Below are 57,671 nucleotides of genomic sequence, written 5' to 3' on the forward strand. Positions count from 1 at the left end.
GTGGTGGGGCAAGAGCGTTTTGCTTACTTTTGCGCTTTTCAAAAGTGAGCCGCTGTAAAAGCGGAACCATTAGCAGCCGTTACCGCAGAAACGGGTATGTACTCGGTCTGATCCAAAATACTGGCCAATCCTGAGGCCGCCATCGGGGGCAAGTCGAATCGTCGCACCGCCCCTCCCACATCAGGTCGGTGTATAACCATGGACGGTCATACTCAGGGCCTATGCTCGAAACCCGGCGCAGCAAATTCCGCCCACTAACCTTTCGATCTGTTCCAAGTGCGGGCACAATGCGTGTCCTTTTTTGGCAGGCACCGCCGCAGGCTCTCAAAAATGATCAAAACGCCGTACTACCTCATCGATAAACAGAAGCTTCTGGTCAACATGCAGAAGATTGCCTACGTGCGCGAGCAGTCCGGCGCCAAGGCTCTGCTGGCACTCAAGTGCTTTGCCACCTGGTCGGTGTTCGACCTGATGCAGCAATACATGGACGGCACCACCTCGTCGTCGCTGTATGAGCTGAAGCTCGGCCGCCAGAAGTTCGAAGGTGAGGCGCACGCCTACAGCGTGGCCTGGGCCGATGATGAAATCGAAGAGATGCTGGACAACTGCGACAAGATCATCTTCAACTCCATCAGCCAGCTGCAGCGCTTTGCCGAGCGCAGCGAAGGCAAGACCCGCGGCCTGCGGGTCAACCCGCAAGTGAGCAGTTCCGATTACCTGCTGGCCGACCCGGCGCGTCCGTTCAGCCGCCTGGGCGAATGGGACCCGGTGAAGATCGAAGGCGTGATCGAGCAGATCTCCGGTTTCATGTTCCACAACAACTGCGAGAACGGCGATTTCAGTCTGTTCGACAAAATGCTCGGCACCATCGAAGAGCGCTTCGGCGCGCTGCTGCACAAGGTCCAGTGGGTCAGCCTCGGCGGCGGCATCCATTTCACCGGTGAAGGCTATGCGCTGGACGCGTTTTGCGCGCGCTTGAAAGCATTCTCCGAAAAGTACGGCGTGCAGGTGTACCTGGAACCGGGGGAAGCGGCGATCACCAACAGCGCGTCGCTCGAAGTCACCGTGCTCGACACGCTCTACAACGGCAAGAACCTGGCCGTGGTCGACAGCTCCATCGAAGCCCACTTGCTGGACCTGCTGATCTACCGCCTCAACGCCAAGCTGGCGCCAAGCGAGGGCGAACACACCGTGATGGTGTGCGGCAAATCCTGCCTGGCCGGGGACATTTTCGGCGAGTATCAATTTGATCGTCCGCTGGCCATCGGCGATCGGCTGTCGTTCATCGACACCGCAGGCTACACCATGGTCAAGAAAAACTGGTTCAACGGCCTGAAAATGCCGTCCATCGTAGTGAAACAACTCGACGGTACAGTCGAAGTGGTTCGTGAATTTGGTTACGACGACTACCTGTCCAGCCTTTCGTAAGCTGGCGGATAAAGGAGAGATAAAGCAATTGAAAAAGAACGTTCTTATCATTGGTGCAGGAGGTGTCGCCAAGGTGGTGGCCCACAAGTGCGCGCAGCACAACGACGAACTCGGTCGTATTGCTATCGCGTCGCGCAACATCTCCAAATGCCAGGCCATCATCGACAGCGTCAAGGCCAAGGGTAGCCTCAAGGTTCCCGCCGACATCCAGGCCTTCGCGCTGAACGCCCTGGACGTGGAAGCGACCAAGGCCCTGATCCGCGAGACCGAATCGCAGATCGTCATCAACGTGGGTTCCGCGTTCCTCAACATGTCGGTGCTGCGCGCCTGCATCGACACGGGCGTGGCGTACCTCGATACCGCCATTCACGAAGAGCCGGGCAAGGTCTGCGAGACCCCGCCGTGGTACGGCAACTACGAATGGAACCACCTGGAAGAATGCAAACAGAAGAACATCACCGCCATCCTGGGCGTGGGCTTCGACCCGGGTGTCGTCAACGCGTACGCCGCGCTGGCGCAGCAACAGCATTTCGACCGCATTGATTCGATCGACATCCTCGACGTCAATGCCGGCTCCCATGGCAAATACTTCGCCACCAATTTCGACCCGGAAATCAACTTCCGCGAGTTCACCGGACAGGTGTGGAGCTGGCAGAACAGCCAGTGGACCAGCAACACCATGTTCGAAGTCAAACGCACCGACGACCTGCCGGTCGTCGGCTCGCAGAACCTCTACCTCACCGGCCACGATGAAGTGCACTCGCTGTCGAAAAACCTCGACGTGCCCAACGTGCGCTTCTGGATGAGCTTCGGCGAACACTACATCAATGTGTTCACCGTGCTGAAAAACCTCGGCCTGCTCTCCGAGAAACCGGTCAAGACCGCCGAAGGCCTGGAAGTGGTGCCGTTGAAAGTGGTCAAGGCCGTCCTGCCCGACCCGTCTTCGCTCGCCCCCGGCTACACCGGCAAGACCTGCATCGGTGACCTGGTCAAAGGCACCAAGGATGGCCAGCCGCGCGAGATGTTCATCTACAACGTGGCCGACCACGAGGAAGCCTTCGCCGAGACCGACAGCCAGGGCATCTCCTACACCGCCGGCGTGCCACCGGTCGCCGCCGCGCTGCTGGTAGCGCGTGGTGAGTGGGATGTGAAACACATGGCCAACGTCGAGGAACTGCCGGCCGAGCCGTTCCTGAAAGCGCTGGACGTGATGGGCTTGCCGACTCGCATCAAGGACGAGCACGGTGATCGGGCCTGGAATGCGCCTGCCTGACAGGCGATCGCTGACCGAACAAAGAAATGCGCCCTCAGGGGCGCATTTTTTGTTGGGGCACGGATATCCAATAAAACAACGCGTTCCCCTGTGGGAAGAGGCAAGCTCGCTCCCACACTAGATCCGGGTCTACCCGCAGGCACCCCGTGTGCTTTTACAGGTAAACTCCCCTCCTTTTCCTCTTCTGCACGGAGTTCGCCTTGCGTCTGTTCCACACCTCCGACTGGCACCTTGGGCAAAACCTGCACGGCCAGGAACGCGACTTCGAACACGCCTGTTTCCTCGAATGGCTGCTGGACCAGTTAAAGGCCCACCGCCCGGAGGCGCTGTTGATCGCCGGCGATATTTTCGACACGGTTAACCCGCCGCTCAAGGCACAGGAGCGCTTGTATGACTTCATCATCAGCGCCCACGAACAAAACCCGACACTGACGATCGTGATGATTGCCGGCAATCATGACTCCGGGTCGCGCATCGAACTGCCCGCACCGTTGATGCGCCGCCTGCGCACCCACGCCCTGGGCCGGGTGTTGTGGCTCGATGATGGCCAGTTGGATGCCGAACGCCTGTTGATCCCGTTGCCGGATGCCAAAGGCAAGATCGCCGCCTGGTGCCTGGCGCTGCCGTTCCTGCGCCCGGCGGAGGTCACGGGGGCGCAGTTGGGCGATGATTACCTGCAGGGCATCGGCCAGGTGCATGAATGGCTGATCGCCGCCGCCAACGCCAAACGCAAAAAAGGCCAGGCGCTGATTGCCATCAGCCATGCGCACATGGCCGGGGGTTCGGTGTCGGAAGAGTCCGAGCGCAGCCTGATCATCGGTAATGCCGAGGCGCTGCCGGCCAAACTCTTCGATAGAAGTGTCGGCTACGTCGCCCTCGGCCACTTGCACAAGCCGCAGAAGGTGAATGGCGAAGAGCGTATCCGCTACAGCGGTTCGCCGATTCCGCTGTCTTTTTCCGAAATCGGCTACAAGCACCAGGTGCTCGACGTGACGTTCCAGGGCGAAAGACTGGTCAGCGTCGAACCGCTGCCGATTCCGCGCTCGGTCAACCTGCAACGCCTGGACGCCGCGCCTCTGGCAGATATCCTCAAACAGCTGGCCGACTTGCCCGATGTGGATTTGCTGGCCGAAACCCAACGTCACCCATGGCTGGAAGTGCGGGTACGCCTTGACGAACCGCAGCCGGACCTGCGCCAGCAGATCGAAAATGCCCTGCAAGGCAAGGCCGTGCGCCTGGTGCGCATCGCCGCCGAATACGCAGGCAATGGCCCGCGCGAAGGCAGTGATGAAGAGCGCCTGGTCGAACTCGACCAACTCACCCCCCAGGAATTGTTCAGCCGCGCCTGGCAGGACAGCTATGGCAGCGAAGTGGATGAACAGACCTTGAAGGACTTCGCCGTGCTGCTCCAGGAAGTGCAACAGGAGGGCGAACAGCCATGAAGATCCTCGCCATCCGCCTGAAAAACCTCGCGTCCCTGGCCGGGCCGTTCGAGATCGACTTCACCGCCGAGCCGCTGGCCAGCGCCGGTCTGTTCGCCATCACCGGGCCGACCGGCGCCGGCAAGAGCACCCTGCTCGATGCGCTGTGCCTGGCGCTGTTTGGCGCGGTGCCGCGCCTGGGCGATACCGGCCAGGCCAAGATGCCGGATGCCGACAGCGACATTTCCATCGGCGACCCGCGCACCCTGCTCAGACGGGGCACCGGCGGTGGTTATGCCGAGGTGGATTTCGTCGGCGTCAGCGGCCGCCGCTACCGTGCACGCTGGGAAGCCAATCGCGCGCGCGACAAGGCCAGCGGCAAGTTGCAGAACAGCCGCCAGAGCCTGATCGACCTCGACAGCGAGCAACTGCTGGCCAGTCAGAAAACCGAATACAAGACCCAGCTGGAACTGGCCCTGGGCCTGAACTTCGAACAATTCACCCGCGCAGTGCTGCTGGCGCAAAGCGAGTTCAGCGCCTTTCTCAAGGCCAACGACAACGAGCGCAGCGAACTGCTGGAAAAGCTCACCGACACCGCGCTGTATACCCAACTGGGCCGCCGTGCGTTCGACAAGGCCAAGGATGCCAGGGACGTGCACAAACAGTTGCAGGACCAGGCCAGCGGCGTGGTGCCTCTGGCTGCCGAAGCCCGCGCCGAGCTGGATCAACAACTGAGCCAGGCGCAACAGCAACTCAAAACCCACCAGGCCCAACTCAAGCAATTGGAGTTGCAGCACACCTGGCTCAAGGAATTGCGCGAGTGGCAGGAGCGCCGGCAAAGCGCCGCCGAGCAGCTGCAGCAAGCCCAACAACTGTGGGACAGCCAAGGCCAGCAGCGCCAGGACCTGACGCGCCTGGACCAACTCGCGCCGCAACGCCATCACTTCGTGCGTCGCGCTGAACTCGACGCATTGCTGGCCCCGCTCGCCGCGCAGATTCAACAGCACCTTGAGCAACAAACCGCGCTGCACAGCCGTCAGGAACAGGCGCAACAACAGCAGGCCGCCGCCCAATCGGCCCTGGCCCAAGCCCAACAGAACCAGGCAAGCGCCGCGCCTTTGCTGCGCCAGGCCTTCGAAGAACAGACCACCCTCACCCACTTGACCAAAGAGCTGGCCAAGCGCACCGAGGAAAAGCAGCAGCACGAAAGCGCCTGCCACGAAGGCCACGTCTTGCTCACAGGCTTGCAGGACAAACAGGCCCAGGTCGCCGAGCGCCTGCAAAGCCTGGCCACCGAACTTGAGCGCAGCGCCACCCTCGCGCCACTGAGCGACGCCTGGACGGCCTACCGCGACCGCCTGCAACAACTGATGATGATCGGCAATCGCCTGAACCAGGGCGAGGCTGAACTGCCGCAGCTTGAACAGCGCGTCAACGCCGCCGTCGAGCAATTTACCCAGCAACGCGAGGCCCTGGACCTGCTGTACCAGGAGGCCGGCGCCGAACCCCACGCGGTGGCCGAACAAATTCAATTGCTCGCCAGCCTCCTGCAGGACAATCGCAAGCAACAACGCGCTTTCGAAGACCTCGCGCGCTTGTGGGGCAGTCAACAGCAGCTCGACGCACAGGCCGGCACCCTGGCGCAAAAACTCGCCGATGCGGCGCAGCAGCGCGAGCAACTGAACCAGGCCGGCCTGCAAACCAAAGCCGAACTGACGGTGGCCGAGCAAACCCTGACGGTGACCAGGCAACTGCTGGAGCGCCAGCGCCTGGCCCGCAGTGCCAGCGTCGAGGAAATGCGCGAACAGTTGCAGGATGGCCAGCCCTGCCCGGTCTGCGGCAGCCACGAACATCCCTATCACCAGCCCGAAGCGCTGTTGCAGAGCCTGGGTCGCCACGATGAAAGCGAAGAGGCCACAGCGCAGCAAGCCGTCGACCGCCTCAAGGAAAAACTCACCGAACTACGCGGCGAAGTCGGTGGGCTGATCGCCCAGCAAAAGGAATTTTTGGCGCAACAGGAACAGCTGGCGCTGCAGCAGCAGGCGTTGGCGCCAAGCCTTGAAGCACACCCACTGTACGCGACGCTGTTGCATCAGGATGCGGTCAAGCGCACCGACTGGCTGGCCCAGCAACTGGCGCAACTGACGCAAAGCATCGCCCAGGACGAACAGCGCCAGGGCGCCCTGCTCAACCTGCAACAAAACGCCGGGCGTTTGCAGCAGCAATTGCAGGCCGCCCAGGACGCGAGCCAGCAGGCCCGACAATTGTTGCTCGACCAGCAGCGCGCACTGGCCAGTGACCGCGAGCGCCTCGATACGGAGCTTGCCAGCTTCGCCAGCCTGTTGCCCGCCGCCACCCTGGAAGGCTTGCGCAGTGAGCCGGCGGCGACCTTCCTGCAACTCGACCAGCAGGTCAGCCAGCGTCTCGAGCAACTGGGCCATCAGCGCGATGAACTGGCCGAGCAGCAAGAGCGCCAGCAGGCCATTGAAAAACAACAGACCCATCAGCAGCATCGCCAGCAGCAGTCAGAAGCCCTGAATCTGCAGGTCGCGCAGCTCTGCACCCAGCAACACGACGCCCAGGCAAAACTCAGCGATTTGCTCGGTGCGCACGAGAGCGCCGAACAGTGGCAACAGCAGTTGGACCAGGCCGTCAGCCAGGCGCGCCAAAGCGAAGCCGACGCCAGCCAGGAACTGCACGCGGTGCACACGGCGCTGGTGCAACTGGTCGCCGATCTCAAGGCCCTGCTTGAACGTCAGCAAGCGCTCGAGGCGGAGCAGCAGGCCCTGGACACACGTATCACTGCGTGGCGCGCCGCGCACCCCGAGCTGGATGACCAAGGCCTGACCCGCCTGCTGGCCTTCGACGAGGCCCAGGTCACGGACCTGCGCCAGCAGTTGCACACCCGCGAAAAAGCCGTTGAACAAGCCGGTGTCTTGCTGCAGGAGCGCGAACAGCGCCTGGCCGAACATCAGGCCTTGCATAACGGCAACCTGGACACCGAGCATCTGGACAACAGCCTTGCCGCGCTCAACCAGCAACTGGCCGAGGGCGAGAAACACTGCGCCGAACTGCGCGCCCGCCAGGCCGAAGACCAGCGGCGCCAGGACGCCAATCACGCCCTGGCCGAACAGATCGCCAAGGCCTATGACCAATGGCAGCGTTGGGCCCGCCTGAATGCGCTGATCGGCTCGGCCACCGGCGACACGTTCCGCAAAATCGCCCAGGCCTACAACCTCGACCTGCTGGTGCACCACGCCAACGTGCAATTGCGCCAGCTGGTGCGCCGCTACCGCCTTAAACGCGGCGGCAGCATGCTTGGCCTGCTGGTGATGGACACCGAGATGGGCGACGAACTGCGCTCGGTGCACTCACTGTCGGGCGGTGAAACCTTCCTCGTCTCCCTGGCGCTCGCCCTGGGTCTGGCGTCGATGGCGTCCAGTACCTTGAAGATCGAGTCGCTGTTTATCGACGAAGGTTTCGGCAGCCTCGACCCCGAATCCCTGCAACTGGCGATGGACGCACTGGACGGTTTGCAGGCCCAGGGGCGCAAGGTGGCGGTAATCTCCCACGTGCAGGAAATGCACGAACGCATCCCGGTGCAGATCCAGGTCAAGCGCCAGGGCAATGGCTTGAGCACCCTGGAGGTCAAGTGAGCACGGCGCTGCTGTACTCGTTCCGGCGCTGCCCCTATGCCATGCGCGCGCGGTTGGCGTTGCGCTATTCAGGCGTACCGGTGGAGATCATTGAGGTGAGCCTCAAGGCCAAACCGGCCGACATGCTGGCGTTGTCGCCCAAGGGCACGGTGCCGGTGTTGAGCCTTGACGGCCGGGTGATCGAGGAGAGCCTGCAGATCATGCAATGGGCCCTGGCGCAGCACGACCCCGAGGATTGGCTGCTGCAAGGCAATCCTGCGGTGCTGGCGTTGATCGCCGAGAATGACCAGGTGTTCAGACATCACTTGAATCGATACAAGTACGCCGAGCGCTACCCCGAACGCGCGATGGAACATTATCGGGCCGAGGGTGAGGTGTTCCTGCAAAGGCTGGAGGACGTGCTGGCGGACCATGACTACTTGCTCGCCGGGCACATGAGCCTGGCGGACGCCGCCGTTGTGCCGTTCGTACGGCAGTTCGCTCATGTGGATCGCGAATGGTTTGCGGGAGCGCCGTATCCACGGCTTCAGGCGTGGCTGCAGCGGATTCTGGAGTCGCAGCTGTTTATGGCAGTGATGGCAAAACCCTGAAACCAACATCAATCAACCTGTGGGAGGGGGCTTGCCCCCGATTGCGGTGGGTCAGCTACAGATAAGCAGACTGACACATTGCCATCGGGGGCAAGCCCCCTCCCACAGGTTGATCTGTGTCAGCCCCGGATCTTGTGATCCAGCGCTGCATAGAAGTTGGCGCTCTGTTGCAGGTACTTCTGGGTATAGGCGGTGGTAGCGGATTTTTTGCCGGTGACGTCCACGCTGGCTGCCGCAGGCAGGGCTACGGTCGCGGAAACGGCGGAAGCGGCGATGATCGAGAAGAGATTGAAGTTCATGACGGTAACCCTCGTGTGCGTTGGTTTCGGTGGCCGGGAGGCCTTGGAAGCCAACTTACGCCCGAGGGTTGAAGCTTAGAAATGCTTTGAAACAGTAGCCGTCATCAATAAAATTAATAGTGAAGGTCAGGCCCCGGCTTTCGGGGCCTGTGGCTTATTGACGCACCAGGAACTTGAGGTCGCTGGGCGCATCGATCGGCAATTTCTGCACGGTTTTACCCAGCAGGCCGGTCTTGGGGTCGCGTTCAACCACCACGATTTCATTGCTTTTCTGGTTGGCGATCAGCAGGAACTTGCCGCTCGGGTCCAGGCTGAACTCGCGCGGGTGGTCGCCTTCGACCGAGCGGCGCTGGATTTCCTTGAGGTGCGCGGTGGCCGGGTCGATGCTGAACACCACAAGCTGATTGGCCGTGCCACGGTTGCTGACGTAGAGGAACTTGCCGTCGCTGGAGGCATGCAGCGCAGCGCCGGCTTTATCGGACGCCGGCTGGCCGGCGGCGAAATCCACCAACTGGGTCTGCGCAAGCTTGCCATCGTTGTAGTCGAAGACCGCCACCTGGGCGCTCATCTCGGTGGTCAGCCAGGCATGCTTGCCATCGGCGCTGAACAGCAAGTGGCGCGGGCCGCTGCCCGGTGGCAGTTGCACGGCGGCCGGCTTGGCCGGGGTCAGCGGCAGTTCGTGGTTGGCCTTGGGGTCGTAGCGGTAGGCAAACACTTTGTCCGCACCCAGGTCCTGCACGAATACATACTTGCCGTCCGGCGACGACACCACCGAATGCACGTGGTTGGAAGCCTGGCGTTCAGGGTTCACACCGCTGGCCGGGTGCCCGCTCAACTGCACCGGGGGCGACAGCTTGCCATCGGTGTCCAGCGGCAAAATCGCCAGGCTGCCGCCCGGGTCTTCCACCACCGAATAATTGGCGACAAACAGATAACGCCCGTCGGCGGCCACACTGGAATGAGTCGGCTCATTGCCCAGGCTCTGCACCTGGTTGATCAGGGTAAGCTGATAATTCTGCGGATCGATGTGGTAGCTGCTGACGCGACCGACCACATCGTCCTGGCCCGGGCCGTTTTCGTTGACCACAAACAGCTGCTTCTGGTCTTTGGAGAGCGTCAGCCAGGACGGGTTGGCGGTTTTGGCCGCCAGCACCGGCTTGCCGCTGAACTGCCCGGTACGGCTGTCGAATTGCAGGCGGTAGATCCCCTCGCTGCTGCCGGCGGTATAGCTGCCGACCAGCAGTTCATAGGTGTCGGCCGGTGCGGCCTGCACCGACATCGCGCCGACACTGCCGGCCATCAACAGGGGCCAGAATTTACGCATCATCTGCTTCGTCCTCATCGTTATTGTTGTCGCCCTGGATGGCGCTCAGGCAGACCAGACGGTGTTCACCGTCGTCGTTACACAGCACCCAGCTTTGCAGGCTGTCATCAAAGGTCGCCGCCTCCAGTTGTTCTGGACTGAAGGTCCACCGCTTGAGTTCCCGACCGTCCATGCTTTCGATCAGCAACTGCCGGTCCAGCGTGAAGTCGAAAGCGTGCAGCCCGTTGATGATGAGCATGTCGCTGGTGGCAAGGGCGGTGGTCAGTGTGTCGGCAGTCATGGCAGTCAATCATTTACGAGGAAGGTCGCAATGATAGCCCAAACCAATGTAGGAGCGAGCTTGCTCGCGAAGAACTCACAGACAGCGCATTTATCCAGATGCACGCGTTATCGTTGACGTTTTTCGCGAGCAAGAACTAGGCGTCCCCCTCGCTCCTACAGTTCAGTGCGCAAACAACGAGTTGCCCTTCTGCCCCGCCAGCTTTTCCGGTTTGATCAGGAACCGCGCCAGTGCCGGCAACAGCCACAACGCGCCGAACATGTTCCACAGCAGCATGAAGGTCAGCATCAGGCCCATGTCGGCCTGGAACTTGATCGCCGAGAAGATCCAGGTGCACACGCCGATGGCCAGGCACAGGCCGGTGAACAGCACGGCTTTACCGGTGGACTTGAGCGTCTGGTAATACGCCTCTTGCAGCGGCAGGCCGGCGCGCAGGAAGCTTTCCAGGCGGCTGTAGATGTAGATGCCGTAATCCACGCCGATGCCGACACCCAGGGCCACCACCGGCAAGGTTGCGACCTTGACGCCGATGCCCATGAACGCCATCAGCGCGTTGCCCAGCACCGAGGTCAGTACCAGCGGCAGCACGATGCACAAGGTCGCCGCCCAGGAGCGGAAGGTGATCATGCACATGGTCGCCACGCACAGGTACACCAGGATCAGGATGATCAGCTCGGACTCCTTGATCACCTCGTTGGTGGCCGCCTCGATCCCGGCATTACCGGCGGCGAGGATGAATTCCAGGCCGTCCTTGTTGTTCTCCCTGGCAAAGTCCTGCACCGCATGCACCGCACGGTCCAGGGTCTCGGCCTTGTGGTCGTTGAGGAACACCAGCACCGGCGCCAGCGAGCAATTGTTGTTGTACAGGCCATCGGCGCGGGCGATGGAGTTGTTCAGCACGTCCGGGTTGCGCGACAGGGTTTCCCATTTCAGGTTGCCCTCGTTCATGCCCTTGATCATCTGCTTGGACACGGTCACCAGTGAGATCGCCGACTGCACGCCCTCGGTGTTCTGCATCTTCCACATCAACTGGTCGATGGGCGCCATGGCTTCATAGCGCGAGCAGCCTTCAGCCTTGGTCTTGACCATCACCACCAGCACGTCGGAACTGGTGGAGTAGTTGCTGATGATGAAGTTGTTGTCTTTGTTGTAGCGCGAATCCGGGCGCAGTTCCGGCGCGCCCTGGTCGAGGTCGCCGATTTTCAGGTTCTGGCTGTACCAGAGGCCGCCGCCAAAGGCGACCAGGGCCAGCAGGATCGACACAGGGGCGACTTTGGCGCTGGCGAATTTCGACAGCAGGCGCCAGAACGGATGATCGCGGTGCGCATCCTTTTTACTGCGCTCAATGGCGCGGTTGCTGATGCCGGCGTAGGAAATCGCCACCGGCAACAGGATCAGATTGGTGAATACGATCACCGCCACGCCAATGGACGCGCCGATGGCCAGTTCGCGGATCACGCCGATGTCGATGATCAGCAGCGTGATAAAGCCCACGGCGTCAGCGAGGATCGCGATCATCCCCGGCAGGAACAGTTGCCGGAAGGTGCGCCGCGCGGCAGTCAAGGCGTTGTCCGCCTCGCTGGATTGCAGGGCGATGCCGTTGATCTTCTGCACGCCATGGGAGATGCCGATGGCGAAGATCAGGAACGGCACCAGCATCGAGTACGGGTCCAGCCCGAAACCGAAGAAGTGCATCAGCCCCAGTTGCCAGACCACCGCCACCAGTGTCGTGCTCAACACCGCAATGGTGCTGCGCAGGCAATTGGTGAACCACAGCAGCAGAATCAGGGTGATGACGAACGCAACACCGAAGAACAGCACCACCATCACCAGGCCATCGATCAGGTCGCCGACCTTTTTCGCAAAGCCGACAATGTGGATCTTGACGTTGGGGTTCTGGGCTTCGAACTTGTCGCGGATCTTGTCTTCGAGCTCATGGGAGAACTTGCGATAGTCCAGGGCCAGCAACTTGCCCTGGTCCTGCGGGTCCGGGTAGGACTCCAGCAGCGGGATATCGACGATGCTCGACTTGAAATCGTTAGCGACCAGGCGCCCGACCTGGCCTGACTTGAGCACGTTGTTGCGCAGTTGATCGAGACTTTGCGGCGAGCCGTTGTAGCTCTGCGGGATCACTTCACCGCCGGCGAAGCCTTCCTCGGTCACTTCGGTCCAGCGTACGCTGGGGCTCCACAGTGACTTGAGGCCCGAGCGGTCGACGCCGGAGATGTAGAACACCTCGTCGTTGATCTGCCGCAGGGTCTCCATGTACTCCCTGGTGAAGATGTCGCCGTCCCTGGCCTCGACCGAAATGCGCACGGTATTGCCCAGGTTGGCCAGGTCATTGCGGTGCTCCATCATCTTTTCGATGAAGGGGTGCTTGAGCGGGATCATCTTTTCAAAGCTGGTGGAGGGGCGAATCAACGTCGCCTGCCAGAACAGGAAGACACTCACCAGCAGGCAGATGAGGATCACTGCCGGGCGATTGTTGAAAATCAGGCGCTCAAGAAAGGTCGCTTTATCGTTGTGATGACTGCTCATGCTTCCCGCCTTTTTCTTATTGTTTCGTCGGTTCGGCGCCAGCAGCTGTCGCGACGCGAACGCCGCCCTGCCCGACCAGAATCAAGTTGCCATTGCCTGCCGCCGTCACCGCTGAAAGCGAAATCCGGTCCGGGCGGTTGAATACGCTGAAGGTCTGGCCATCGTCGTGGCTGACCACCACGCTGCCGCCATTGCCCACCACGACGATGGAACCATCATCGAGCAAGGTCGCCCCCGACAGCCCGAATTCGAGGGCACCACGGGCAGCATTCAATTCGACCGGCTCCCAGGTGCCGCCAAAGTCGGTGGAACGGTAAAGGTTGCCGCGCAGGCCGTAGGCCAGCAGGGTGCGCGGCTGAGCGGTGGCGATCACGCCAAACAACGAGCCCTCGTAGGGGCCTTCGAGTTTTTCCCAGGTCTGGCCGTCATCGCTGGAGCGGAACATGCTGCCCTGCTCACCGACGATAAACAGGCCGGCGTCCTTGATCGAGGCAATCGCATTGAGGTGGAACTGGTCTTCGTTGTCGAGGCGGTCGCTGACGTCTTCCCAGGTCTTGCCGCCATCGGAGGTCTCGATCAGCGCGCCGTAGGCGCCTACGGCCAGACCGTGATTGGCATCGTTGAACCATACGTCGAGCAGCGGTGCTTCGCGCTTGAGGTCCTGGTATTGCTGGGTCCAGTTGGCGCCACCGTCGCTGCTGACCAGGATCTGCGCATCATGGCCAACCGCCCAGCCGTGCTTGGCATCGACGAAAAACACCGCCGTGAGCAGTTGCCGGGTGGGGACTTTGGCCTGGGCCCAGGTGCTGCCCTGGTCATCGGAATAGAGGATGTGCCCGCGATCACCCACCGCCACCAGGCGCTGGCCGGCATGCACAACGTCGATCATCAGGCCTTTGGCGGCCTTGGGGGATTCAATCGCAAAAGTGGTATCGCTGGCGGCCTGGACGACCGTCGGCAATGCGACGGCCCCAAACAGCGAGAGCGCTGTGGCCAGCAACGCAAGCTTGCGTGCGGCGCGTGGGCGGCAAACAACCCAACCCATGACAGGCTCACTCATAGACCTTTCTCCCATTTATTATTGTTAGGTCGCGTTGCCTGGCGCAGGGCTCTGAAACCTGCAATCTAGAGCGCCTGGGGCAAGCACGGGCCATCCTAGCGGGCTTTCGAATCGTCTGACAATCGACGCTACGTTATCTTTTGTTAACTGACGGCATTTGGCCACAAGCTGAATATCCCTGCATCAGCTGAAATGATGATTCGCACATCAAATGAATTTTTATTCCATCTATTGAGTTTTGAGAATATTTATTCCATTAATACGCCTCCTGAAAACAATAATCCAAAGGACCACTGCGATGCGTGAACTCGGAATCGGCTTGATCGGCACAGGCTTCATGGGGCGCGCCCACGCGCTGGCGTTCAACAACGCCCGGGCGGTCTTCGAACTGCCGGTCACGCTTGCACTGGCGGCGCTGGCCGATGCCGACGCTGAGCGCGCGCAACGCTGCGCCAGTGCCTGGGGGTTTGCCCAGGCCCATGCCGACTGGCAGGCGCTGATCGACGACCCCAGGGTCGATGTGGTGGCCATCACCACGCCCAACCACCTGCACTACCCCATGGCCATGGCCGCGATTGCGGCGGGCAAGGCGGTGTATTGCGAGAAGCCGCTGGCGGTCAGCCTGGAGCAGGCCGATGCGATGCGTCGCGCGGCCAGCGCGGCCGGGGTGGTGACGCGCGTCGGCTACAACTACCAGCACAACCCGATGATCGTGCTGGCGCGACAGATGATTGCCAGCGGCGAACTGGGCGAGATCATCAGTTTCCAGGGCGAGTTCAGCGAAGACTTCATGGCCGATCCGGCCTCGCCCTGGTCATGGCGCTGTGAGGTGGAACACGCGGGCGGCGCGCTGGCGGACCTCGGCAGCCATTTGCTGTCGATGGCCCATTATCTGGTGGGCGAAGTGGTCAGCGTGTGCGCCGATACCCAGACCGTCCACGCGCAACGGCCGGCCGTCAAAGGCAGCCTCGAGCTGAAATCCATCGCCGTGGATGACCAGGTGCACGCCCTGCTGCGCTTTGCCAACGGCGCGCGCGGCACGGTCAGCAGCAGTTGGCTCAAGCACGGCTACAAAAACCACCTGAGTTTCGAAATCAGCGGCACCCTGGGCACGCTCGCATTCGACCAGGAGCGCTTGAACGAACTGCGCCTGTGCCGCGTCGGCCAGGACGGTTTCCAGCGTCTGCTCGCCGGCCCCGCCCTGCCCGGTTATGCCGCGTTCAGCCCGGCAGCGGGGCATCAGTTGGGTTACAACGAGCTTAAGACGCTGGAGGTACAGGAGCTGATCATGTCACTGGCGGGGCAAGGTGGCGATGGCACTGATTTTGAAGCGGCGTGGGCGGTGGAGCGGTTGGCGACGGCGATTCGGATGGCGTCCAAAGAAGAACGCTGGGTCCAAGTGAACTCGATCTAAATGTGGGAGGGGGCAAGCCCTAATACTGTAGGAGCGAGCTTGCTCGCGAAAAACGCACAGGCACCGCGTTCATTCAGAAAGCACGCGTTATCGTTGACGTTTTTCGCGAGCAAGCTCGCTCCTACAGGCATCAGGGCAAGCCTCCTCCCACATTTGGTCTGCGTTACCTTCACTATCAGCGCAGGGCTCGGCGTAGCACCTTGCCGACGGTGGTTTTGGGTAACTCCGTGGTGCGAAATTCCACATACCTGGGCACTTTGTACCCGGTCAGGTATTCCCGGCAGTGGGCGAGGATCTGCTCCTGGGTCAGGTTCGGGTCCTTGCGTACCACGATGATCTTGACCCGCTCGCCGGTCACGCCATCTTCCACGCCAATCGCCGCTACTTCCGCCACCCCTGGGTGCATCGCCACCACGTCTTCGATTTCATTGGGGTACACGTTGAAGCCCGAGACCAGGATCATGTCCTTCTTGCGGTCCACCAGGCGAATGTAACCGCGTTCATCCATCACCCCGATATCACCGGTGGACAACCAGCCATCGGCGTCCAGCACTTCGGCGGTTTCCTTCGGGCGCTTCCAGTAGCCCTGCATCACTTGCGGCCCGCGCACCTGCAATTCGCCCGGCTCGCCGACTTCGGCCAGTTCACCGTCTTCACGCATGAAGCGCACCCAGGTCGACGGCAACGGCACGCCGATGCTGCCGGTGAACGCCATTTCGCGCATACGGTTAATGTCGATGGGGCTGATGCTCACCACCGGTGAACACTCGGTCAGCCCGTAGCCCTCAACGATCGGCAGCCCGGTGACCTCTTTCCAACGCTTGGCCACGGCCGTGTGGGTGGCCATGCCCCCGGCGATCACCAGGCGCAAGTCGGAAAAGTCCCGCGCACAGAATTCCTTGTTCTCCAGCAAACCGTTAAACAGCGTGTTGACCCCGGCAATCCCGTTGAAGCGCTCCTTGCGCAGGATCATCTGCACCCGTTTCACGTCCCGGGGATTGGCGATGAGGATATTGCGCCCGCCCAGGCACATGAACATCAGGCAGTTCACCGTCAGGGAAAAGATGTGGTACAGCGGCAGCAGGGTCACGTTGGTTTCCTGCTTGTCCTGGTCCAGTTGGTCGCCGACCCAGGCCTTGGCTTGCAACAGGTTGGCGATGATATTGCGATGGCTGAGCATCACGCCCTTGGCATCGCCGGTGGTGCCGCCGGTGTATTGCAGGAAGGCCAGCTCATCGCGGTCCAGGCTGACCGGCAGGTACGTCAGTGCCCGCCCCTGCTTGAGCACCTGATTGAAACGCAGCGAACCTTGCAACCTGAAGGCCGGCACCTGCTTTTGCACGCTGCGCAGGATGAAGTTCATCGCCGCGCCCTTGAAGGTGCCGAGCAAGTCGCCGATGGCCGCCACCACCACGCGCTTGACGCTGCTGCCGGACACGACTTTTTCCAGGGTGTGGGCGAAGTTTTCGAAGATCACCACGGTCTCGGCGCCGCTGTCCTTGAGCAGGTGCTTGAGTTCATGGGCGGTGTACAACGGATTGACGTTGACCACCACCGCGCCGGCCAGGATCGTGCCCAGCAGGCAGATCGGGTACTGCAAGCAATTGGGCATCATCAGCGCGACACGGTCGCCCTTCTTCACCCCCTGTCCCTGCAGCCAGGCGGCGAAGGCGTGGCCCTGGGTGTTCCAATCGGCGTAGGTCATTGGCGTGCCGATGCTGACATAGGCTACCCGCTCGCGGAATTTTTCCAGGTGCTCCAGGAACACTTCGCGCAGCGAGGGGTAATCCTCGATGGCCGCATCGATGTCCGCCGGCACGCCGGGCAGGTAGGCGTTCAACCAGATGCGTTCGGTCTGTTCCAGGCTGATGGCGTTCATGGCAGTGTCCTTATTGTTGTTGTGGATGAGGCTACTTTTCGACGATGGCGGTGATACCCAACCCGCCCGCCGCACAGATCGAGATCAACCCACGACCGCCGCCGCGTTCATGGATGGCCTTGGCCAGCGCCGCCAGTTGCCGGCCGCCGGTGGCGGCAAACGGATGGCCGCAGCCCAGCGAGCCGCCGTTGACGTTCATTTTGCTGCGGTCGATAGCGCCCAGCGGCGTGTCCAGGCCCAGACGCTCGCGGCAGTAGTCCGGGTCTTCCCAGGCCTTGAGCGTGCACAGCACCTGGGCGGCGAAGGCTTCGTGGATCTCGAAGAAATCAAAGTCGGCAAAGCCCAGGCCTTCGCGCTTGAGCATGCGCGGTACGGCGTAGGCCGGGGCCATCAACAGGCCTTCGGTGCCGTCGACGAAATTCACCGCCGCCGTTTCGCCGGTGCGCAGGTAGGCCAGCACCGGCCAGCCATTGGCCGCGGCCCAGTCTTCACTGGCGAGCAGCACCACCGAGGCGCCGTCGGTCAGGGGCGTCGAGTTGCCGGCGGTGAGCGTGCCGTTGTGGCGGTCGAAGGCCGGTGCCAGACCGGCGAGTTTTTCCAGGCTGATGTCGGCACGCAGGTTGTTGTCCCGTGCGAGGCCCCGATGGGGGCTGATCAGGTCGTCGAAGAAACCGCGCTGATAGGCCGCGTCGAGGCGTTGATGACTGGCAAGGGTCAACTCATCCTGGGCCAGGCGCTTGATCTGCCAACGCTTGGCCATTTCTTCGCAGTGCTCACCCATGGACAGGCCGGTGCGTGGCTCGCCATTGCGCGGCAGCAACGGCTTGAACAACATCGACGGGCGCACCTTCAACAGGGTCTTGAGTTTATCGCCCAGGCCCTTGGCCCGATTGGCCGCGAGCAAGGTGTGGCGCAGGGATTCATTGATGCCGATGGGCGCGTCGGAGGTGGTATCGGCGCCCCCGGCGATGCCCACTTCGATCTGGCCGAGGGCGATTTTATTGGCCACCAGCAACGCGGCCTCCAGGCCCGTGCCGCAGGCTTGCTGCACATCGTAGGCGGGCGTCTGCGCGGACAATGTGGTCGACAGCAGTGACTCACGGGCCAGGTTGAAATCGCGCGAATGCTTGATCACCGCCCCGGCGGCGAACTCACCCAGGCACTGGCCGTGCAGGTTGTAGCGGTCGACCAGGCCCTGCAGTGCGGCCACCAGCAAGTCCTGATTGGTCTCATGGGCATAGACGGTGTTGGAACGGGCGAACGGCAGGCGATTGCCGCCGATGATCGCCACGCGTCGGCTCGGGGGCGGATTGAAGCTGTATTCACTCATGCAAGGCTCTCATTCCAGGCGATTGATCCCACATAAACAACCCGCGCATATGCGGTTTGTCGCCGGCGACACTGCGCACTTCGAACTCGCGCAGCGGGCCGGTCACAGGGTGACTCCACAGGGCGACCTGGCCGGGCAGGAAGATCGGCAACTTGAAATCGCAATGGGCCTCGGCGCGGTCCAGGCCACCCGGTGGCTGCTGGGCGGCCAGTGCCCGACCCAGGGTCCACATGCCGTGGGCGATGGCGCGGCGAAAGCCGAAAATCTTCGCGCCCATGACCGATGTATGAATCGGATTGAAGTCTCCCGAGACCTTGGCAAAGCGGCGCCCCAGGTCGGCGGGCAAGACCCAGCGCTGGGTGCGCAGCAAGCCCTCTTCCTGCAACGGCAGTGCATCCGCCCACAGCTCCCCGACGGGATTTTTCACCTCGCGGCGCAGGTACAGGCTGTCGCTTTCCCACACCAGGGCTTCTTCAGCGTAGGCACGGGTGGCGATGCTCAACGCCTGCCCCTTGGGATGGGCGACCCAACGCTCGCAAAACACTTCCAGGCGCAGCGCCTGACCTTCGTGCAAGCGTTGATGCTGGCGAATGCGATTGGCCAGGTGCACCATGCCGCTGGCCGGGTACGGAAAGCTGGGGCGGGTCAGCAGCATCAAGTGCAGCGGGAACGCCAGCACATGGGGATAGGACAGCGGCACGCCCTGCTCGCGGCGAAAGCCACAGGCGCGGCCATAGGCGGTGATGGCGGCGCCCGACAGTTCCACCGCCGGCCGCACCAGGCGCTCCCTGGGCAATGGCGGCGCGGCGTCGGGCTTGGGTTTGCGCAAACCGCGCACGCCGTCGAGCAACAGTCGAGTGCGCGAGGGCGGCGGGTCGATAATCTGCGTTACATAGTCCATGGCTCAGGCTCCCAGCAGGCTTTGGCCGCACACCCGCACTACCTGGCCAGTGATTCCACCCGAAGCGGGATGAGCCAGCCAGGCGATGGTCTCGGCCACGTCGATCGGTTGCCCGCCCTGGGACAGGGAATTCATGCGCCGCCCGGCTTCGCGGATCATCAGCGGGATTTTCGCGGTCATCTGCGTTTCGATAAAGCCTGGCGCCACGGCATTCACCGTTACCTGCCGCGCCGCCGCCTGCGGGGCCAGGCCCTGCACCAGGCCGATCACGCCGGCCTTGGAGGTGGCGTAGTTGCTCTGCCCGAGGTTGCCGGCAATCCCGGAAATCGACGACACGCACACGATGCGCCCGCCAGGGTTCAGGCCCTGGTTATCCAGCAGCGCCTGACTGAGCTGCAACGGCGCTTCAAGGTTGACCGCCAGCACACTGCGCCAGGCAACTTCGGTCATTTTGGCGATGGTCTTGTCGCGGGTAATCCCGGCGTTGTGCACCACCACATCGAAGGCGCCGTACTGGCCGACATGCGCCTGCAATAACGCAGCGGCATCCGCGGCGGTAATGTCCAGGGGCAGCGCCGAGCCGTTCACGCTGTCGGCGGCCTGTTGCAGCGCCAGCTGGGCCTGGGGCACGTCGACACACACCACATGGGCACCGTCGCGCGCCAACACCTGGGCAATGGCCAGGCCGATGCCCCGCGAGGCACCCGTGACCAGGGCGCGCCGGCCGGCGAACGGCCTGTCCCAATTAACACTCAGCGCGTCGTCCAGCGGCTTTTCCAGGCGTACCACTTGCCCCGACACATAGGCCGAACGACGCGACAGAAAGAAGCGCAGGCTGCTGTCCAGCGCGTCTTCGGCGCCGGGCGCCACGTAGATCAATTGCACGGTAATTGCCCGGCGCAGCTCCTTGGCCAGCGAGCGCGCCAACCCTTCGAGCGCGCGCTGGGCGACGGCCTGGGGCAAGTCCTGGCAGTGTTCCGGCGCAGTGCCGAGTACCACCACGCGCGCGTGTTGGCCCAGGCGCTTGGCATTGGCGTGAAAGAACCGGTAAAGCTCGTCCAGGTGCTGCGGGTCGGTCACGCCGGTGGCATCGAAAACCGCGCCCTGCACCTTCACCGTGGACGGCGCCCTGAGAGTGGCCGGGGTGGCGGCGACGGTATCGGTGCTGGTGAAGATGCGTTGCACCTGCTCCGCCAGGCGCCCTGCCCCGGCGAGGATCACCGGGTTGGCCAGCCCCTGCTGGCCACTGCGGTGGCGTTGCAGAGGCAGAGGTTGCGGCAAGCCGACGGCCTGGGCCAGACGACGACCCCAGGGGGAATTGACGAAAGAAAGGTAGCTGTCACTCATAGATAGATCCATTCACAACACAATCCTGCCGTGGAAACCCGGTCACCTGTGGGAGGGGGCTTGCCCCCGATAGCGGTGTGTCTGCCCCCACAGATGCCCCAGGTAGGCCGCCATCGGGGGCAAGCCCCCTTCCACATTGGGGCCGCGTTCGGGTTAATTGACCGACGCATTTTCGCTTTGGCTGGCGCGACGCTTGGCGGCGGGCTCCAGTGCTTGCTTGCGCTGCTGCAGGGCCTCCAGCAAACCGAAGTCCTGCGGGAAATCGTCGACCTGGATAGCGTGGTCGGCGTATTCCACATAACGTGCGAGCAAGGCCTCTTCGTCGTCGCTGATCAAATCCAGCGCCCGCGCCTTGACGCGCCAGTCGGTAAAGGCCACGGCGGAAATCGGCATCGGCTCGAGCAGGCCTTGCTTGATGGCGGGCTTGAGCCGTGCCTCGATCAGCTCAACCTGGGGCAACAGGCGCAGTCCCAGCTCGCCATAGGCCAGCTTGTCGATTTCCGGCCGGGGGATGTAGGAATTGGCCAGCAGCCGGTCGCGGGTCTCGCCGGGGACCTGCACCACATCGGCGACCTGGGCCAGCAGGCGATCCGACGGCTTATGCAAGGGAATGCCGAACGGAAAACTCAAACCGCGCAGCACCCCGGCAGCGACTTTCGAGGGGTAATTGTCGAGCACTTCAGCCAGGGCTTCATGGGCGCGCAGCAAGGCATCCTGGGCCGCCCAATGCACCAGCGGCAGGTCCGCCTGGGGCCGACCGTCATCCTCGAAGCGCTTGAGCACGCAGGACAGGATGTAGAGCTGCGAAAGAATATCGCCCAGGCGCCCGGTGATGCTTTCCTTGCGCTTGAGGGCACCGCCCAGCACGCCCATGGAAATGTCCGAGACCAGCGCCAGCACCACCGACAGGCGATTGGCCTGACGATAGTAGGACGCCAGCGCCGGGTCGGTCTTGGCCGGGGCAGACAGCAACCGGCCACCGGTCAATGCATGCACCGCCGCACGCACGGTGTTGGCCAATACAAAGCTCACATGGCCGAACATCGCGCTGTCGAACGCCTCCAGTGCCTTGCGCCGATCCGGCTGGCGCGCCGCTTCCATCTCGCGGAACACATAGGGATGGCAGCGGATCAGGCCCTGGCCGTAGATGATCAGGCAGCGGGTCATGATGTTCGCGCCTTCCACCGTGATGGCGATGGGGCTTTGCTGATAGGCACGGGCCAGGAAGTTGTTGGGCCCCATGCAGATGCCCTTGCCGGCGACGATGTCCATGCCATCGTTGACGATCATGCGGGCGCGCTCGGTGACGTGGTATTTGGCAATGGCCGAGATCACCGAAGGTTTCTCACCGGCATCCAGGGATGCCACCGACACCTTGCGCACCGCGTCACAGGCATACAGGTGCCCGGCCATGCGCGCCAGGGGCGCCTGCACCCCTTCGAACTTGCCGATGGGCAGGCCGAACTGCTTGCGCATCGCCGCGTAGGCGGTGGTGCCACGGACGGCGACTTTGCCCAGGCCGACGTTGGCCGACGGCAGCGAAATCGCCCTGCCCGCCGCCAGGCATTCCATCAGCATGCGCCAGCCGTTGCCGACTTGTTCGCGGCCGCCGATCACCCACTCCAGCGGAATGAACACATCCTTGCCGGTGGTCGGCCCGTTCTGGAACACCGCATTCAACGGCCAATGGCGCCGTCCGCTGTTCACGCCCGGATGGGAGGTGGGAATCAACGCGCAGGTAATGCCCAGGGAACCGGCGGCACCGAGCAGACCGTCCGGGTCTTCGGCGCGAAATGCCAGGCCCAGCACCGTGGCAATCGGGCCGAGGGTGATGTAGCGCTTGTCCCAGGTCACCTTGAACCCCAGCACCTGCTCACCTTCGTGCAGGCCTTTGCACACGATGCCCACGTCGGGAATTGCGCCGGCGTCGGAGCCGGCATACGGGCTGGTCAGCGCAAAGCACGGGATGTCCTCGCCCCGCGCCAGACGCGGCAGGTAGTAGTTGCGCTGGGCGTCAGTGCCGTAATGCAGCAACAGTTCGGCGGGGCCCAGGGAGTTGGGCACCATCACCGAAATGGCCGCCGCCGAGCAGCGGGTCGACAACTTCATCACCACCTGGGAGTGCGCATAGTGGGAGAAGCCCTTGCCGCCGTACTGCTTGGGAATGATCATGCCGAGAAAGCCCGCGTCCTTGGTGTACTGCCAGCCCTCCGGGGACATGTCCTGCCACACTTGCGTGGTTTCCCAGTCATTGGCGATGTCGCACAGGGTTTCCACTTCGTTGTCGAGGAACGCCTGCTCTTCGGCACTCAGGCTGGCCGGTGCGGCTTGCAACAGGCGCTGCCAGTCAGGCTTGCCGCTGAACAGTTCGGCGTCCCACCACACGGTGCCGGATTCAATCGCCGCACGTTCGGTATCGGACATCGCCGGCATGATCGTACGAAACAGCCCCAGGGCCTTGTTGGTCAACAGCACACGGCGCAGGGGTTTGATCGCCAGCACCAGGGCCGGGAGCAGCACCAGCACCGCCGCGACGGTGATGCCGAATGCGGCTACTGCGTTAAACAGATAACCGGCCGCCAGCCATACCAGGCCAGCGCCCAGCCACAGGGTGGCGGCGGCTTGTCGATACGCCAGGGCAATCGCTGCGGCGAAACCCACCAATAACCAGATAACCATGGGATACCTCTACTTGATCCAGGGCGTGACACCTGCGGCCGCTCGGATTGAGCGACGGCTCAGGTCCACACTACAAACTTGGAAAGACAAATTCAAATTTTGTTTTGAAATTTTTATTTAATGCGTTGGCGAAGAAATAACGGGCTGAGCGGGTCAGCCTGTCAAGTCATCAACGGGTTGTATCAGCACTGCCTGCGCGACCTGTCCAGCACAGGTCGCGCGCCATCAACCGATCAAAACGCGTAGGTCGCCGAAAGGCTGACCACCTCACCCTTGGCGTCGGCTTTACCGTCAAGGGTTGCACCGCCCAGGCGATCCTGGTTGTGCGTCCTGAGCTTGGCCTTTTCGACGAATTGCCGCGAGTAGGCGCCGTCGATGCTCAAACCGGGAATCGCGCGGATGTTGTAGCCAAAGCCCAGGGAGGCGAATATCCGGTCTCCGTCGGGGATACGCGGGTCACGCGTAGAGTTGCGGGTGGGCGTCTGGTCGGTGGCGACACCGGCGCGGAAGGTGAAGTCGTCGGTAAACTTGTAATCGCCACCCAGCGACACCATCCAGGCATCCTTGTAGTTATAGGGAATCGACACGAGCTGCGTGCCCTCGGATTTCAATGTCAGCGCCTTGAACGACGACCATTGGGTCCAGGTGACGCTGGCGCCCAGGGTGAGGCGATCATTGAACTGGTGCACCCAGTCGATGGAGGCGTTGGCGGGCACGTCCAGTTGTGTCGAAGCCTTGGCGCCGTTGACGTTGAGGTCCAGTCCCGGATAAGCCAGCGCCGGCAGGCCGCCTTCGATCAGTGACTTGTTCGCCTCGTCGGCATACAGGCTGTACTTGCCTTCGAGTTTATTCTTGATTTTCGCGTGGTAATTCAGGCCCAGGGTGTCGAATTGGGTAGGCTTCCAGACCACACCGGCAAACCAGCCGACCGAGGTGTTGTCCACCTTGACCCGCATCAGCGAGGAGCCGACTCCGGAAGGGAACGGGAGACCGATCGCCGGCGACAGGGCGGCTGCGGAATACAGGTCCAGATTCTGGCTTACAAAACCTTTGGTGTGCTGGACGATGGCACCGCCACCCACCGAGAACTGGTCATTGACCTTGAACGACAGGGAGCCTGTGACACCCACCGTTTCAATGCGCGTATCGACGGCAAAGTCGCGGCCGATCCAGTCTTGATCCCACGTGGTGCGCGCACCCATCGGCACCACCTGACTCAGCCCGAATGCAAAACGGTCGTTGATCGGTATCACCATGAAACCGGTTGGCAACCAGGCGGTAAACCCGCCTTGCCCACCATCGCCGGTGCGCGGCGTGGAACTCAAATCCGTAGGGTCGACCGCCGCAGGTGCGTTGCCCGCGTAGTCCGTGGCCGTGCCCTTGTATTTAACGTTGATGCGCGCGTAATCAACGGTAAATTGAGAAATCGTATGGTCGATGAACGCCATGCCGGCCGGGTTGTTGTAGGCCGCGGAAGGATCATTCTGGAACAGTGAGCCACCCCCGAAGGCGCGCCCCCACCCGGGAGCACCGAAGGTCGGCGTGCTGAAACCGCCGGCGTGTGCGGATCCCGTTGCCGTGATAAGGCCGCCGAGAATTGCCAGGCTCAACAACGTACGTGCCTGTTGCTTTTTATTATTCATGCTCCACTCCTTATTGTTTTTATCCTCCGAGATCGGTTGTCCCGACCTGGCCTCCCGCAGCCAGTGCCCCTTACGAGGCACTGGCGTGTTTCAACGTGTGATCATCACGTCAAACGCTCACGGCCTTTATGGGGTAACGGTAAAGGCCGGGCTTGGTGTAGCGGTCAGAGCGGTAATTTTGCAGTTGCCAACGGTTTGTGTGCTTGGCACCTTCAGCTGGTTGGTGGAGTTATTGAAGCCGACATTGATGGTCACAGGCGAAGCGGAGCAATTGTTGAGAATCTGGAAATTCACGCCCGACACCGTACCGTTGAAGGCATCAGGGCCACCGCTTGCCACGTTCAATGTCCACGGCAGGCCCAACAACTTGGGTACGCCACACAGCGAGTTGGAACCGTTGACCGTTGCGCCGGTGATCGAAGCGCTCGAGCCATCCGCCGCGACGGAACCGGTGAAGGCGATGTTGCAGGTCACCGGCAGGTTCAGGGACGCGGGCGAGGTAACGGTAATCGAGCCCGATGTGGAGAACGCCGTGCCGGCAGGCGCGATAGTGGCAGCGTTGGCCACCGACACTGCACCAAGGCTCAGGGCGAACGAAGTTGCACAAACGAGGGTTTTCAAGCTTTTCATTATTTTGCCTCACATGTAATGGCGAGTTATTCGCCTGGGGTAATGACCATGAACACGAAGCCACGGGTAAAACTGCAGAGCTTCGTATTCCAGCCAAATTCAGTTAAGTCCGACAACCTTATTCAACAACTTTGAAATCAGGCGGCATCTTGATTGACACCGTTTTAATGATGCAGTCATCACCAATCGGTACATTGGCAGCCTGTAACTTGCCGGTGGCGTTATCCCACGTACCGACTGCGGTAGAAGGACCGCACTTGCCGCCCAGGCCGAAGGCATGCACATCCACGCTGATCTTCGACATCGAGCCGCTTTTTGTATCCTTTGCAATCAAGATCCAGGGCAAGTTAATAGCTTCGACCCGGCTGCACTTGAGCCCGCCATCGAACGCCACCTTGTCGATATTGACGGATGTCCCATCGGCCGCCACCTTGCCGGCCACCTTGATGGTGCAGTCGGCACTGATCAACGCGCCTTTGGAAAAGCTGATCGGGCCCTGGGCTGTAAACGCACTACCGGCAGGTTCGATACGGGCGGCCTGTGCCTGGTGACAGCCGATCAGGCCCAGCGCAGCCAATACGAAGTTAACGGTGAACTTTATAGTTATAGGAGTTACTTGCATGTTTACGCCCTTCCCTTGAAATTATTTTTCGTTCGGGTAAACAACCGCCTTGCAACTAAACTAACAAACCATCGACGTAGAAATCCTTATCGAAATATCCTTTGAAAACGCGTTTTTTATTTCAAATTAAAACGGCTTGGCTTCGCCGCTGTATTTCTCCAGATACTTCAAACGCTTTGACGGCTGAAGATTGGTCAAGGTTATATCGCCGGCATAATGATTCAATACCCGGTGGTCCATCCGTCGGCGCCACAAGTAAGGCACGTACGCCCAGACAATCATGCTTGCGTAGCCGTACGGAAGTTGCGGTGATTCATCAAAGTGGCGCAGCGACTGATAACTACGGGTTGGATTGGCATGGTGATCGGAATGCCGTTGTAACTGGAACAAAAAGATATTGGTCACAATTCGGTTGCTGTTCCAGGAGTGACGCGGCGAACAGCGCTCATAACGACCGTTGGGCAATTTCTGCCGTTTGAGGCCGTAGTGCTCGACGTAATTGACCACTTCAAGCAACGAGAAACCGTAGATGCCCTGGATAATCAGAAACGGGATCACTGCCGTGCCCAGCCAGGCAATCATTGCGCCCCAGAGCAGCACGCTGTACATCCAGGCGCTGAGCACGGCGTTCTTCCAGTGCCAGGCCGGCAGCCCGAGTTTGCGCAGGCGTTCACGCTCCAGGTTCCACGCCGAGCGTGCGCTGAACCACACCGAACGCGGCAGGAAAGCCCAGAAACTTTCACCCAGGCGCGAGCTGGCCGGGTCTTCCGGGGTAGCGACGCGCACGTGGTGGCCGCGGTTGTGTTCGGTGTAGAAGTGGCCGTAGAAGGTCGGCGCCAGGGTTACCTTGGCCAGGAACACTTCCAGTGGCTTGGGCTTGTGGCCCAGTTCGTGGGCGGTGTTGATCGCGATACCGGTGGCCGCGCCGGTAGACATCGCCATGCCCAGATAAGTGAAGCCACTGACCTGGCCGTGCAACTCGGTGCGAGAGGTGATGAACGCTACGGCTTTCGCCCACCCGCTCGACGGGTCGAGCATCGCGGTGGCCCGCAGCAAACCGCCGCCGATGATCCAGTCAATGCCGCCGGCGGCGAGCCAACCGGTGATGACCACCGAGGCGATCACAAACAGCACGCCGGTGTAGACGATCCAACGGTAATAGGTTTGGGATTCGAGGTGGCTGACGGCGGATTCGGGCGGGTTGCTGACATCCTCACCCAGCAGGCCGTCGATCAAGGGGATCACGCCGAAGATGACCAGCACACCGACCCACCACAGTTGCTGGATGCCGGTGCCGATCGCCAGGGCACCCGAGAGCAATGGGGTTGCCAGCGGCATGATACCGAGCCACCAGAGGTAGCGCTTGCCGTCGGCCCACACGCCTGGAACACTCAGAGCAGGGTTCATGGCAACCTCCGAAGGCATCCGAAGGCAGAAAAGGCAGTGGCGCAGCGCTGAACGCTGCAAGACATCAACCATGCGATAAAAGGCGTTCTTTTCATTATTTTATTCGCTCTTAGGCATTTCAAAAACTGTTTCAAATTACACATTGAAATAATTTTTTAAATAAATAGCGCGGAATCGTTAGGTCGTCAACTAGTTTATCCAGACCTTTTTTCCGTGACCGTACAGTCGCTTTTTCAGACCGTCGGCCAGGTGTCTAGGGCAAGCATTGACGCGCTGGAACCGCGAATGAAATGGCACGATTATTTGCTCGCCACGGCGAACGAAGGATGCAACACGGTGGCGGTTTGTACCGGTCGAACCCGCTTGGCGACCTGCTCGACCAGTGCCACCACGCGCTCGGTGGCGGTAATCGGCAGCATGTGCCCACGGTCTTCCACGACCTGCAGCTTCAGCCCAGGCACCCTGCTGGCCAGGCCCTGGCCATGCTTTTGAAAGTCGAGCACCTTGTCACGCGTGCCGTAGATGAGGCCGATGGGCAGCGTCAGCTGCGGGTAGCGCGTGACCATGTCCGGTAAGTGATCGTTGACCCGATTGATCTCGGTGGACGCCGCGTAGAAGTTGTCGGGACGCATCCCCAGCAGGCCACCGCCGCGCGTGGCGAAGTCCGGCGGGGCGGCATCGGGGGCGAACACGCCCTTGACCACCGTGCCCTGGGTCAGCAGGCCTATAGGCATGGTCAAGGTGCGCGACATCCAGCGACACAGCCAGGCGGGGCGCACCGCCAATGACAGGAACACCAACGGCAACATGCGCTGGGGATGGGTCAAGGGCGCCACCAGAATCAAGCCCGATACCGCGTGGGGATGATCGAGGGCCAGGGCCAGGGCAATCGCTCCGCCCAGGGAATGCCCAAGCACCAGCGGCTTGTCCAGCTTGAGGGTGTTGATGAAGGCGGCCATCTGGCGCGCCTGGGCCGGAAGATCCGCCGCCGTGCCGCGCTGCCGGGTGGAGTAGCCCGAGCCTGGCCGATCTACGCTGATAACGCGAAAATGCTCACGCAACTGACCGGATAACGCATAGGTCAGGTTGCGGCTGCTGCCCATCAGCCCGTGGATCATCACCAGCGCCGGGCCTGCGCCTTCTTCTACATAGTGAAAGCGCTCGCCATCCACTTCGACAAAGCGCCCATTGATCGGAACAGCCGTTTCAATGCGCCGTGTCATCCACGCACTGAACGCCCACAACGCAGCGCTTGCGCCCATGACCACACCCGCAGCGACAACCCACTCGACAGCCATAGCTCGGTCCTCTGCTTCCCTGCTGCTGGCGACCTGACCGGGATTGATCGAGGCCTCAACTTTCGTCCCTACCTTGGGGCCAACCTCTATGCGCGTCTGTCGGACAAGTCGCATGTATCGAACAAGACCCTGGCGGCGGCGAAATTTTCAGGTAGATTATTTAAAATCTTTTTTTAAAATAATTAATTCAATTTTTCTTTGCAATGGTGTTCTATCTAAAACACACAACAAAAACGGGAGCACATCCGATGCCCACAAAGGACAACCTATGAATGCCCACAGTGACAACGTCGACATCGCGATCATCGGCTCAGGCTTCGCCGGCCTGTGCATGGCGATCAAACTCAAGGAAGCCGGGTTCACCGATTTCTTTGTCGCCGAGCAGGCCGACAGCCTGGGCGGCACATGGCGTGACAATCACTACCCCGGCTGTGCCTGTGATGTGCAGTCCCACGTCTATTCGTTTTCGTTCGCACCCAACCCGCACTGGACGCGCCAATTTGCTCCGCAGGCGGAGATTCGCGCTTACCTGGAGCACTGCGCGCAGCGTTTCGAGCTGGCGCCGTACCTGCGCTTCGGCATGGGTTTGCAGCGGGCGGTGTTCGATGAGCAGCAACAGCGCTGGCAACTGACGTTCAGCGACGGCCGCCAGGTCAGTGCGCGCGTGCTGGTGTCGGGCATGGGCGGGCTGTCGCGCCCGGCACTGCCGGACATCCCCGGGCTGGACAGTTTCAAGGGCAAGCGTTTCCATTCGCAGCAGTGGGACCATGACTACAGCCTGAAAGGCAAACGCGTCGCGGTGATCGGCACCGGCGCCAGCGCCATTCAGTTCGTGCCGCAGATTGCACCGCACGTGGCGCACCTGGACCTGTTCCAGCGCACACCGCCCTGGATCATGCCCAAGCCCGACCGGCCGATCACCCGTACCGAACGCTGGCTGTTCAAGCATCTGCCGTTTACCCAACGGCTGGTGCGCGGCGCCTTTTATTGGGCACTGGAAGGCCGCGTGGTGGGCTTTGCCCTGCACCCGCGCTTGATGAAGATGGTGCAGAAAATCGCCCTGCGCCACCTGCGCAACCAGGTGGCCCGCCCTTCCCTGCGCAAAGTCCTGACACCGGACTACACCATCGGCTGCAAGCGTGTGCTGATCTCCAACGACTACTACCCGGCGTTGTCACGCAGTAACGTCGAGGTGGTGACCGACAACGTGCTGCGCGTCGAAGCCGATGGCGTGATCACCGCCGACGGCATCAAGCACCCCGCCGATTGCCTGATCTTTGGCACCGGGTTCCAGGCCGCCGATCCCCTGCCCCGTGACTGCATCATAGGGCGCAACGGCGTCGACCTGATGGACACCTGGCAGGACGGTGCCCACGCCTACAAGGGCACCACGGTGCCGGGCTATCCCAACCTGTTCCTGATCGTCGGGCCCAACACGGGCCTGGGGCACAACTCGATGATCCTGATGATCGAGGCCCAGGTCACTTACATCCTTGGCGCGTTGCAACAGATGCAGCGCCAGCGCATCAGCGTGGTGGACGTCAAACCTGCCGTGGAGCAGGCCTACAACGAGCAATTGCAAGGCAAGCTCAAGCGCACTATCTGGAACACCGGCGGCTGCCGCAGCTGGTACCTCGACCCGCGCACCGGCAGGAACACCACGCTGTGGCCCGGCTCGACGTGGCGCTTCAAGCAGATCACCCGGCATTTTGCGCTCAAGGACTACCTGGTCAGCCAGGCGCCGGCGGCATCGGTGCCGCGTGCGCAGCCAACCCCTCATTGCGCCACAGAAGGCAGCCTGTCATGAAGTCATTCAACGGCCGCGTGGCGGCGATCACGGGAGCGGCCTCCGGCATGGGCCGCGCATTGGCCCTGGCCCTGGCACGGGAAGGCTGCCACCTGGCCCTGGCCGACAAGAACAGCCAGGGGCTTGAGCAGACCCTGGACTTGATCAGGACCTCGACCCTGTCGCCGGTGACCGTCACCACCCAGGTGCTGGATGTAGCAGACCGCCAAGCCATGCTGGAGTGGGCGGCGCGCTGTGCGGCCGAGCACGGCCAGGTCAACCTGGTCTTCAACAATGCCGGCGTGGCGCTGTCGAGCACCGTGGAAGGCGTGGACTATGCCGACCTTGAGTGGATCGTCGGCATCAATTTCTGGGGGGTGGTGCATGGCACCAAGGCGTTCCTGCCTTACCTGAAGGCCAGCGGCGACGGGCATATCGTCAACACCTCGAGCGTATTCGGCCTGTTCGCCCAGCCAGGCATGAGCGGCTACAACGCCAGCAAATTCGCGGTGCGCGGCTTTACCGAAGCGCTGCGCCAGGAGCTGGACCTGCAACGCTGCGGCGTCTCGGCCACATGCGTGCATCCCGGCGGGATTCGCACCGATATCTGCCGCAGCAGCCGTATCGACGCGAACATGACCGGCTTTCTGATCCACAGCGAACAACAGGCGCGCGCCGATTTCGAAAAACTGTTTATCACCGACGCCGACCAGGCCGCCAAAGTCATCCTGCACGGCGTGCGCAAAAACAAGCGCCGCGTACTGATCGGCCGCGATGCCTATTTCCTCGACCTGCTCGCCCGTTGCCTGCCGGCGGCCTATCAAGCGCTGGTGGTGTTTGCCAGCAAGCGCATGGCCCCCAAACCGCGCACGCCCGTGTTTGAAACCAACGACGAGCCTCGCCTCTGAACAGGAGTACGCCCCATGTTGCCCATTCGCCGTGATATCCGCTTTGCCCTGCCCGCCGGGCGCATCACCAACTGGCATGAGCAAGGCCCGTTCGTGACGCACTTTTTCAATGCCCTGTCGCTGCTGTTTCCCCAGGGCGAGCTGTTTTTCATGGACAGCGTGCGCCATTACCGCACCCGCATCGACGATCCGGACCTGAAGAAGGAAATCCAGGGCTTCATCGGCCAGGAGGCCATGCACAGCCGTGAACACGTGGCCTACAACGAGCTGCTGCAAGCAGCGGGCCTGCCTGCGCACCGCCTCGACCGGCGCCTGAAATTTTTCCTGGATTTGCAGAAGAAACACCTGCCACCGTCATTCAATCTGGCGGTGACCATCGCCCTTGAGCACTACACCGCGATGCTCGCGGAGATCCTGCTGAGCGACCCGTCGCGGTTTGGCGATTCACTCAAGGGCTACCGGCAGATGTGGTATTGGCACGCCCTGGAAGAAACCGAACATAAGGCAGTGGCCTTTGATGTATGGAACACGGTGATCAAGCCTGGGCCCGGGCGCTACTTGCTGCGCACCGGCACCATGCTGTTCACCACGGTGCTTTTTTGGCTGGTGGTGTTCGACTTCCACGTGCGCCTGCTGATTGCCGACCGCAAGTCGGGAGGGCTGGTGAAGGGGTGCTGGCGCATGCTCAAGTTTCTGTATGGCCCCAAGGGCGTGTTTCCCCGCATGCTGCGGCCATGGCTGCACTATTTCAAACCGGGTTTTCACCCATGGGATCATGACAATCGTGCCCGGCTGCAGGGGATCGATGGGCTGGTCGAGGAGATTGAACAGACCAATCGGGCCTACGAGGCCGCCTAGACGGCGTGAAAATGTGGGAGCCCACCCGCTCCCACATTCAAACCGGGCGCCTTGCCCACCTGATCAAGCCAACGCGGCGCGCTCGCGCACAAACTGCGGCACCTCATCCCCCGGCAACGCCCTGCTGAAATACCATCCCTGAATAAACAACTCGGCTCCCGTATTCAGGAACGCCAGTTGCTCGGCGGTCTCGACCCCTTCCACCACCACGCCCAGGTTCAATGCCTCGCAGAAACGCAGCATGCCCGTCAGTACCTGCGCGCCCTTGGGATCGTGCTGGGCGACCACGAAGCTGCGATCGATCTTGATGAAATCGACCGGAAACTGGTGCAGGTAACTCAACGCCGAAAACCCGGTGCCAAAATCATCGATATACACCTTCGCCCCCAACGCCTGCAGTTTGCCAATGGTCTGACGGGCGGCCTGGATATCGCTGACCAGCGCGTCTTCAGTGATCTCCACCGACACCCAGCCGTGGGCCTGGGCGAGAATCTCCACCAGGCGATCACCATAGGCCGCGTCCTTGAGCGTGAAGCTGGACACATTAATGGTGATGGGCAATTCAAACCCGGCCTTCTTCCACTTTTGATGTTGACGCACGGCCTGGGACGCCACCCACACGTCCACGTCGGGCATCAACCGCGCCTGCGCCAGCCATTGCAGGAACTCCCAGGGCGAATGCACCGTGCCCTGGGCGTCCCGAGCCCGCATCAAGGCCTCGCAGCCGGTGCACAGGCCGGTACGGGTGGAGACTTGGGGCTGAAACTCAAGATAGAAATCGTAATCGCTGATCTGCTGGATGCGGCTCAGCTCAATGGCCTGGCGGGCCAGGGTGCGATGGGAAGCCAGGATCGGGTCGAACTCCAGCAACCGGCCTTTCTCCTCAAGGCCGCGAAAGGTCATGTCCAGTGACTTGAGGTACACCGTGCCGCCCTCACTGGCCTGGCGATGAATCGCCCGTACATAAGGCGCATACACCAGCGTGCCCAGGCCCGTCAGCACGATCTGCAGCACCACGGCGGCGACGTCGCCATGGGTACTGAGGTAGGCATTGAGCAACACCGGCGCGGTAAACGGCACGCTGGCCACTGCCGGCGACACCCAGCCCAATTGCACCACTGCCAACGCCACCATCGCGTTCAACGCCGGCACCAACAGAAACGGGATGAACAAGCGCGGGTTGAGGATGATCGGCAAACCGAACAACAGCACTTCGCTGACATTGAATAACGACAGCGGCAAGCTGGCCATCGCCAGCAACCGCATGGACCGGCTCCTGGAAAACAGCAGGATAGCCAGGAGCAGGCACAATGCGCTGCCCGACCCGCCGATAAACGCGAAGCTGCCCAACAGGCCACTGTTGAGCAGATACCGCACCGGCTCCCCCGCAGCCAGCGCCGCAGCGTTGAGCGTCACGGCCTGATCCAGCACATCGAACAGCGGCTGCAGGGCGTACACACCGTGAATGCCAAAAAACCACAACAGCGAGTTCATCAAGGTCACGAACAAACCGCTGCCATAGGGCGCCTGTAACGCATTGAGCACCTGCGGCCCCTGCCACTGCGCCACGTAGGGGATCTGCAGCAGCAACGACAGCACCACCACCCATGCCAACACGCTGATCGCGCCGGGCAGCACCATGTTGATGGTGCCTTTGAGGTTGTGTCCGATCAGGTCTTCATGGACCAGGCGTGTCCAGCGAAAACGGTGCAGCCAGGCAACGGCGGGCACATTGATCAGCGGCGACGCGATGGCAATGAACAACAGAAAGGTGGCCGACGCCCGAGGGTATTCACTCAACAGAAACGTGGCCACCACCACATGGGTAAGGCACAAGAAGGCGATCGGCAGCTGTGGCAAGCGGTGCTGAATGGCTAGCATGTAACCGATGGAGGCGGCGACCAGCAGCGGGATGACCGCGCTGATGCGGTCATGCAGACCTGCCAGGAAGCTGACGGTCTGAGGGCTGAACCCAAGCATCCTGGCGCATTCGGACAGGATAAGGAAACCGGCGGAGACCAGCAGGCAAGGCAGGATCCACAACAATCCCTCGCGAATCGCACGCAACGACTCGATACTGGCCAGGGCCGCCAGGCGCTGGGTAAGGAAAAGTTTGAACGGCGTTTGCGCCATGAGCCTCCCTCTGCCCGTATTCACGGGTTCTGGAGATCAGCGCCGGAATACGCGTCAACGCTACACGCCCTTATGCACGGAGCGAAAGCTTTTTGCCATCGCCACTGGCGCTTTCGGCGAAAAACTCGGAGGCACAGGAAAATACCCACATAAAAAATCGAACTTTCTGACGTGTACCGCTCCCTAATCCTGCCTGAGTCGGTATCATCCGCAGCTTTCCGTGTGTCGAAGGATGTTACAACCTGGCTAACGCCGGGTGTCTACTCAGGGAATACGGCCTGGATGAAAGCAGGCACAAAGGAGAGAGCTTTACCATGCACGATAAGCAGTCCAGCCCCATGCGTCCCCTGTTCGTCACCATCCTGTTGTGGTTGTGCAGTGTGGTGCTGTTATTTGTGATCAAGAATGTCATCGAACTGTTTACCGGGCCCGTCGCCGAAACCTGGATAGACCTGGCGTTGGTGCTCGTCGCCTACCTGATGTTCTTTTTATTGGCGCCGGTGCAGCGCTGGATTCAGCGCAGGTCGCGCAAGCGCGCTCGGCGTCACGTCGGCAGGCACGCGCCCGACGTCGACACCCATCCCTCTCACTGAGGGCCTGGCGTTGTCGGCACCTGGCGATAACTATCAACGCGCACTGGACCGGTTCCTGCGCGAACACCCGGACGTGGCCGCCGAGCTGGACAGCCTCAACCCCCTGGCCGCCCAAGCCAGGGGGGAAAGCGTGGCGCAGTATCGTACCGAACGTCTATACGAAGCATTCGAGGCGCAGGCCGAGCGCGAAGGCATGTTCGCCTGGGAGCTGACCCTCAAGCTGACGACCGAAAACAGCGAAGCCTTCGAAGCCCAGCGCCTTGAGGTGCATAAGGAAGTCGCGCAGATGGCCGGCATGAGCTGGGCCGACTACTGCCAACTGCATGACTTGAGCGGCTGACGCGGCGGCCAGCCGTACCAGCGAGGCCGCTTGCAACCGATGGCCTCGCGCAATTCGGCCACCGTCAGGGTCCGCCGTTGCGGGTCCGCTGCCAACGCGGTGTGCAGTGCCGGCCAGCAACGCCGGGGCAACTGCGTGGGCCGTGACAGTCTGTGGCCCGGCGGGTAATCGTCACGGCGACGCCCCTGGGCCAGCTCATACAGAACACACGCCACACCATACAGGTCGGCCGCGGGCGTCAACGTGCCACCGGCGAGTAACTCAGGCGCTGCATAGGCGCGAGTCCAGGCATTCAAGCGGCTGCGACTCACACTCGGCAAGTCCGCCGTGGTTTGCACAATGGACTGCCCCAGGCCGAAATCGAACAGGCGCACGCCCTCTTCTCCCACGATGACATTGGCCGGTTTGATATCGCCATGCAGCACGTTGTGTTGATGGGCGTAAGCCAACGCATCCAGCAGTTGCAGGGCAATCGGTTGCAGTTCGGACCAGGGCAGTCCGTCGGGACATTCCAGCAGCAACCGGTCAAGCGTCATGCCATGCAGCAGCTCCATGGTGAAAAAAGCGATCTGGCTGCAGGTATCGACCTCAAACGAATACATCCTCACTACGTGTTCGTGGCGCAGGCGACGAGACAACGCAAACTCGCTGTGCAGCAATACATGGGCATCCGGGCACGCCGATAAAGACTCGTCCAGCAGCTTGAGCGCCACACCCGAACAAGGTTCGCCGAACTGCTCCTGCAACAGATCGCGCGCGCGGTACACCACGCCCATTCCACCCCGGCCCAAGACGTGCTCAAGATGGTAGCGCCCGACCAGCAACACCGGAGTCGATCCTGTCTTCATGACTGCACCACCACGGCGGTCAGGTCGTCGCGCGCCGGAGTGTGCAGCGCGCTGGCGAACAATCTGTCCACGACCTGTCGCGGCCCGCCCGCGCTCAACGCCCGGCCCAGTTCGGCATGGCTGAGGGCCTGGTAGAGACCATCGCTGCACAGTAAAAATACATCGCCGGGGCGGGTCCTGAGCTCCAGCACCTCCAGCCGCAAGGGCGAGTGCCCGCCAACCGCACGGGTCAAGGCTCTGGCATCAGGGTGAGCGCGAGCCTGGGTTGCACTCAGCCGACGCTCGTCCATAAGACGCTGCAACAGCGAATGATCCCGGGACAGCTGGTACAGGGTCTGCTCGCGCCACAGATAACAGCGGCTGTCCCCCGCCCACACACACGCCGCACGCCCGTGCTCCAGCAATAGCGTCACCACCGTGCTGCCTGTCATGGCATTGCCGGATGCCCCTGGCGCCTGCCGCGCATTCGCCAGCCGCTGATTGACACCCTGCAAGCTCTGCCGGACCGCATCGACCCGCTGATCAAGACTGCCCCGCGCGGGCAACGCAGCCAGGCTGCCGATCACCCACTGGCTGGCGACATCGCCGTGCCGGTGCCCGCCCATGCCGTCCGCCACGGCCCAACAGCCCAGCTGAGGGCAATCGAGCAAGGCATCCTCATTACGCGGCCGTGATTGCCCGCGCTGTGTACGCCCGGCACTGCGCCATGTGGGGCTCACAGTTGTTCCGGCAGGCGAAAGGTGCGCCACGTGTCCATTTCAAATGGGCTGGGTGTTCGCTGGCTCGCCAGCAGGTAATGGACGCGCAGCCCGGCCAGGTCGGCCTTGACGATCTGCGCGTTGCCGCCGGTGGCCGGCTCTCGGTGCAGCAGGTCGAAAAACCGGAACAACGACCAGGCGCCGGTGTTCTTCTCGATACCCAGGGGCCGCAGTTCGGCGCCTCTCTCCAGCACGAGGCTGGCACGACCGTTGTCCGCTTCGATGGGCCAGCGAAACGCCATGGGGATGATCGGGCCGTGCCGGTATTCCAGCTGCTGTCCACCCAAGCGCAAAGTCGCGCGGTTGACCGACTGATCCAGACTGTAGGGCGCCAGGGTAAAACGCACGGCCAGCTCGCCCTGCTCCTCGGTGAAGAAGCCACGCCGGATAAGCTGGGCTTTCGTCAGTTGATCCAGCAGCGAGCGCGAGATGGGTAAACCCTGCCCGTCCAGTCCGCGTAACCGGTAGCGCGTGCCATCGGCGCTGACAAAAGAACGCAGGTACGCCTCGTAAAAACGCGCCAGGACACCCTGGGGTTTGAAAAACTCGCGAAAATCCTCAAGGGCCACATCACTCGTGGCGTGGGCAGTGAACGGATACCGTTGGCGAATCGTCCTGGCGTAAAGACCCTGCACCTCGCTCTGGTAGTGCTGATTGACGTGGGCGTAGGCCTGGTCCAGCACGTGGCGCCAGGTTTCTTCGGCAATCCCTTCGACCCAACCGGCCAGCGGAAGCGGCAGACGGGCAGCCGTTTCACGCAGGTCGCCCAGCACGTCCTGCTGGCCGTCCATGCGCCGCTTTGCCCGTAAAAAAGCCGCCTGCTCAGGCGAACCCTCACGGTTCAGCGCCGCCAATTGCAGGTGCAATTGGTCGAGCAGGCCCAACCCCCGGGCCAGCTCGGCGCCGGGATTCTGCTGCTCGTCCAGCAATTGATGCAGCGGTTCAAACCGCCGCTGCAACGCCCGGCGCGCCGAGTCGCCCAGGCTTGCCTGCCCCTGCGCCAACGCGGCCTTGGCAATGGAGCCCAACGCACCTGCCGGCTGGGCCGCCGTGGTCGGCAACTCCAGGCCAGGCAGTAAACGGGTGTTCTCACGAAGCTGCTGCAATAACAGCAGTACCGGCGACTGCGCCGAGGTCAGCCCCGCGAGCCGTTCGGCATCCCCGCGAAGGCTGTCGGTTGGCAACAGCCTGACACGCCCGAGCACGTCGCTCCAGGCCTGGGCGTATTCGCTGAAGTAGCGCTGTTGCAGTTCGGTCATCAGACGCTGCAAATCTTCGGCGCTCAAGTCAGTGCCTTCCCCCAGGACCCAATTATCCTGGGCGATGGCGTTCACCAGCCTGGGACCCTGAGTCTCGAAATACTGCACATACCTTTTGGTGTAGAAACCGGGAACAGAGGGCTCGATGGCCGCAAATACCTTGCCCTCGGCCAGGCGCAACGGCTCCAGGTCGCGCGATTGTTCGCGCAGTACTCGATACACCACATCGGCCAATGACTCTCCCCGCAGCGCGGCACGCGCCTGGGCCACCAACTCGTCATTGAGCGGTGCTGAAAATGGCTGTTCGAGCAGTCGCGCCCAATGTTCATTCAGGCGCGTCTGTACCGGCATATCACCGGCAAACCGCAGCGACCAATAGCTCGCCATATGCTGCGCCAGCCACGCGGTCTCACGCCGCTCGCGCAGATTGAGCATCAGGTACGCACGCAGGTTGTCGAGCAGGCGTTCCCTGTCGCCAAGGCTGGCGCGTACCTGCTCTTCCAGCAGGGCCGCGGTGCGGCCCAGCAGTCGCTGCTGCAACGCCTGCTCATAGGCGCGCGTCACCCATGGACGGCTGACCTCGCCTTGATACAGGCCGGCACGCTCAATCAGCGCAGTGTCGCCTGCGGGGGAAAACACCCGGGTTGCCGCCCAGCGCGCGTCCAGCAGCGCCAGGGTCGTCAAGGTTTCATCGCTACCTGGGGCAACGGGTGCGCTGAGTGCAGCGATCCGAGCCAAACGCTGCTGGTTGATCGCGTAACTGTGCATCCACAGCCCACCGGCACACGCCAGAACCAGCGCAGCGGCACTCCCCAGCAAGCCGTTGCGCCGCCAGATGCGCTGTCGCTCGCGGCTCTGCAACGCGGCCAGATCCGCCTCGGCAAAAATCACCCGGCTGAACAGCCCCTGCACGAAATAGCCGCGCCTGTCACTGGCACTGGTCAGGTAGAACCCGCGTAAACCGTTGCTGCGCTGGTCGCGATGGGCACCGAACACCCACTCGATGAACAGGCACAACTGCTCGCCCATTCGCGCCGCCTGCCGGGGAAGCTCAAGCATCTGCCTGCGACGCTCGACATCGCGTTCCTGGTGCAATCGCTCGATCAATTCGGTGTGCAAACGTTGCAGCAACTGCTCGAACGCCTGGCGAACCCGGGTCATGTCATTGCCCGCCTTGTCAGCCTCCAGCGGCTGGCCCAGCACCGCGTCGACATCGTCCGCCGAGGGTGAGTCGAAGTACTCGGTGAACCCCGACAGTCGATCAGCCTGGGTCAACACCAGGTAGACGGGTACATCCACATGCAGCACCTGCTGGATTTCCTGCAGGCGTGAACGCACGTGGCGTGCCGATTGCTCCAGATCGTGCTCGTTAGCGCTCAGAAGGCTGTCCGCCGAAAGCGTCACCACCACGCCGTTGAGCGGACGCACTCGGTGCCGCCACTTCAGCCGGTTCAACAGTGTGGTCCAGCCGGCGACATCCACCGAACGGTCGGGTTGAAGCAGATAGCGCCCTGGCGTGTCGATGAGCACAGCGTCGTCGGCAAAGTACCAGTCACACTGTGCGCTGCTGCCCGTGTCCATCTGATCGAGCGGTGACCGCAACCCGGCGGCTTCCAACAGCCGGGTCTTGCCACTGCGCGGTTCACCGATCACCAAATACCAGGGCAAGTCATGGCGCCAGCGCGCATTACGCTCTGCATAGCGAGGGGAGGTTTTCAACCGGTGCAGCGCTTCCCTGAAACGGCCATGGACGTACTTGCGCTCCTCCTCCACCGCCGCCAGCGCAGGTTGACTCGCGGGCGAATCCGGCGTTTCGCGTGCGGCGGCGCGTCGCCCATCCGCCATGACCATCGCCAACCCCCACAGCAGAAACAAAACGCTGATGGTGACCAGGCGGGCAGTCGCGCCCTGCCAGAACCGATGGTCGTCCACAGCCAGCAGCGGCCCGACACACCACACCAGCACAGCGCAGCAAAGCACCAGTATCAGGCTCCAAACCCAGACTCTGCCCAGCACGGCGCCCACGCCCTTGAAAAATGCGTTCATTCATTGCTCCCTGCGTTTTTTACAAGGGCGTCCGGGTAAGCTCCGACGCCGAAAGTTGAAGAGGCTGCAGCGCGTTCGCCCTTTCTCGCGCCAACACCCAGCAGAAGCCCGCGTACATAGCGAGCAAACAGCACAGCGTGAAGGCAACACACCAGCGGGCAGGGATGACGCATATGCGCCTGCTTCGCGCGCGCCCCTGCCCGGCCGGCAAGACCGGCGCCGACGACGGGTTGCCACGCACCTGCCGGATCTGTCGATACAGGCCATCGCGAACGGCCTCCAGATGCAGCATCCCCCGCTCCATCACGCGAAACTTTCCTTCGAACCCCAGGGACAGGCACAGGTACCCCAACTCAAGCATCGCCACGTTTTTTATCGGGTCACGCGCCAGGCGTTCGAGCAACTGGAAGACCTTTTCGCCGCCAAATGTCTCGTGGTGAAAGCGGCTCAACAGACTCATCTTCGACCAGTCGCTTCGAGCGCCCCACGCCGTGGTGACGACGGCTTCGTCAATCAGGCTGCACAACACGTAGCGCGCAGACATGACCTGAGTGTTTTCAACACCTCCCTGCAGCGCACGGGTTTCGAATTGAGTCACCGCCGATGACAATCGATCGTTGACCGTGACGAGGTTTTCACGACCGGAGCAGCCCTTGAGCCGGACCACTTGCGACAATACCTCCCAAGCCGCGACTACCAACGGGTTGAGCGTTGTCGTGAAGCTGTGTGCGTCCAATGCCTGGCTCGCATAGATCATCCGATCCTGTAACTGTTCGTAGCGTGGCGGCGAAGGGAACTGCGTGAGCGGCCCTTGTGCGGGCCCAAGGCCGTCGCGGTCGAGCAGGACGGTCTTTTCATCCTGCGAATATTCACTGTCCATAGCGTTCAATTCCTGATGGCCCAGAAGGTCAACTCAAGCCCGGAGAATTCGCCCCCCACGTGGAAGGCGAACCCACCCGACTGCTGCAGCTGTGCGATGTCGCGGGCGCTCATGTCCAGCATGAAATACGTCTTGCCGGCGTGAAACGGAATCTGGCGCGGCGCTACGGGCAGTGGCTTGACCTTGATCCCCGCCAGATGCAGGTTGACCAGCTCGCGTATGCGCTCAACGGGGCCGATTTTCAGATGCGCTGGCAGGCGTTGGCGTAATTGCTCCGAATCAGACTGCGCGGAGGCCGCCAGGATGAACGTCGCAGTGCCCAGCAATTTCAAGTCGCTTACCGGGCAAACCAGTACGCCGTACTGACGTTGTTGCAACGTCAACTCGATAGAGTGTTGTTCCAGCACGACCGACAGCACGCCACGCACCGCGTCCATCAGCCCACGGAAGCTTGCCCCCTGGTCGGCGTGCCGGTACTGCAAGTCCAGCTCAGCGCGCCTGCTATCGCTGGCGAACGTTGATAACTCGCCGAGCAGGGCCAGCAGTGCAGCAAACACCGTTTCAGGGCGAACCCGGGCCTGGCTCAAGCAGTGACGCAGCGCAAGCTCGGTACGATTGATGACTTGCAGCATCAGAAAATCGCCCACCTGAGTGCCGGCGGCGGTGCTCTCCCCCCTGATCCGCGCGGCGATGGCATCGCCCCGCGACGCCAGCAAACCGATCACCTCCTTGAGACAAGAAGCGACATACCCGCGGTCCTGCATAAACATGAACGTAGGCACGAACTCCGCGTCCAGGCGCACGCCCCCCGCGTCGGTAGACTCCAGCACCTGTGCGACCTTGAGTGTGACGTAACCCTGTTCCCGCTGCCGCTCACCCAGCAGGAGGCGCAGATCAGGCCGCGCGCAGTGAATCAGACAACGCGAGCCGGTCCCGGCATTCGAGTCGCCCACCTCCACTGCACAGCTGAGGTAGCGCGCCAGGACATCGCCCTGCTCCGGTTGACGGGCTTCAATCTGATTGTCGGTCGCCAGTAACAGCGCCAGGTAAACGGTCTGTTCCCCGGCATTGGCGGGCACCTGTAATACCAGCGGTTCCATGGCGGTACCGTGGTCGAACAGAGTGCCGTCCGGCAACACACCGCTGGCTTGAGTAACCACCAGCTTGCCCAGGTTGAGGTACTGCACATCGAACTCCAGCGTGAGGAATCCCCAGGCATCAGGGCCCAGCAGACGCGTCTGGTTGAGCTGTTGCTGGTAATGCCGGTCGTTGTGCTGCAAGTGCTGTGGCCGCAACAGCATGCCTTCCTGCCATATGACTTTATGTGCGTGCATATCACTGCACCTCCTTGTCGGAACGCGGGTCGGCAAGCCGGATTCCGTCCTGGTCCAGCACCAGCTCGGCACGGTTCAATTGCCGGGCGGTGAGCGGAACGAGCAGTCGCCATTGAACGTGCGGCAAGTCGCGATAGGCCGCCAGAACGCCGACAAAATGACTGTTTTGCTCGACCCTCAACTTGAGTGCCAGTCGATCGCCCGGGCGCAGTTCAACTTCCTCACTGCTCACCCAGTCCTTCGGCAAAACCTGCTCGGCGTTGTCATACAGGCTGAAGAAGTCGGCATTCTCAAAGGCAACGCCATGGCGCAGTTCAATCAACTGCAGCACGACCGGCGAGGGTCGACCCTGAAGATCCGGGTTGACGCGCTCATTGGCGCTCAGTACCAGGTCCAGTTTGGTCAACGTCGAGAACGGCGATAGGGCGCTGCAGCCAGCCAACAGGCCGAGCATGAGCGACAGTGATGTGAGCGCGGCTCGATACATGAACATCATCCTGGATAATCGTTGTGCAGGGTTGAGATCAGGCGCACCTGTTCCTCATAGGCCCTGGCGAAGTCGCTGCCCAGCGGTCGCTCGTCGAACTGCCCATCCGCCACCAGGCGCCGGTAGTGACGCAGGTATGCCCGCCAGCGCGCGCCGTCGGAACCCCATCGGGGGGCTGCTTCCTGAAATTCGGCGCATGCCAGTAAATGGCCTGGAGCAAAAGCGGCCCGAGCGTTACGCAACGCACTTCGACAGGCGCTCAACAACGCGACCTGATGCACTTGCAGTGCCCGGTGCGCCTGGGCGATCGTCTGTTCGCCAGACTGCGGGGCCACTTGCGCCATGTCCAATATCGCGGTTAACGCCGCGTCGGTATCGATACAGCTGTGCAAGGGGTTGTGGGCGGTGCGCAACGCGTCGGCAGGCAGCGTTGCCAGTTCGCCCTGCAATTGCTCACAGGTGCGCAGGCTGCTTTGCAGCCGTTCGACCTCCAGCCGAAACAAGCGCGCCACCTTGATTGCCAGCGCTTCTCGGGCAGCGCTGTCAAGCCTGCCCAGGTCCAGCCCAAGCGCGGCTGCGAACGCGATCCAGAAGACCTCGTCGGGCGAGGCTGCCATCGCGACCGGCTCAACCGCCGGTATCTCTCTGACGGGCTCGACCCGGCGCGGTATCGCGACATGTTCACGGTCTGCGGCATACCGATCCGCCCACGCGCCGAGTTCGCCAACACCTGTACTCAACGCCGCCAGCTCATCCGAGGCATTATGCCGCTGGTGCTCGAGGTCCAGCGCCTGCAACGGGTCCAGCCCCAGGAACGCGTCATCGGGAATCGGTGCCGCCGTGCTGATCGACTGCTCGTCGAAGGGTTGAGCAGGTTCCATCAACCTCGCGCGTACAGACAACATACCCAGTTCGAACACATCGCCATCCTCGATCAAGCGCGCCTGCCCCTTGCGCAGTCGTTCGCCACTGCCTGGCATGCCGATACCGTTGCTGCTGATATCGGTGAGAAAGTAACGTCCTTCCCGGCATCCCACCAGGGCATGGTGGCTGGAGAGCAAGCGACTGGGATCGTGGATTACCCAGTCACAGCCGGAGCCACGGCCAATCACGCCGCCGACGCCGTCAAAAACCTTGCGCACCGTGGACGCCGAACTGGCGCCTGCGGCCTCACTGACTTCAAACACGAGTTGCATGGTCAGGCTCCCTCCTCTGTTCAGCGGCCACGGATGACCGCCTGAGGCTCACCCAAAGGCCGGTATTGGGCGTCATCGAATACATAGTTGGCGTTACAACCGCCGAGCAGACACAGCACAAGCACGACGAGGTGCCGGGGACGATCAAGCATCAGGTTTCTCCTCGGTGAATAGGCACGCCGGCATCGCCGCAGGCAATGTTCAAGCGCGCAAGCCGGTACAGCAGCGTGCGCCGTGCAACCCCCAGTTCCCGTGCGGTACGGGTTCGGTTGCCACGATTCTTGTGCAGGCAATCGAGCAGGAACACCCGCTCTACCCGCTCCATACGCTGGCGCAGCGTTACATCATCAACGGCGCTCGCCACCGCCTGGGGCAGCGACAGGTGCACCGGCAGAATCACGTTGTCGTCACACAACAGCACGGCTCGCTCCACCAGGCATTTGAGTTCACGCACGTTGCCGGGAAAGGGATGACTCGACAGTTGATCAAGGGCGATATTGGACCATTGCACAGGCGTCCTCCCCAGGCTTGCGCACGCTTTGGCGGCGAAATGCCGTGCCAGTTGCAGCACATCTCCATCCCGCTCACGCAAGGCCGGCAACTGGATGGGGAACTGGGCAAGCCGGTAATAAAGGTCTTCGCGAAAGCTGCCTGCGGCGACCATTGCAGCCAGGTCGCGGTGGGTGGCCGCGATGATGCGCACATCAACCTTGTGCGCGGCACTGGCGCCCAATGGGCGAACCTCGCCTTCCTGCAATACCCGCAATAGCTTTGCTTGCAGGGACAGCGGCATGTCGCCGATTTCATCCAGCAGTAACGTGCCGCCATGCGCGGCGTCGAACAGCCCGGCATAGTTGCGCTCGGCACCGGTGAACGCGCCTTTTCGGTAGCCGAACAGCTCACTCTCCAGCAAGCCTTCCGGGAACGCTGCGCAGTTCTGCACCACAAATGCCTTGGCCGCGCGCGGCCCTGCCAGGTGGATGGCCCGAGCCACCACTTCCTTGCCGGTACCGGTTTCGCCCCGCAGCAGGACGGTATAAGGGGTATGCAGCACCTTGCCAATCAATTGGCAGGTCTGCGCCATCGCTGTGCTGCCGCCAATCAGGCCATAAGTGTCGGCCAGCGACTTTTCGGGCCCTTGCGGTGCAACATCCGGCACCCACCGCAGGCTGCGCAACAGGGCCAATTGGTGCAAGGCGAAGCTGCCGAACCGCCCCAGCGAGCACCCGTACCCCTGTAACGGCGCCGGGCGTTGAGCGGCGCATAGCAGCACGCCCGCGACTGCGTTGAGGCGGTTGAACAGCGGCACACTCAACAGGGCGCGCCAGGGTGACGCGAGCACTGGCAAGAAAGTCGTGTCGTAGGGGCTGTGCTGCCCGTCATTCACCTGGACGGCAACGCCCTGGTTCACGGTGTCGCGCAGCAACGGCACCTGCCGCAGATCGATAGCTGCAGCCGCAACCACCAGCGAGGGTGTCGCGCTCAGGTGCTGGGCGATCAGATCGAGCCGGCCGGTTTCTTCATCGAGCCGGTACAACTGGCTCAGTTCACAGCCGCTCATGTGGGCCGCAGCCGAAACGCACACACCGGGCAATGAAGCGACGTCAGTGTCCAGGCCGATTCGTGTGAACCAGTCGAGCATGGCGCTGGCATGGGCAAGCGGGTCAGGCAGTTGCTCAAGGCTTTTTTCGGTCATTGGCTGAACTCACAGACGGGCTGGCCGTTGCCATCCAATCGGGCATGCACCGAGGCAAGCGGTGCGTCCGCGGCCATGGCGCCGAGCAGGCCGTCCACCATCTGCGGCAACAAATGCCGCTCGATCCACTGGTCGATGTACCGCGCACCGCTGTCACCATCAGCGCAACGCTCGGCCATGTGCGCAACCAATCCCGGCGACCAGGTGAACGCCAGTTGGCGTTGCTGCAGCCGTTGGCCAAGGCTCGCCAGTTTGAGTGCGGCCACCTCGTGCAGCACCTTTTCCCCAATCGGGTAATACGGTACGACACGCATGCGGGCGAGCAAGGCGGGCTTGAAGTGGGCACGCAGTACCGGGTAAATCGCGTCTTGCAGCACCTGGGGATCAGGTCGTTGACCGTCTGCGCAAAGCGCGTTGATACAGTCGCTTGCCAGGTTGGACGTCATCAGCAGCACGGTATTGCGAAAGTCGATTTCCCGCCCTTCGCCATCATTGGCACGGCCTTTGTCGAAGACCTGGTAAAACAGGTTCAAAACCTGCGGGTCGGCTTTCTCCACCTCGTCGAGCAGCACCACCGAATAGGGACGCTGGCGTACGGCTTCGGTCAATACGCCGCCCTCGCCATAACCGATATATCCCGGTGGCGCGCCGATCAGTCGGGAAAGCGCGTGTTTCTCCTGGTATTCCGACATATTGATCGTGGTGACGAACTGCTCACCGCCGTACAGGAGATCGGCCAGCGCCAGTGCCGTTTCGGTCTTGCCGACGCCGCTTGGCCCCACCAGCAGAAACACCCCGACAGGCGCATCGACCTTGTCGATCCCGGCGGCGACCGCACGCAAGGCACGATCCAGGGCCTGCACGGCGTGTTCCTGCCCGAGCACGCGCGCGCGCAAAGCCTCGGCAAAACCCAGGACTTTTTCATTGGGTTCGAAAGCCAGCTGCTCAGTGGGAATACCGGTCCACGCGCTGATGACGTGCGCTATGCCACGCGGGCACACCTCAGGTTTGGCCAACGGTTGCTCACCCAACTCAAGCCAGCGCCGCTCAAGTGCCAGGCACTCGTGCTCGAGGGTTTCCAGGCGCAGCTTCAACGCCTGCAAGGCCTGTGCGTCCACCGGCAAACCGAGTTCGGCGTCTCGACCCAGCGCCCGCGCGTGCCGCTGACCCTCGATCAGTTCGGCGCGTACCGCCTGCAATGCCTGTGGCGGCATGGCCTGACGCGCGCGAACACTGGCACAGGCGGTATCCAGCACGTCCACTGCCTTGTCCGGCAGCTGTCGGCCTGCAAGATAGCGTGCGCTCATGCGAGCGGCCGCCTCCACGGCATCATCACGCACATACACGCCATGACTCGCTTCATAGACAGGCACCAGTCCCCGCAGAATCGTCACCGCCTGCTCGACACCGGGTTCCTCGGCCAGTACCGGCTGGAAGCGCCGCGCCAGGGCCGGGTCCTTTTCGATGTAGCGCTTGTATTCCGACCAGGTGGTGGCGGCAATCGTACGCAGCGCGCCGCGAGCCAGCGCCGGCTTGAGCAGGTTGGCCGCGTCCAGGCCTCCCGGCTGGCCGCCGGCGCCAATCAGGGTATGGGCTTCGTCGATAAACAGGATCACCGGCTGCGGCGATGCGTTCACTTCATCGATTACCCCTTTGAGACGCCGCTCGAACTCGCCCTTGAGGCCGGCCCCTGCTTGCAGCAGGCCCATATCGAGGGCCAGCACGCGCACCGCTTTAAGGGCCTCGGGCACTTGCAAAGCGACAATCTGCAACGCAAGTCCTTCGACGATCGCCGTTTTCCCCACCCCGGCCTCCCCCACCAGAATCGGGTTGTTCTTGCGCCGCCGCAGCAGAATATCGATCAACTGGCGTATTTCACGCTCACGACACAGCACGGGGTCTATCCGGCCCTCACGAGCCTGCCGGGTGAGGTCCTGGGTAAAGCGCTGCAACAGCGACTCGTTGGCAATCGGCTGATTCTCGCAGGGCCGGCTCTTCAGGAAATCCTGCAGCCTGCCCGTGTCCAGGCGGCTGAGCACGGCGTAATACCCGCTGCCCGCATGTTCCAGCGGGTGCTGTAAAAGTGCCAGCAACAGCGCGCCGTGATCGACGAAACGTTGACCCAATTGCGCGTGAGCAATGACCAGCGCTTGTTGTAACCACAGCACCAAGGCCTGGGCGAATACCGGGTTGCGTGTAGCACTCTGCTCACTCCTGGGCTGCAAGGCCGCCTGCAGTTCGCCCACGGCAACGCCGGCATCGGACAATGCCTTGGCCATCAGCCCGGCGGGATGCTCGAGCAAGGCCAGGAGCAGATCCTCCACTAACACTTCATGGCCGCCTCTCGTCATGCAGCGCTCGGCGGCACGCGTCAGGTCACGGCGGGCCTGGTCCGTCAACGTGCGGATCAGTTGTTGCAGGTCCACATTAATCATGCTCATCGATCCTTAATGAAAATGCCCGGCGAGTGTGATCGCACCCTCGGCTCGTTCATGCTCCAGCCAACTGGTCCAACCCAGGCGGCACACATTGTCAGCGCCGATGTGCAGCGCCCGGATTTCGCCGGGCGCCAGCACCAGACGCAGGTCAAATTGCAGCGCGTCCGGGGCGGTCAGACGCACCAGCGAACACGCCGGGGCATGCGCCGTTCCCGTGGGGAGAAAATCGTGAAAGCGCTGCCAACCCAACGCCGTGATATGCACCCTGAACTTGCCGCTGCGGTCAGCGATCCGGCGCCCCAGCACCAGGTCCTGGCCAAGCTCACAGTTGGCGCGGCCCAAGTCATTGCACTGCAACGGCGCAACGTCCACGGTGCGCTCGACCCACTGTTCGATGAACACCGAGGCATGTTTGAAGTAATACCGCAGGACGGTCTCGATCAGCGCAGCCGAGTGCGTTCGCAGGCTCAGAAGCCCTAGGTAAGGCAGCAAGCGCTTGCAATCGAGACGCGAGGCCCCCCGTATCGCGTGGCTGCCGAGGCCGATCAGCGCAAACATCTGCTGCGAAAACCCATCACTGGCGCCCTGTTGGAAACAGGCCGGGTAACGGTATTTGCGCCAGATCGGTAACATCAGGCGGTGCAGTCGGTGGTGGAACATGTCGAGGAAATCCCGTGTGGGATTGCCACCCGCGCGTTCCGCCAATGCCTGCTCAGCGTAAAACGCGGGCAATGGTGAACCGGCGCCGAACAACCCCAGCACATTGATGCGCAGGCGCGCCCGCAACGTCTCGTGGTCCATGAAAAACTCCACGCGGTCAATATCGTGTCCCGCAAACCCCAGGCCCGGATTGGCCTGGAACTCCAGCAGGTCGTACAGCGCCTCCTCATCCAGCCCTGGATGGGCTTGGCGCAAGCGTGCGACCACCTGCACCACCGCCTGGAACAGCGTGTATTCGCGGATAACACGGCAAAGCCGAGTCAAAGCAGGGGTTGCTGGCCCATCTGGAACGGCCATAGGTACACGTCTCCTTGTGTGCTGATAACTCGCAACTCGTGATAGGAATTGAGGCTGGCGTACAGCGCAAAGAACTGATTGAGAACCGAAGCGAACACAAACAGATCGCCCTGGCCGGCAAACCCCAGGGGGTCCACCGTCAGGTCCACCCGCAATCCGCGAATCGGCAGGCCACGGTGCAAGCGGTCAACCGCTTCATGCTGGACCGAGCGCAGCGCGCCCAGCTTTTTCCGGCTGATGTTCAGCGCCTGTCGATCGTGATAGCGCGGCAGGTCGTAGGTTTCGAGAATCACCTTCAGCGCGTTGATATCGGTCAACGACAGATAGTTGAGCGACATGTTGCTGATCAGCTTCCAGAGATAATCCTGGTCCAGCGGCGGCGCAAAACTCGCGGTCGGCGCGCAGATATTGCCAAACGTCAACGACTCCGGGGTGTGCTCGCCGGGCTGGTTGATTTCACCGGCCCGCAACTGTCGCGGCAGCCCGGCATTGGTACATGTCAGCTCGATTGACAGGGTTTCCGGGCCCTGCTCGCGGCGGCCGTCAAACCTTATCCAGGTAGCCGGCCCGTCATGCTGTACCGAAGGTCGTTGACGAATGCTGAAGCTGGGGGGCGCACCCGTAGTCTGCAGGTCGCCGTCATGCTCGAACGACTCAAAGGGCACGTACGTCTGATGCCCCAGGCCACCCGGGCGCCATCCTGTAACACGATCAACCGAAAACACACCGGCATTCGCCGGGGAGTATTCCCCGGGCAACAGGAGGTATTCGTCCTGTTTTCCGTCCAGCCGAATGGGTATCGCATCGTGATTGAACAGGTTGACGATCGGCGTGCAGTACAGCTTCACGTTGTCCAGGGTGGGACGCCCAAGCGCACGGCCCTGGCCGCGTAGCTCGAAGCGCAACAGCATGCCGTGCGCCCGCTTGAGCACCTCATGGGGAAATCGATGGAGGGCAGCCAACCCTTCGATATCGACAAACAGGTACTTCTCGGGAAACGTGAAATACTCCTGCAGGTGGCGATAACCACAAAAGGTGTTTTGCGGGTAGGGAATCAGCGCGTGTTCCTCTGCGAAACCCACCGGCCGGACCTGGCCGGCGCTGAGCCGTAGCGTGGCAGGCTGATCATCGATTCCGTTGACCGGCGAACCGTCCTGGTCCAACAACTGCAGCTCAATGCTGTGCAGATGGCGCAACAGGCCCAGGTACAGGCCTTGGCTGACAGAGCGGTCTCCGGCCAGGTGCAGGCGCAACGAATCGAATGCCAACGCACTGAAATTGCCCGCTGCGCTCATGGTCAGGCGCAGGTCCAACCAGTCCACTGCGCCCTGGCAGGTGTAGTCCAGGCTACGCAGTTGCAACGGCATGACCTCGGTGGCATAGCAGGTTTTGAAACGGCAACGTTCGCCGTTGATCGGCAGGCTTTCCACGGCGGTATCCCGTGCCACTCGAACACTGGGGCCGGCGCACTTCAACGGGTCAAATTGCAGGATGCTCATGGCAGGCATCGGCCGCATGTAGTTGGGCCATAACAGATGCATCAAGGAATGCGTCAGCTCAGGCAGCTCGTCATCCAGCTTCTGACGCAGGCGCGCGGTCAGGAATGCAAAGCCCTCCAGCAGACGTTCCACATCCGGGTCCTGACCGGACTCGGCGAGAAACGGTGCCAGGGCCGGGTTGCGCTCGGAAAAGCGCCGCCCGAGTTGCCGCAGGGCACTGAGTTCGCTTTGAAAATAACGGTTAAAGGCCATCTGCGCAGACCTCCACTTGCCCTGCATCCGCCAGACGCGCATGGAACACGACAGATTGGGTGCCACCGTCAATGAGCAGTCCGGCGTCAATGGCAAATGCCAATGCCAACGTTTCGTGCACGCGGGGCAGCACCCTGACGCGTACATTCACCAGCCGAGGCTCGTAGGCCTGGATGAAGCGCTCGATCAGCAGCCGCGACTGCGTCAGGGATTCGTGCAGGCTGAGCCGCATATCATTGAGATCAGGCAGGCCGTAATCCGGCAGTGTCTGGACGCTGCCTGCGCGGGTGCTGAGCATTTTCGTCAAATGCGCGGCGACGGACGTCACGCGGCACACACTGGCGCAGGCGTCGGGCTCAAGGCGCTCGAAGAGGCTTCTGCAGTGGCGCATTCCCTGGCTTCGACTCATTCTTTATCGAGCTTGCCGACCAGGGACAAGGTGAAGTCCGCCCCCATGTACTTGAAATGCGGCCGAACGCTCAAGCTGACGCGGTACCAGCCCGGGTCCCCCTCGACATCGCTGACGACAATGCGCGCTGCGCGCAGTGGACGCCGCCCGCGCACTTGCGCACTGGGATTCTCCTGATCCGCCACGTACTGGCGAATCCACTTGTTGAGTTCCAACTCCAGGTCGGTCCTTTCCTTCCACGAGCCCAATTGTTCACGCTGCAGAACCTTGAGGTAGTGGGCCAGGCGATTGACCACCATCATGTAAGGCAACTGGGTACCCAGCCGGTAGTTCAGTTCGGCGGCCTTGCCCTCCTCGCTGATGCCGAACGTCTTGGGTTTCTGCACGGAGCTGGCGGAAAAGAAGGCCGCGTTGTCACTGCCCTTGCGCATGGTCAGGGCGATGAACCCTTCCTGCGCCAACTCATATTCGCGCCGGTCCGAAACCAGTACCTCGGTAGGAATCTTGGTTTCAATCTCGCCCATGCTCTGGAAGTGATGCAACGGCAGGTCGTCGACCGCTCCCCCACTCTGGGGGCCGATGATGTTGGGGCACCAGCGAAAACGCGCGAAGCTGTCGGTCAGGCGTGTAGCGAAGGCGTAGGCCGTATTGCCCCACAGGTAGTGTTCGTGGCTGTTGACCACAGTCTCCTGGTAGGCAAAGGTTTTGACCGGGCATTCGAGGGGGTCGTACGGCGTGCGCAGCAAAAAGCGCGGTACCGTGAGGCCGATGTACCGAGCATCTTCGCTCTGGCGAAAACTCTGCCACTTGGCAAACTGAGGGCCTTCGAAATGATCCCGCAGATCCTTGAGGTCAGGCAGGCCGGTAAAGCTTTCCAGACCAAAGAAACCTGGCCCGGCCGCCGCGATGAACGGGGCGTGAGCCATACCGGCAACGGCAGCCACGTATTGCATGAGTTTTACATCAGGCGCGCTGGGCGACAGGAAGTAGTTGGCGATGATCGCCCCTACCGGCTGCCCGCCAAACTGGCCGTATTCCGCACTGTAGATGTGCTTGTAGAGCCCCGACTGGGTAACTTCCGGGGAATCCTCGAAATCGTCCAGCAGGTCCTGCCGCGAGACATTCAACAGCTCTATCTTGATGTTCTCACGAAAGTTGGTGCGCTCGACCAGCAGCTGCAGCCCGCGCCAGGCCGCCTCCAGGGCCTGGAAATCCGGGTGGTGCAGAATCTCGTCCATCTGCCGGCTGAGCTTGGCATCGATCTCGGCGATCATCCGGTCGACCAACCGTTTCTTGACCGGTTCTTCGCGGTTATGGGGCTTGACCAGTTCTTCGATAAACGCCGACACACCGCGCTTGGCAATGCTGTACGCCTCGTCATCGGCACTCAGTAGCGTCTGGGCAATGATGTTGTCGAGAATGCTGCACTCGTCGGCGGCTTTTGGCAGGGGCTGCGGGTCATGCAGGGGAGTAGTCATGGTGTCAGTGTCCTTTTACTGAATAGGTTCGGCATCAGCGTTGCTCAGCCCCAACTCGGCCAGTACCCGAGCACGGGAGTCGTCATCGGCCAGTGCCTGCTCAATGGCTTTGCGAAAGCTCGGGGTGTTGCCCAGCGGCCCCTTGAGCGCCACCAATGCCTCTCGCAGCACCATCAGCTTTTGCAGTTGCGGTATCTGCTCGACCAGGTTGGCGGGGTTGAAATCCTTCATCGAGTTGATCCGCACCTGGATCGCCAGATCGTCGACGTCAGCGTCTTCCTGCAGGCGATTGGGCACGCTCAATGTCAAGTTCAGGGCCTGTTTGGCCAACACCTCGTCGAAGCTGTTCCTGTCGATGCCGATAGGCTTGCGGTCCTCAAGCTTGCGCGGGTCCTCGCGTTGTGAAAAATCCCCCAGCGCCAGCAGTTTCAACGGCAGCTCGACTTCCTCCTGCGCACCACCAACGGCGGGCTTGAAGGTGATATTGATACGTTCCTTGGGTGCTACCGAACCGTCTTTGGCCATGGTGTTACTCCTTTTGATGATTTTTTATTCGAGTACCGCTGCCAGATCGAAATGGCACAGCCGGCGGTGCGTGGCCTCCCTGCTTTCGCGCACGGCGTGGCTTTGTGGCAACAGGTCATAGCAGCGATACAAAAGCCTGCCGACGTGCAGGGCCAGTTCCGGCTCCCAGCGGTCCAGGCCCGCGCGCTGTAATTCGAGGTCCAGCTGTTCCAGTTGAATCCTGCCCAGGTCAGGCTTGCCCGCCCGTATGCACAACCTGGCCAGCGCCAGTCGCCAATGAAAGCGCGCGCGGTCACTGCACGCGCTCTGCAAACCCTGCTTGAGCAGGCCCACTGCTGCCTTGAGCCCCTCCTTGCGCAAGCTCGGCATGGCCGCCTGCAAGGCGGCTTCCCAGGGTTCGCTGCCGACATCGGCGACAGCGGTGAAAGGCTCGGGTTTGTGCAGGTGGCGAATCACGTGGAGCGTGATCCACTCACAGGTCGCGGGGGCCGCAAACGGCGTACCGTCGTCGAAGCGCAATTCAGGCAGGTTCGGCAAACGTTGCAATAACAGCGCGAAGCTCATTTCCAGCTCAGTCATTGCCTGGCTCGCGTGCAAGGCTTCAAGGCATTCCCAGACCATGCGCAGGCCATCAAACCAGAACAATGCGCCCGCCAGGCTGGCCTCGAGCTCAAGCAACAGCTCGGCGTGATGGCCATGACCGAGACGATCCTGGTAACGTTTGAGCTTGTCGGGAGCCAGCGGGCGCAGGGCCGTCACCCCCTCGCTGTTGGCATCGGGATAGTTGACGAGGCTCAGCCAGGCCAGGGTGCGCCCCAGACGCAAGGCCCGCAGGTCGGTGGCATTGTGGCGCAACCACCAGCTACATAACGTTCGGGCCTGTTCCTGTAAGGCGCGCAGCGCTTTGTGGGCATCCTTTTCGTTGTTGATGGGCGATTCAGGCTTGAACAGTTGCGTGCTCGCCTGCCTGAACTGGGCAATGACACCCGCGATGCCCGCCGGCTCCTCACCGCCCTGGGTGGCACGCGCCAGGCGCTCCGCCAGTTGACGCCGGCTCGGCAACAACAACGGGGCGTCGCTGCCCAGATGCTCGTTCAACAACTCATCAAGGCGCACGAGGTGTTCATGCAGCGCCCGGAACAACGGCAACTGGTCGACAAGAGACAGGTTGTGCGAGAAGAGCGAGTCGAGGCGCGCCACCAGCCAACCCAACGCGGCAGCGCGGGTGCGTGGCTTGGCGGGATGCACCTGTGCCCAGTGGTGCTCACAGAGATAAACCAGCAAGACGAGACCGGCCAGCAGCCCGGGAAATGAATCACGCTGGTGCAGCGCCCAGGTGAGCCATACAGCGACGCGCAGATCCTTGGATTGCTCACGCAGCACGCGCTCACTGAGCTCGCAGACCTGCTGCCAATCCGGCAGGCTCGCACCATGTATCGAGTGTGTCTTGGCGACCTCGGTTTCCACGGTTTCAAACTCACTCGAAAAACGCACGTCGTTGCCGGCGAAATTCCCCGGCGAACAAGGGATTCGTGCAAGTTCCTGGTAATAAGCGCAAAGCTTTTCTGAATGAACCATTTTTTGGCCGCACACAACTAATAAGGCTGAATAGGCAAACCAGATACCGTGAAATACGGATCAGAGTGCCGCTAACCCCGCGTTCAACACGCTACGAAGTGAACAAACCTTAGCCACCTTAAAAACAACCAGCAAGCCGCAGGGCGGGACTTAAGGAATTTCCTACAACGCCCTGAAATCGTGGCCTGCGCAGTGATTTGCGCACTTAATCAGCTGAAAAAATCCTTCATTTATCCGCAACCGCGCTTAATTATTGATTCACCACCGTGAGCAATTAGCTGCGCACTTATGTGCAACTTCAATTACTAAAAAAACCGCAAAAAACCCATATTTTCCTGCTGCACTAAATCCTCCCAACCGCATCGCCTTGTTTTCATTGAGTCACGCACTTTCAGGCACGCTTTTTGTTATAGGCATTTACCCGCCCGGCAACTTCGCTGTTCGGGTGTACCTACTCAACCAGACAAGGAAACCCGTCATGCCAACACCCGCGTACCTCTCCATCACCGGTGTCAAACAAGGCTTGATCACCGCAGGTACATTTACTCAGGACTCGGTAGGAAACATTTATCAGGAAGGCCATGAAGATCAGATCCTGGTGCAGGCGTTCGCGCATCAGGTGATCATCCCCCGGGATCCGCAATCGGGCCAGCCGACCGGCCAGCGTGTGCATAAACCGCTGATGGTGAGCAAGGTCTTCGACAAGTCCTCGCCCCTGCTATTCAGTGCACTGACCTCGGGGGAAGAAGTGTCGTGCCGGCTGGAATGGTTTCGTACCTCTTCGGCAGGCACCCAGGAGCACTACTTCACCGTTGAACTGGAAGGCGCGACGATTGTGGACATCCAGTCGCGCATGCCCAATTGCCAGGATCCGGACAACGCCCATTTCACCCACCTGGAGGACGTGTATTTCAGCTATCGCAAGATCGTCTGGACCCATGAAGTAGCCGGCACGTCCGGCTCGGATGACTGGCGCAGCCCTGTGGCCGGCTAACCGCGGCGCAGGCGGGAACGGTCCAGGGAAGGCACCGTTCCTGCCGGCACTACACCATCGCCAGCGGGTGCTTGCGCTTGGGCGCGCCGAACACGCGATCAATCGCGTCCAGGTCATGCTCGTCCAACACCAGCTTCACAGCGGCGGCGTTCTGCCGTATGTGTTCGGGAGTGACCGCCTTGGGGATGGCGATTACGCCGTCTTGACGCAAGACCCAGGCGAGAGCGACTTGCGCGGGAGTGGCCTCATGACGACGGGCAATCTCCTTGAGCGTCTGGCTGGCCAACAGCGCACCGCCCTGGGCAACAGGACAGTAAGCCATCAGTGGCAAATGGTGCTGTTGCCACCACGGCAACAGGTCGAATTCAATACCACGCTCTTCAATGTTGTAGAGCACCTGGTTGGTTGCACACACGGGGGATGCCAGCTCCTGCAGGTCTGCCACATCGAAATTGGAAACACCCCAACGGCCGATCTTGCCTGCTTCGCGCAAGCGCTCGAACGCCTCGACGGTTTCTTCAAGAGGGTACTGGCCGCGCCAGTGCAGCAGGTACAGATCGATGTAGTCGGTGCCCAGGCGCTGAAGGCTCGCTTCGCACGCACGGGGCACGCCGGTGCGGCTGGCATTGTGCGGATAGACTTTGCTCACCAAAAATACCTGGTCGCGCCTGCCCTGGATGGCCTCGCCGACGACCTTTTCCGCACCGCCTTCGCCATACATTTCAGCGGTATCGATCAGGGTCAGGCCCTCGTCGATGCCCAGTTGCAAGGCGCCCACTTCGGCGCGGTGCCGGTCCGGGTCTTCACCCATGCGCCAGGTGCCCTGGCCAATGACAGGGACGGGAACGCCGGCCAGATCGATAGTACGCATGACAACCTCCTGATGAGTTGGCGAATTAACAGTGTGGCATTGACCGGACAAAAGGGTTCAATCGCAGTATGGTTGGCCTTTGATCAATCGCCAGGAATCACTCGCAATGCTGTTTGTTGTCATGCTCGGGGGCAAGCACCCCAGGGCCCGGATCGAAGTACACGATGTGGCGTTTGCCGTGGCGGATACGCTGCAGGCCACCTACCCGCAATTGCGCGACGCCTGGTTTGGCAGCCCCAAGGGTGTGCACATCGATTCGTGGATGGCGGTGGAGGGTGTCGACGGCTGGCAGGTCCAATTCAGCCAATTGGCGCCGCACGGTGATGCGCCGCACTTGTATTTCATCAACCTCGGCGGCTATGAGGCCAACAGTTTTGGCGAGGCCCATCACTACCTGTTGCTGGTCGCGCGCGACAAACGCGAAGCCATGAGCAAGGGCAAGCAGCACCTGTTGCGCCACTGGTCCCAG

Annotated in this window: 46 protein-coding genes (1 of these 46 cut by a window edge); 13 read left to right on the plus strand and 33 right to left on the minus strand. The window is 61.8% G+C overall.

What is annotated here, in order from left to right:
* Positions 1–330 precede the first annotated feature (330 nt).
* The 5 genes from BFQ00_RS20955 (at position 331) to BFQ00_RS20975 (ending at position 8,368) form a co-directional block, all read left to right on the plus strand.
* Positions 331–1,428, plus strand: a complete 1,098-nt coding sequence (locus BFQ00_RS20955) for a carboxynorspermidine decarboxylase (protein WP_065887408.1) — start codon at positions 331–333, stop codon at positions 1,426–1,428.
* Positions 1,429–1,456: 28 nt separating this feature from the next.
* The gene (locus BFQ00_RS20960; RefSeq protein WP_065934611.1) at positions 1,457–2,701 is read left to right on the plus strand and encodes a saccharopine dehydrogenase family protein; all 1,245 of its coding nucleotides are present in this window, start codon (positions 1,457–1,459) and stop codon (positions 2,699–2,701) included.
* Positions 2,702–2,901: 200 nt separating this feature from the next.
* The gene (locus tag BFQ00_RS20965) at positions 2,902–4,143 is read left to right on the plus strand and encodes an exonuclease SbcCD subunit D C-terminal domain-containing protein (RefSeq protein ID WP_065934612.1); all 1,242 of its coding nucleotides are present in this window, start codon (positions 2,902–2,904) and stop codon (positions 4,141–4,143) included.
* The gene (locus BFQ00_RS20970) at positions 4,140–7,778 is read left to right on the plus strand and encodes an AAA family ATPase (protein ID WP_065934613.1); all 3,639 of its coding nucleotides are present in this window, start codon (positions 4,140–4,142) and stop codon (positions 7,776–7,778) included. The genes BFQ00_RS20965 and BFQ00_RS20970 overlap by 4 nt, the downstream gene beginning before the upstream one ends.
* On the plus strand, positions 7,775–8,368 hold the full coding sequence (locus BFQ00_RS20975; protein ID WP_065934614.1) for a glutathione S-transferase: 594 nt from the start codon (positions 7,775–7,777) through the stop codon (positions 8,366–8,368). Before BFQ00_RS20970 ends, BFQ00_RS20975 begins: the two co-directional genes overlap by 4 nt.
* A 119-nt stretch (positions 8,369–8,487) precedes the next feature.
* Here the strand turns inward: BFQ00_RS20975 and BFQ00_RS20980 are convergent, their stop codons facing one another.
* The 5 genes from BFQ00_RS20980 to BFQ00_RS21000 all read right to left on the minus strand — a co-directional run bounded on the left by BFQ00_RS20980 (position 8,488) and on the right by BFQ00_RS21000 (position 13,854).
* Entirely contained in the window at positions 8,488–8,667 is a 180-nt protein-coding gene (locus tag BFQ00_RS20980; RefSeq protein WP_065934615.1) for a hypothetical protein, read from the minus strand.
* Positions 8,668–8,821: 154 nt separating this feature from the next.
* Complete coding sequence (locus BFQ00_RS20985) at positions 8,822–9,994, minus strand: lactonase family protein (RefSeq protein ID WP_065934616.1); 1,173 nt, start codon at positions 9,992–9,994, stop codon at positions 8,822–8,824.
* Positions 9,984–10,271, minus strand: a complete 288-nt coding sequence (locus BFQ00_RS20990) for a DUF5629 family protein (RefSeq protein WP_065893048.1) — start codon at positions 10,269–10,271, stop codon at positions 9,984–9,986. The genes BFQ00_RS20985 and BFQ00_RS20990 overlap by 11 nt, the downstream gene beginning before the upstream one ends.
* 162 nt (positions 10,272–10,433) lie before the next feature.
* Positions 10,434–12,809: an efflux RND transporter permease subunit gene (locus BFQ00_RS20995; protein WP_065887416.1), complete on the minus strand. Its 2,376-nt coding sequence runs from the start codon at positions 12,807–12,809 to the stop codon at positions 10,434–10,436.
* 16 nt (positions 12,810–12,825) lie between these two features.
* Positions 12,826–13,854: a WD40/YVTN/BNR-like repeat-containing protein gene (locus BFQ00_RS21000; RefSeq protein WP_170827581.1), complete on the minus strand. Its 1,029-nt coding sequence runs from the start codon at positions 13,852–13,854 to the stop codon at positions 12,826–12,828.
* Positions 13,855–14,167: 313 nt separating this feature from the next.
* On the opposite strand from BFQ00_RS21000, the gene BFQ00_RS21005 reads away from it, so the two are divergent.
* Complete coding sequence (locus BFQ00_RS21005) at positions 14,168–15,283, plus strand: Gfo/Idh/MocA family protein (RefSeq protein WP_065934618.1); 1,116 nt, start codon at positions 14,168–14,170, stop codon at positions 15,281–15,283.
* A gap of 175 nt (positions 15,284–15,458) precedes the next feature.
* Here BFQ00_RS21005 and BFQ00_RS21010 read toward each other — a convergent pair whose 3' ends face one another.
* The 10 genes from BFQ00_RS21010 to BFQ00_RS21055 all read right to left on the minus strand — a co-directional run bounded on the left by BFQ00_RS21010 (position 15,459) and on the right by BFQ00_RS21055 (position 29,019).
* Positions 15,459–17,162, minus strand: coding sequence for an AMP-binding protein (locus tag BFQ00_RS21010; protein WP_065934619.1), 1,704 nt, complete (start codon positions 17,160–17,162; stop codon positions 15,459–15,461).
* Between the two features lie 31 nt (positions 17,163–17,193).
* Entirely contained in the window at positions 17,194–18,492 is a 1,299-nt protein-coding gene (locus BFQ00_RS21015) for an acetyl-CoA C-acetyltransferase (protein WP_065934620.1), read from the minus strand.
* Positions 18,485–19,393, minus strand: coding sequence for a MaoC/PaaZ C-terminal domain-containing protein (locus BFQ00_RS21020; RefSeq protein WP_065934621.1), 909 nt, complete (start codon positions 19,391–19,393; stop codon positions 18,485–18,487). The genes BFQ00_RS21015 and BFQ00_RS21020 overlap by 8 nt, the downstream gene beginning before the upstream one ends.
* A gap of 3 nt (positions 19,394–19,396) precedes the next feature.
* On the minus strand, positions 19,397–20,740 hold the full coding sequence (locus BFQ00_RS21025) for a 3-oxoacyl-ACP reductase (RefSeq protein WP_065887422.1): 1,344 nt from the start codon (positions 20,738–20,740) through the stop codon (positions 19,397–19,399).
* Between the two features lie 153 nt (positions 20,741–20,893).
* A complete protein-coding gene (locus tag BFQ00_RS21030; protein ID WP_065934622.1) occupies positions 20,894–23,419 on the minus strand; it encodes an acyl-CoA dehydrogenase in 2,526 nt (841 codons plus the stop codon).
* Positions 23,420–23,652: 233 nt separating this feature from the next.
* Complete coding sequence (locus BFQ00_RS21035; RefSeq protein WP_065934623.1) at positions 23,653–25,062, minus strand: outer membrane protein transport protein; 1,410 nt, start codon at positions 25,060–25,062, stop codon at positions 23,653–23,655.
* 126 nt (positions 25,063–25,188) lie between these two features.
* Entirely contained in the window at positions 25,189–25,692 is a 504-nt protein-coding gene (praB, locus tag BFQ00_RS28465; protein ID WP_163003387.1) for an alkane oxidation protein activator PraB, read from the minus strand.
* Between the two features lie 118 nt (positions 25,693–25,810).
* Complete coding sequence (gene praA, locus BFQ00_RS21045; protein WP_065934624.1) at positions 25,811–26,314, minus strand: alkane oxidation protein activator PraA; 504 nt, start codon at positions 26,312–26,314, stop codon at positions 25,811–25,813.
* 126 nt (positions 26,315–26,440) lie between these two features.
* Positions 26,441–27,721, minus strand: coding sequence for an alkane 1-monooxygenase (locus tag BFQ00_RS21050; RefSeq protein WP_065934625.1), 1,281 nt, complete (start codon positions 27,719–27,721; stop codon positions 26,441–26,443).
* Between the two features lie 299 nt (positions 27,722–28,020).
* A complete protein-coding gene (locus BFQ00_RS21055) occupies positions 28,021–29,019 on the minus strand; it encodes an alpha/beta fold hydrolase (RefSeq protein WP_065934626.1) in 999 nt (332 codons plus the stop codon).
* A 268-nt stretch (positions 29,020–29,287) separates the two neighbouring features.
* On the opposite strand from BFQ00_RS21055, the gene BFQ00_RS21060 reads away from it, so the two are divergent.
* From BFQ00_RS21060 to BFQ00_RS21070, 3 genes are read left to right on the plus strand one after another with little or no spacing between them, the layout of a single operon-like run.
* A complete protein-coding gene (locus BFQ00_RS21060; protein ID WP_065934627.1) occupies positions 29,288–30,826 on the plus strand; it encodes a flavin-containing monooxygenase in 1,539 nt (512 codons plus the stop codon).
* Positions 30,823–31,713: an SDR family NAD(P)-dependent oxidoreductase gene (locus BFQ00_RS21065; RefSeq protein WP_065934628.1), complete on the plus strand. Its 891-nt coding sequence runs from the start codon at positions 30,823–30,825 to the stop codon at positions 31,711–31,713. Before BFQ00_RS21060 ends, BFQ00_RS21065 begins: the two co-directional genes overlap by 4 nt.
* Positions 31,714–31,728: 15 nt before the next feature.
* Entirely contained in the window at positions 31,729–32,571 is an 843-nt protein-coding gene (locus BFQ00_RS21070; protein ID WP_065887430.1) for a metal-dependent hydrolase, read from the plus strand.
* Between the two features lie 63 nt (positions 32,572–32,634).
* Here the strand turns inward: BFQ00_RS21070 and BFQ00_RS21075 are convergent, their stop codons facing one another.
* Positions 32,635–34,704 carry a PTS sugar transporter subunit IIC/EAL domain-containing protein gene (locus BFQ00_RS21075; RefSeq protein WP_065934629.1) on the minus strand — a complete coding sequence of 690 codons (2,070 nt, stop codon included), beginning with the start codon at positions 34,702–34,704 and terminating at the stop codon, positions 32,635–32,637.
* Between the two features lie 314 nt (positions 34,705–35,018).
* On the opposite strand from BFQ00_RS21075, the gene BFQ00_RS21080 reads away from it, so the two are divergent.
* Positions 35,019–35,297 (plus strand): hypothetical protein, encoded by a 279-nt coding sequence (locus BFQ00_RS21080; protein WP_065893066.1) that lies wholly within the window; start codon positions 35,019–35,021, stop codon positions 35,295–35,297.
* 10 nt (positions 35,298–35,307) lie between these two features.
* Positions 35,308–35,637, plus strand: a complete 330-nt coding sequence (locus BFQ00_RS21085) for a DUF6388 family protein (RefSeq protein WP_065934630.1) — start codon at positions 35,308–35,310, stop codon at positions 35,635–35,637.
* On the opposite strand, the gene BFQ00_RS21090 is transcribed toward BFQ00_RS21085, so the two are convergent.
* Genes BFQ00_RS21090 through tssA form a run of 16 tightly spaced genes read right to left on the minus strand, consistent with a single transcriptional unit; the run spans position 35,607 to position 55,337 of the window.
* Positions 35,607–36,485, minus strand: a complete 879-nt coding sequence (locus BFQ00_RS21090; RefSeq protein WP_065934631.1) for a serine/threonine-protein kinase — start codon at positions 36,483–36,485, stop codon at positions 35,607–35,609. The genes BFQ00_RS21085 and BFQ00_RS21090 overlap by 31 nt on opposite strands.
* Complete coding sequence (locus tag BFQ00_RS21095) at positions 36,482–37,204, minus strand: PP2C family protein-serine/threonine phosphatase (RefSeq protein ID WP_065934632.1); 723 nt, start codon at positions 37,202–37,204, stop codon at positions 36,482–36,484. Before BFQ00_RS21095 ends, BFQ00_RS21090 begins: the two co-directional genes overlap by 4 nt.
* Positions 37,201–40,548, minus strand: coding sequence for a type VI secretion system membrane subunit TssM (gene tssM, locus BFQ00_RS21100; RefSeq protein ID WP_065934633.1), 3,348 nt, complete (start codon positions 40,546–40,548; stop codon positions 37,201–37,203). The genes BFQ00_RS21095 and tssM overlap by 4 nt, the downstream gene beginning before the upstream one ends.
* A gap of 19 nt (positions 40,549–40,567) precedes the next feature.
* Entirely contained in the window at positions 40,568–41,428 is an 861-nt protein-coding gene (gene icmH, locus BFQ00_RS21105; protein WP_065934634.1) for a type IVB secretion system protein IcmH/DotU, read from the minus strand.
* A 5-nt stretch (positions 41,429–41,433) separates the two neighbouring features.
* Positions 41,434–42,762, minus strand: a complete 1,329-nt coding sequence (gene tssK, locus BFQ00_RS21110; RefSeq protein WP_065934635.1) for a type VI secretion system baseplate subunit TssK — start codon at positions 42,760–42,762, stop codon at positions 41,434–41,436.
* Between the two features lies 1 nt (position 42,763).
* Positions 42,764–43,249: a type VI secretion system lipoprotein TssJ gene (gene tssJ / locus BFQ00_RS21115; RefSeq protein ID WP_065934731.1), complete on the minus strand. Its 486-nt coding sequence runs from the start codon at positions 43,247–43,249 to the stop codon at positions 42,764–42,766.
* Positions 43,250–43,254: 5 nt separating this feature from the next.
* Positions 43,255–44,445, minus strand: a complete 1,191-nt coding sequence (tagH, locus tag BFQ00_RS21120; protein ID WP_065934636.1) for a type VI secretion system-associated FHA domain protein TagH — start codon at positions 44,443–44,445, stop codon at positions 43,255–43,257.
* A 20-nt stretch (positions 44,446–44,465) separates the two neighbouring features.
* Positions 44,466–44,597 carry a type VI secretion protein gene (locus BFQ00_RS21125; protein ID WP_065893074.1) on the minus strand — a complete coding sequence of 44 codons (132 nt, stop codon included), beginning with the start codon at positions 44,595–44,597 and terminating at the stop codon, positions 44,466–44,468.
* Positions 44,597–46,141 (minus strand): sigma-54 interaction domain-containing protein, encoded by a 1,545-nt coding sequence (locus BFQ00_RS21130; protein WP_065934637.1) that lies wholly within the window; start codon positions 46,139–46,141, stop codon positions 44,597–44,599. The genes BFQ00_RS21125 and BFQ00_RS21130 overlap by 1 nt, the downstream gene beginning before the upstream one ends.
* Positions 46,138–48,576 (minus strand): AAA family ATPase, encoded by a 2,439-nt coding sequence (locus BFQ00_RS21135; RefSeq protein ID WP_065934638.1) that lies wholly within the window; start codon positions 48,574–48,576, stop codon positions 46,138–46,140. The genes BFQ00_RS21130 and BFQ00_RS21135 overlap by 4 nt, the downstream gene beginning before the upstream one ends.
* A 12-nt stretch (positions 48,577–48,588) precedes the next feature.
* Positions 48,589–49,596: a type VI secretion system baseplate subunit TssG gene (gene tssG, locus BFQ00_RS21140; protein ID WP_065934639.1), complete on the minus strand. Its 1,008-nt coding sequence runs from the start codon at positions 49,594–49,596 to the stop codon at positions 48,589–48,591.
* The gene (tssF, locus tag BFQ00_RS21145) at positions 49,560–51,347 is read right to left on the minus strand and encodes a type VI secretion system baseplate subunit TssF (RefSeq protein WP_065934640.1); all 1,788 of its coding nucleotides are present in this window, start codon (positions 51,345–51,347) and stop codon (positions 49,560–49,562) included. Before tssF ends, tssG begins: the two co-directional genes overlap by 37 nt.
* Complete coding sequence (gene tssE / locus BFQ00_RS21150; RefSeq protein ID WP_065893079.1) at positions 51,337–51,738, minus strand: type VI secretion system baseplate subunit TssE; 402 nt, start codon at positions 51,736–51,738, stop codon at positions 51,337–51,339. Before tssE ends, tssF begins: the two co-directional genes overlap by 11 nt.
* A 14-nt stretch (positions 51,739–51,752) precedes the next feature.
* Positions 51,753–53,234, minus strand: coding sequence for a type VI secretion system contractile sheath large subunit (gene tssC / locus BFQ00_RS21155; RefSeq protein ID WP_065934641.1), 1,482 nt, complete (start codon positions 53,232–53,234; stop codon positions 51,753–51,755).
* 15 nt (positions 53,235–53,249) lie between these two features.
* Positions 53,250–53,759: a type VI secretion system contractile sheath small subunit gene (tssB, locus tag BFQ00_RS21160; protein ID WP_065887448.1), complete on the minus strand. Its 510-nt coding sequence runs from the start codon at positions 53,757–53,759 to the stop codon at positions 53,250–53,252.
* 24 nt (positions 53,760–53,783) lie between these two features.
* Positions 53,784–55,337: a type VI secretion system protein TssA gene (gene tssA, locus BFQ00_RS21165; RefSeq protein ID WP_065934642.1), complete on the minus strand. Its 1,554-nt coding sequence runs from the start codon at positions 55,335–55,337 to the stop codon at positions 53,784–53,786.
* A 478-nt stretch (positions 55,338–55,815) separates the two neighbouring features.
* On the opposite strand from tssA, the gene BFQ00_RS21170 reads away from it, so the two are divergent.
* Positions 55,816–56,331 (plus strand): Hcp family type VI secretion system effector, encoded by a 516-nt coding sequence (locus BFQ00_RS21170; protein WP_065893083.1) that lies wholly within the window; start codon positions 55,816–55,818, stop codon positions 56,329–56,331.
* Positions 56,332–56,380: 49 nt separating this feature from the next.
* On the opposite strand, the gene BFQ00_RS21175 is transcribed toward BFQ00_RS21170, so the two are convergent.
* Positions 56,381–57,202 (minus strand): aldo/keto reductase, encoded by an 822-nt coding sequence (locus BFQ00_RS21175; RefSeq protein ID WP_065893084.1) that lies wholly within the window; start codon positions 57,200–57,202, stop codon positions 56,381–56,383.
* A 106-nt stretch (positions 57,203–57,308) separates the two neighbouring features.
* Between BFQ00_RS21175 and BFQ00_RS21180 the strand changes: the two genes are divergently transcribed.
* A protein-coding gene (locus tag BFQ00_RS21180) for a DUF1543 domain-containing protein (protein ID WP_065887452.1) crosses the window boundary here: on the plus strand, positions 57,309–57,671 show its 5' portion. 132 nt of this gene lie beyond the right edge of the window; the window shows 363 of its 495 coding nt (coding positions 1–363); its start codon is at positions 57,309–57,311; its stop codon lies off the right edge, out of view.

Source organism: Pseudomonas sp. 28 E 9 (assembly GCF_900004785.1).
In the GTDB taxonomy this organism is placed as follows: Bacteria; Pseudomonadota; Gammaproteobacteria; order Pseudomonadales; family Pseudomonadaceae; genus Aquipseudomonas; species Aquipseudomonas orientalis_A.

What these genes read in the sequence shown, in the direction of transcription:
- BFQ00_RS20955 (WP_065887408.1), top strand. Translation starts at nt 331, where the DNA reads ATGATCAAAACGCCGTACTACCTCATCGATAAACAGAAGCTTCTGGTC.
- BFQ00_RS20970 (WP_065934613.1), top strand. Translation starts at nt 4,140, where the DNA reads ATGAAGATCCTCGCCATCCGCCTGAAAAACCTCGCGTCCCTGGCCGGG.
- BFQ00_RS20980 (WP_065934615.1), bottom strand. Translation starts at nt 8,667, where the DNA reads ATGAACTTCAATCTCTTCTCGATCATCGCCGCTTCCGCCGTTTCCGCG.
- BFQ00_RS20985 (WP_065934616.1), bottom strand. Translation starts at nt 9,994, where the DNA reads ATGATGCGTAAATTCTGGCCCCTGTTGATGGCCGGCAGTGTCGGCGCG.
- BFQ00_RS20990 (WP_065893048.1), bottom strand. Translation starts at nt 10,271, where the DNA reads ATGACTGCCGACACACTGACCACCGCCCTTGCCACCAGCGACATGCTC.
- BFQ00_RS20995 (WP_065887416.1), bottom strand. Translation starts at nt 12,809, where the DNA reads ATGAGCAGTCATCACAACGATAAAGCGACCTTTCTTGAGCGCCTGATT.
- BFQ00_RS21000 (WP_170827581.1), bottom strand. Translation starts at nt 13,854, where the DNA reads ATGGGTTGGGTTGTTTGCCGCCCACGCGCCGCACGCAAGCTTGCGTTG.
- BFQ00_RS21005 (WP_065934618.1), top strand. Translation starts at nt 14,168, where the DNA reads ATGCGTGAACTCGGAATCGGCTTGATCGGCACAGGCTTCATGGGGCGC.
- BFQ00_RS21010 (WP_065934619.1), bottom strand. Translation starts at nt 17,162, where the DNA reads ATGAACGCCATCAGCCTGGAACAGACCGAACGCATCTGGTTGAACGCC.
- BFQ00_RS21015 (WP_065934620.1), bottom strand. Translation starts at nt 18,492, where the DNA reads ATGAGTGAATACAGCTTCAATCCGCCCCCGAGCCGACGCGTGGCGATC.
- BFQ00_RS21020 (WP_065934621.1), bottom strand. Translation starts at nt 19,393, where the DNA reads ATGGACTATGTAACGCAGATTATCGACCCGCCGCCCTCGCGCACTCGA.
- BFQ00_RS21025 (WP_065887422.1), bottom strand. Translation starts at nt 20,740, where the DNA reads ATGAGTGACAGCTACCTTTCTTTCGTCAATTCCCCCTGGGGTCGTCGT.
- BFQ00_RS21030 (WP_065934622.1), bottom strand. Translation starts at nt 23,419, where the DNA reads ATGGTTATCTGGTTATTGGTGGGTTTCGCCGCAGCGATTGCCCTGGCG.
- BFQ00_RS21035 (WP_065934623.1), bottom strand. Translation starts at nt 25,062, where the DNA reads ATGAATAATAAAAAGCAACAGGCACGTACGTTGTTGAGCCTGGCAATT.
- praB (WP_163003387.1), bottom strand. Translation starts at nt 25,692, where the DNA reads ATGAAAAGCTTGAAAACCCTCGTTTGTGCAACTTCGTTCGCCCTGAGC.
- praA (WP_065934624.1), bottom strand. Translation starts at nt 26,314, where the DNA reads ATGCAAGTAACTCCTATAACTATAAAGTTCACCGTTAACTTCGTATTG.
- BFQ00_RS21050 (WP_065934625.1), bottom strand. Translation starts at nt 27,721, where the DNA reads ATGAACCCTGCTCTGAGTGTTCCAGGCGTGTGGGCCGACGGCAAGCGC.
- BFQ00_RS21055 (WP_065934626.1), bottom strand. Translation starts at nt 29,019, where the DNA reads ATGGCTGTCGAGTGGGTTGTCGCTGCGGGTGTGGTCATGGGCGCAAGC.
- BFQ00_RS21060 (WP_065934627.1), top strand. Translation starts at nt 29,288, where the DNA reads ATGAATGCCCACAGTGACAACGTCGACATCGCGATCATCGGCTCAGGC.
- BFQ00_RS21065 (WP_065934628.1), top strand. Translation starts at nt 30,823, where the DNA reads ATGAAGTCATTCAACGGCCGCGTGGCGGCGATCACGGGAGCGGCCTCC.
- BFQ00_RS21070 (WP_065887430.1), top strand. Translation starts at nt 31,729, where the DNA reads ATGTTGCCCATTCGCCGTGATATCCGCTTTGCCCTGCCCGCCGGGCGC.
- BFQ00_RS21075 (WP_065934629.1), bottom strand. Translation starts at nt 34,704, where the DNA reads ATGGCGCAAACGCCGTTCAAACTTTTCCTTACCCAGCGCCTGGCGGCC.
- BFQ00_RS21080 (WP_065893066.1), top strand. Translation starts at nt 35,019, where the DNA reads ATGCACGATAAGCAGTCCAGCCCCATGCGTCCCCTGTTCGTCACCATC.
- BFQ00_RS21090 (WP_065934631.1), bottom strand. Translation starts at nt 36,485, where the DNA reads ATGAAGACAGGATCGACTCCGGTGTTGCTGGTCGGGCGCTACCATCTT.
- tssM (WP_065934633.1), bottom strand. Translation starts at nt 40,548, where the DNA reads ATGAACGCATTTTTCAAGGGCGTGGGCGCCGTGCTGGGCAGAGTCTGG.
- icmH (WP_065934634.1), bottom strand. Translation starts at nt 41,428, where the DNA reads ATGGACAGTGAATATTCGCAGGATGAAAAGACCGTCCTGCTCGACCGC.
- tssK (WP_065934635.1), bottom strand. Translation starts at nt 42,762, where the DNA reads ATGCACGCACATAAAGTCATATGGCAGGAAGGCATGCTGTTGCGGCCA.
- tssJ (WP_065934731.1), bottom strand. Translation starts at nt 43,249, where the DNA reads ATGTATCGAGCCGCGCTCACATCACTGTCGCTCATGCTCGGCCTGTTG.
- tagH (WP_065934636.1), bottom strand. Translation starts at nt 44,445, where the DNA reads ATGCAACTCGTGTTTGAAGTCAGTGAGGCCGCAGGCGCCAGTTCGGCG.
- BFQ00_RS21125 (WP_065893074.1), bottom strand. Translation starts at nt 44,597, where the DNA reads ATGCTTGATCGTCCCCGGCACCTCGTCGTGCTTGTGCTGTGTCTGCTC.
- BFQ00_RS21130 (WP_065934637.1), bottom strand. Translation starts at nt 46,141, where the DNA reads ATGACCGAAAAAAGCCTTGAGCAACTGCCTGACCCGCTTGCCCATGCC.
- BFQ00_RS21135 (WP_065934638.1), bottom strand. Translation starts at nt 48,576, where the DNA reads ATGATTAATGTGGACCTGCAACAACTGATCCGCACGTTGACGGACCAG.
- tssG (WP_065934639.1), bottom strand. Translation starts at nt 49,596, where the DNA reads ATGGCCGTTCCAGATGGGCCAGCAACCCCTGCTTTGACTCGGCTTTGC.
- tssF (WP_065934640.1), bottom strand. Translation starts at nt 51,347, where the DNA reads ATGGCCTTTAACCGTTATTTTCAAAGCGAACTCAGTGCCCTGCGGCAA.
- tssE (WP_065893079.1), bottom strand. Translation starts at nt 51,738, where the DNA reads ATGCGCCACTGCAGAAGCCTCTTCGAGCGCCTTGAGCCCGACGCCTGC.
- tssC (WP_065934641.1), bottom strand. Translation starts at nt 53,234, where the DNA reads ATGACTACTCCCCTGCATGACCCGCAGCCCCTGCCAAAAGCCGCCGAC.
- tssB (WP_065887448.1), bottom strand. Translation starts at nt 53,759, where the DNA reads ATGGCCAAAGACGGTTCGGTAGCACCCAAGGAACGTATCAATATCACC.
- tssA (WP_065934642.1), bottom strand. Translation starts at nt 55,337, where the DNA reads ATGGTTCATTCAGAAAAGCTTTGCGCTTATTACCAGGAACTTGCACGA.
- BFQ00_RS21170 (WP_065893083.1), top strand. Translation starts at nt 55,816, where the DNA reads ATGCCAACACCCGCGTACCTCTCCATCACCGGTGTCAAACAAGGCTTG.
- BFQ00_RS21175 (WP_065893084.1), bottom strand. Translation starts at nt 57,202, where the DNA reads ATGCGTACTATCGATCTGGCCGGCGTTCCCGTCCCTGTCATTGGCCAG.